The 44,983-nt window shown below is 44.8% G+C and carries 42 protein-coding genes and 2 pseudogenes; 41 read left to right on the top strand and 3 right to left on the bottom strand.

Features of this window, described 5'->3' with window-relative positions; all coding sequences use genetic code 11:
* Window positions 1-131 precede the first annotated feature (131 nt).
* The 20 genes and pseudogenes from NI21_RS16725 to NI21_RS0105725 form a co-directional block, all read left to right on the top strand.
* On the top strand, window positions 132-899 hold the full coding sequence (locus NI21_RS16725; protein WP_052083976.1) for a hypothetical protein: 768 nt from the start codon (window positions 132-134) through the stop codon (window positions 897-899).
* 135 nt (window positions 900-1,034) lie between these two features.
* Window positions 1,035-5,552 carry a SpaA isopeptide-forming pilin-related protein gene (locus tag NI21_RS16060; protein ID WP_052083975.1) on the top strand — a complete coding sequence of 1,506 codons (4,518 nt, stop codon included), beginning with the start codon at window positions 1,035-1,037 and terminating at the stop codon, window positions 5,550-5,552.
* Window positions 5,545-6,585: a hypothetical protein gene (locus NI21_RS0105820; protein ID WP_033125303.1), complete on the top strand. Its 1,041-nt coding sequence runs from the start codon at window positions 5,545-5,547 to the stop codon at window positions 6,583-6,585. Before NI21_RS16060 ends, NI21_RS0105820 begins: the two co-directional genes overlap by 8 nt.
* Before the next feature lie 2 nt (window positions 6,586-6,587).
* Window positions 6,588-6,815 carry a hypothetical protein gene (locus NI21_RS0105815; protein WP_033125302.1) on the top strand — a complete coding sequence of 76 codons (228 nt, stop codon included), beginning with the start codon at window positions 6,588-6,590 and terminating at the stop codon, window positions 6,813-6,815.
* Between the two features lie 63 nt (window positions 6,816-6,878).
* Window positions 6,879-9,233 (top strand): type IV secretory system conjugative DNA transfer family protein, encoded by a 2,355-nt coding sequence (locus NI21_RS0105810; protein ID WP_052083974.1) that lies wholly within the window; start codon window positions 6,879-6,881, stop codon window positions 9,231-9,233.
* 18 nt (window positions 9,234-9,251) lie between these two features.
* The gene (locus tag NI21_RS16055; protein WP_242842819.1) at window positions 9,252-10,004 is read left to right on the top strand and encodes a hypothetical protein; all 753 of its coding nucleotides are present in this window, start codon (window positions 9,252-9,254) and stop codon (window positions 10,002-10,004) included.
* Complete coding sequence (locus NI21_RS0105790; protein ID WP_033125301.1) at window positions 9,997-11,814, top strand: pLS20_p028 family conjugation system transmembrane protein; 1,818 nt, start codon at window positions 9,997-9,999, stop codon at window positions 11,812-11,814. The genes NI21_RS16055 and NI21_RS0105790 overlap by 8 nt, the downstream gene beginning before the upstream one ends.
* 3 nt (window positions 11,815-11,817) lie before the next feature.
* Window positions 11,818-12,117 carry a DUF5592 family protein gene (locus NI21_RS0105785; RefSeq protein ID WP_052083973.1) on the top strand — a complete coding sequence of 100 codons (300 nt, stop codon included), beginning with the start codon at window positions 11,818-11,820 and terminating at the stop codon, window positions 12,115-12,117.
* A gap of 35 nt (window positions 12,118-12,152) precedes the next feature.
* Window positions 12,153-12,788: a hypothetical protein gene (locus NI21_RS0105780; RefSeq protein ID WP_033125300.1), complete on the top strand. Its 636-nt coding sequence runs from the start codon at window positions 12,153-12,155 to the stop codon at window positions 12,786-12,788.
* 9 nt (window positions 12,789-12,797) lie between these two features.
* Window positions 12,798-14,702: a VirB4 family type IV secretion system protein gene (locus tag NI21_RS0105775; RefSeq protein WP_033125299.1), complete on the top strand. Its 1,905-nt coding sequence runs from the start codon at window positions 12,798-12,800 to the stop codon at window positions 14,700-14,702.
* Window positions 14,699-15,814, top strand: coding sequence for a peptidoglycan DD-metalloendopeptidase family protein (locus NI21_RS16050; RefSeq protein ID WP_081957992.1), 1,116 nt, complete (start codon window positions 14,699-14,701; stop codon window positions 15,812-15,814). The genes NI21_RS0105775 and NI21_RS16050 overlap by 4 nt, the downstream gene beginning before the upstream one ends.
* Window positions 15,815-15,827: 13 nt before the next feature.
* Complete coding sequence (locus NI21_RS0105765) at window positions 15,828-16,313, top strand: hypothetical protein (protein WP_033125298.1); 486 nt, start codon at window positions 15,828-15,830, stop codon at window positions 16,311-16,313.
* Between the two features lie 2 nt (window positions 16,314-16,315).
* Complete coding sequence (locus tag NI21_RS0105760; protein WP_033125297.1) at window positions 16,316-16,639, top strand: hypothetical protein; 324 nt, start codon at window positions 16,316-16,318, stop codon at window positions 16,637-16,639.
* 1 nt (window position 16,640) lies between these two features.
* Window positions 16,641-17,468 carry a hypothetical protein gene (locus NI21_RS0105755; RefSeq protein ID WP_033125296.1) on the top strand — a complete coding sequence of 276 codons (828 nt, stop codon included), beginning with the start codon at window positions 16,641-16,643 and terminating at the stop codon, window positions 17,466-17,468.
* 44 nt (window positions 17,469-17,512) lie between these two features.
* Entirely contained in the window at window positions 17,513-18,538 is a 1,026-nt protein-coding gene (locus NI21_RS0105750; protein WP_147581169.1) for a hypothetical protein, read from the top strand.
* The gene (locus tag NI21_RS0105745) at window positions 18,531-18,836 is read left to right on the top strand and encodes a hypothetical protein (RefSeq protein WP_052083970.1); all 306 of its coding nucleotides are present in this window, start codon (window positions 18,531-18,533) and stop codon (window positions 18,834-18,836) included. The genes NI21_RS0105750 and NI21_RS0105745 overlap by 8 nt, the downstream gene beginning before the upstream one ends.
* A gap of 31 nt (window positions 18,837-18,867) precedes the next feature.
* Window positions 18,868-19,098, top strand: coding sequence for a hypothetical protein (locus tag NI21_RS0105740; protein WP_033125295.1), 231 nt, complete (start codon window positions 18,868-18,870; stop codon window positions 19,096-19,098).
* Window positions 19,099-19,112: 14 nt separating this feature from the next.
* Window positions 19,113-20,171: an ImmA/IrrE family metallo-endopeptidase gene (locus NI21_RS0105735; protein ID WP_033125294.1), complete on the top strand. Its 1,059-nt coding sequence runs from the start codon at window positions 19,113-19,115 to the stop codon at window positions 20,169-20,171.
* Window positions 20,172-20,688: 517 nt separating this feature from the next.
* Window positions 20,689-21,420 (top strand): replication initiation protein, encoded by a 732-nt coding sequence (locus NI21_RS0105730; protein WP_242842818.1) that lies wholly within the window; start codon window positions 20,689-20,691, stop codon window positions 21,418-21,420.
* A gap of 652 nt (window positions 21,421-22,072) precedes the next feature.
* Window positions 22,073-22,402: pseudogene (locus tag NI21_RS0105725) on the top strand (single-stranded DNA-binding protein); the annotation flags it as partial.
* A 720-nt stretch (window positions 22,403-23,122) separates the two neighbouring features.
* On the opposite strand, the gene NI21_RS0105720 reads toward NI21_RS0105725, so the two are convergent.
* The gene (locus tag NI21_RS0105720; RefSeq protein ID WP_033125292.1) at window positions 23,123-23,881 is read right to left on the bottom strand and encodes a hypothetical protein; all 759 of its coding nucleotides are present in this window, start codon (window positions 23,879-23,881) and stop codon (window positions 23,123-23,125) included.
* Window positions 23,882-24,731: 850 nt separating this feature from the next.
* Between NI21_RS0105720 and NI21_RS0105710 the strand changes: the two genes are divergently transcribed.
* The 6 genes from NI21_RS0105710 to NI21_RS0105680 all read left to right on the top strand — a co-directional run bounded on the left by NI21_RS0105710 (window position 24,732) and on the right by NI21_RS0105680 (window position 28,488).
* The gene (locus NI21_RS0105710) at window positions 24,732-25,322 is read left to right on the top strand and encodes a hypothetical protein (protein WP_033125290.1); all 591 of its coding nucleotides are present in this window, start codon (window positions 24,732-24,734) and stop codon (window positions 25,320-25,322) included.
* 584 nt (window positions 25,323-25,906) lie between these two features.
* On the top strand, window positions 25,907-26,194 hold the full coding sequence (locus NI21_RS0105700) for a hypothetical protein (RefSeq protein WP_033125288.1): 288 nt from the start codon (window positions 25,907-25,909) through the stop codon (window positions 26,192-26,194).
* A 51-nt stretch (window positions 26,195-26,245) separates the two neighbouring features.
* Window positions 26,246-27,118 (top strand): DUF5688 family protein, encoded by an 873-nt coding sequence (locus NI21_RS0105695; RefSeq protein WP_033125287.1) that lies wholly within the window; start codon window positions 26,246-26,248, stop codon window positions 27,116-27,118.
* Window positions 27,119-27,162: 44 nt separating this feature from the next.
* On the top strand, window positions 27,163-27,636 hold the full coding sequence (locus NI21_RS0105690; protein WP_052083968.1) for a JAB domain-containing protein: 474 nt from the start codon (window positions 27,163-27,165) through the stop codon (window positions 27,634-27,636).
* A 154-nt stretch (window positions 27,637-27,790) separates the two neighbouring features.
* The gene (locus NI21_RS0105685) at window positions 27,791-28,135 is read left to right on the top strand and encodes a type II toxin-antitoxin system Phd/YefM family antitoxin (protein WP_052083967.1); all 345 of its coding nucleotides are present in this window, start codon (window positions 27,791-27,793) and stop codon (window positions 28,133-28,135) included.
* Window positions 28,132-28,488, top strand: a complete 357-nt coding sequence (locus NI21_RS0105680; RefSeq protein ID WP_033125286.1) for a type II toxin-antitoxin system RelE/ParE family toxin — start codon at window positions 28,132-28,134, stop codon at window positions 28,486-28,488. Before NI21_RS0105685 ends, NI21_RS0105680 begins: the two co-directional genes overlap by 4 nt.
* Before the next feature lie 115 nt (window positions 28,489-28,603).
* Here the strand turns inward: NI21_RS0105680 and NI21_RS0105675 are convergent, their stop codons facing one another.
* A complete protein-coding gene (locus tag NI21_RS0105675) occupies window positions 28,604-29,464 on the bottom strand; it encodes a serine protease (RefSeq protein ID WP_033125285.1) in 861 nt (286 codons plus the stop codon).
* Between the two features lie 566 nt (window positions 29,465-30,030).
* Window positions 30,031-30,261 carry a helix-turn-helix domain-containing protein gene (locus NI21_RS0105670; protein WP_033125284.1) on the bottom strand — a complete coding sequence of 77 codons (231 nt, stop codon included), beginning with the start codon at window positions 30,259-30,261 and terminating at the stop codon, window positions 30,031-30,033.
* 157 nt (window positions 30,262-30,418) lie between these two features.
* On the opposite strand from NI21_RS0105670, the gene NI21_RS0105665 reads away from it, so the two are divergent.
* The 15 genes and pseudogenes from NI21_RS0105665 (at window position 30,419) to NI21_RS0105595 (ending at window position 44,777) form a co-directional block, all read left to right on the top strand.
* Complete coding sequence (locus tag NI21_RS0105665) at window positions 30,419-30,730, top strand: hypothetical protein (protein ID WP_197052607.1); 312 nt, start codon at window positions 30,419-30,421, stop codon at window positions 30,728-30,730.
* A gap of 1,374 nt (window positions 30,731-32,104) precedes the next feature.
* Window positions 32,105-32,356 carry a hypothetical protein gene (locus NI21_RS0105660; RefSeq protein ID WP_033125283.1) on the top strand — a complete coding sequence of 84 codons (252 nt, stop codon included), beginning with the start codon at window positions 32,105-32,107 and terminating at the stop codon, window positions 32,354-32,356.
* Window positions 32,357-32,392: 36 nt separating this feature from the next.
* Window positions 32,393-32,788: a hypothetical protein gene (locus NI21_RS0105655; protein ID WP_033125282.1), complete on the top strand. Its 396-nt coding sequence runs from the start codon at window positions 32,393-32,395 to the stop codon at window positions 32,786-32,788.
* Window positions 32,789-32,794: 6 nt separating this feature from the next.
* Window positions 32,795-34,021, top strand: coding sequence for a MobP2 family relaxase (gene mobP2 / locus NI21_RS16045; protein WP_052083966.1), 1,227 nt, complete (start codon window positions 32,795-32,797; stop codon window positions 34,019-34,021).
* Window positions 34,022-34,126: 105 nt separating this feature from the next.
* Window positions 34,127-35,029, top strand: a complete 903-nt coding sequence (locus tag NI21_RS0105645; protein WP_052083965.1) for a ParA family protein — start codon at window positions 34,127-34,129, stop codon at window positions 35,027-35,029.
* A gap of 16 nt (window positions 35,030-35,045) precedes the next feature.
* Complete coding sequence (locus tag NI21_RS0105640) at window positions 35,046-36,038, top strand: ParB/RepB/Spo0J family partition protein (RefSeq protein WP_033125281.1); 993 nt, start codon at window positions 35,046-35,048, stop codon at window positions 36,036-36,038.
* Between the two features lie 226 nt (window positions 36,039-36,264).
* On the top strand, window positions 36,265-36,636 hold the full coding sequence (locus NI21_RS0105635; protein ID WP_033125280.1) for a hypothetical protein: 372 nt from the start codon (window positions 36,265-36,267) through the stop codon (window positions 36,634-36,636).
* A complete protein-coding gene (locus tag NI21_RS0105630) occupies window positions 36,623-37,213 on the top strand; it encodes a hypothetical protein (protein ID WP_081957991.1) in 591 nt (196 codons plus the stop codon). The genes NI21_RS0105635 and NI21_RS0105630 overlap by 14 nt, the downstream gene beginning before the upstream one ends.
* Window positions 37,214-37,218: 5 nt before the next feature.
* Window positions 37,219-37,844, top strand: a pseudogene (locus tag NI21_RS15850) (recombinase family protein).
* A gap of 243 nt (window positions 37,845-38,087) precedes the next feature.
* On the top strand, window positions 38,088-38,465 hold the full coding sequence (locus NI21_RS0105620) for a hypothetical protein (RefSeq protein ID WP_033125278.1): 378 nt from the start codon (window positions 38,088-38,090) through the stop codon (window positions 38,463-38,465).
* 457 nt (window positions 38,466-38,922) lie between these two features.
* Window positions 38,923-39,063, top strand: a complete 141-nt coding sequence (locus NI21_RS0105615; protein ID WP_156111850.1) for a hypothetical protein — start codon at window positions 38,923-38,925, stop codon at window positions 39,061-39,063.
* A 57-nt stretch (window positions 39,064-39,120) separates the two neighbouring features.
* The gene (locus NI21_RS0105610; protein ID WP_033125276.1) at window positions 39,121-41,697 is read left to right on the top strand and encodes an ABC transporter permease; all 2,577 of its coding nucleotides are present in this window, start codon (window positions 39,121-39,123) and stop codon (window positions 41,695-41,697) included.
* Window positions 41,698-41,710: 13 nt separating this feature from the next.
* Complete coding sequence (locus tag NI21_RS0105605) at window positions 41,711-42,388, top strand: ABC transporter ATP-binding protein (RefSeq protein ID WP_033125275.1); 678 nt, start codon at window positions 41,711-41,713, stop codon at window positions 42,386-42,388.
* Between the two features lie 4 nt (window positions 42,389-42,392).
* Window positions 42,393-44,531, top strand: coding sequence for a peptidase domain-containing ABC transporter (locus NI21_RS0105600; protein ID WP_081957988.1), 2,139 nt, complete (start codon window positions 42,393-42,395; stop codon window positions 44,529-44,531).
* Between the two features lie 54 nt (window positions 44,532-44,585).
* A complete protein-coding gene (locus NI21_RS0105595) occupies window positions 44,586-44,777 on the top strand; it encodes a hypothetical protein (RefSeq protein WP_033125273.1) in 192 nt (63 codons plus the stop codon).
* Window positions 44,778-44,983: the final 206 nt, after the last annotated feature.

Below are 44,983 nucleotides of genomic sequence, written 5' to 3'. Positions count from 1 at the left end.
GTATACTTTTTGTTTCGGACGTAATGCAAAAGGTGTACTTTGACAACTGAATAGTTACTGTGTAATGCCGCTCAGAAATACTTTGTAGGTTTATCTATTAATATGCTAAAATCATTAAAGGGGGAATTTGTATGTTAAATGAAAAGCTTAAAAAGAGACTTGGATCAGCATTTGTAACTGCCGTATGTACGTGCATGCTGATTTCCAGCGTGGTCATGGCTAACCCGGAAGGACAGCCGGATCCGGAAGATTATGTGGCGGTAGTAACCGAGGATGATAAACAGGACAGGGAAGATACTGATACGACCGAGGAAAAGGAAGACAGTTCAGATAAGACAGATAAGATAGAGGATATACAGGAATCTCAAGAGAATAAGACAGAGAAGAAAAGTGAAAATAAGGCAGAAAAGACAGAAAAAAACAGCAGCAAGAAGTCTGATACCACAGTAGCAAAAAACACGGATACGGGTAAGAAAACATCCGGGACCGGATCGGCAGGATCAGGCTCTTCGGGATCATCTTCTGGATCAACCGGCTCATCTGGATCTTCTGGTGGATCTTCCGGTGGGTCTTCCGGCGGCTCCCAGAATCAGCCCAGCAAACCGTCCCATACACATAGTTTTTCAATTCCGATCACGCAGACCATTAACCATCCGGCAGAATACACGCAGGTCTATCATCCAGAAGAGGGACACGAAGTACAACGCTGCAAGACATGTAACGCCATCAACCCGGACAGCGCACATGCAGAAGCGCATGCGCTTGCAGGAGAGGACAGCGGAACCTACAGCGATTGGGTCATTGACAAAGCTGCCTGGACAGAGGACGTGATGATTAAAGCTCCCTGGACAGAGGAAAGGGTAGTCGGGTATAAGTGCAGCTGCGGAGCTGTACAGTAGTATCAGATAATACAGTTTATTTAAAATAGAAAATGTTTGAGATAAAAAGGTCTAACACCTTTTTATAAATGAGCAGATTACGAAAGTGGTCTGCTTTTTTTATTTCCAAATTTCTAAAAGAGAGGAGAGGAAAAAATGAAAACAGGAAAAAGAAGAATCCTGTCCCTGGTGATGGCAGTAGCCTTACTGGTTTCCACGGCGGCCAACAGTGTTCTGGCTGCAGACGGACAGGAAAGTGTTCCGGCAGATACAAGCTGGAGCATCACAGTAAATCCGTCTGAAAACGGATCCGTTTCAGTCAAGGACAATCAGATGTCCTTCCTGGCGGGCGAGACAGTCACGATCATATCACAGCCGGCAGACGGCTATGAGACCGATACTGTGACAGTTACAGGAGAAGCTACGGGTTCTGACGTAGCGACCACCGAAGCAGAAGCAGATACATACACTTTCCAGATGCCGGATGAAAATGTACAGATCACTGCTTCATATGCTGTAGCACAACAAGATACTGCAGTCACACAAGAAGAGCAGACAGAGACTGAAACCACCACTACAGTATCTGAATCTGAGCCAGAGGAGACAGGAGAAGAAGCAGACTCTTCAGAAGAAAAGACAATAGGTGGTCTTTCAGAGGAAGAGATCGAAGCTCTCTGGAACCAGGCACAGCAGTATGCCGGAATGAGGGAGGCAAGCTCCAGCGAGTACAGCGGCGTCAGCACGTATAGCGTTTCTAATAATACGCCGGAGAAAACCGTCACGATCATCAAGGGAGATCCCATCAACTACGGCGGCTGGTTCACTCACCGATTTACGGCGAATGGAAGAACTGCTTATTGCGCCGAGCCTAATGTGACCAGTCCATCAGATGGGCAGTATGCGGCGTATAAGATTGATAATAATCCACTGTTGCGTACAGCTATACTCTTAGCTCCGGGAGGTCCGCTAGATGGTAAGATACCAGGTTATACAAACGGAAGTATATATTGGGATAACAATCCAAGCGTGGTGAATGGAAATCAATATCAAAATGCCCATGCAGTGATTGGATATATCTACACAGGCTCGTTGGCGGGTCTGAGCAGTTCCTACGCCCAGGGCATTCGCACTATGACTGGATTAGTAACTAATGTTATGAATGGAACAGGAGGCGGATACGGTCAAGGCTATGGCGTGGATCTCTCCAGGTATGAATGCTACATTGCTATTAATGGCCTGCAGGACATAGTGTGGTGCGAGGAAAACCCAGAGGGATACGTCAATCTTGTAAAAACTTCAGCCAATCCGTCCATCACCGAAGGAAATAGCTGCTACAGCTTGGCCGGAGCTGTGTACGGTGTATATACAGACAGTGCATGCACGAACAAAGTAGGAGAGCTGCGCACGGATGCAGCGGGCAACACCAATACACTGACCCTGGATGCAGGGCAATACTACGTGAAGGAAATCCAGGCACCACAAGGATTTGCCCTGGACAGAAATACGTACCCTGTCACCATACAACCAGGACAGACGGCCACCGTACGGGTAAGGGATATTCCGCAAAATGACCCTGTCAATATGCTGCTTGGAAAATATGACGGCGAAAAAACCTATAACGGTGAAGCCAACCTTCCGCAGGGATCCGCCACACTGGCCGGAGCTGAGTTTGAAGTGAAATTCTATGGCAGCATGTATGACACCGTGGAAGATCTGGCAGGGCAGACACCACTGCGTAGCTGGATCTTTAAAACAAATGTGAATGGTTTTGCCTATTTTGGCGAGGACTTTCTGGTGTCCGGAGATGAATTTTACCGGGACACAAGCGGCAATATTACCCTGCCTATCGGTACGGTGACCATCCAGGAGGTAAAGGCGCCGGAAGGATACAACATCAATGATGAGTTATTTATCCGCCAGATCACACCATCCGGAGACGCCGAGGATGTCCGGACGTACAATATGCCGGAAATCAAGGAGGATGTCATCCGTGGAGACCTGGAGATCATCAAGGTGTACCAGCCGGATGACCCGAAGGATGACACACTGCAGGGGATCGAAGGAGTGGAGTTCACGATTACTTCCAAGACCACTGGCGAAGAGGTCATGAAGATTGTCACGGATGAGGAAGGAAAGGCTACTACAAAAAGTGACGAGTACCCCAGAGGCAGCCTGGTGTTTGATACCTACGTGATAACCGAGACAAAGACACCCGAGGGATACAACCCGATCAAGCCCTTTGAGGTGACCATCAAAGATGAAGGAGTCGTTTTAACCGGCATCTATAAGCAGGACACACTGATCACCAGCCCGATCCAGGTCGTGAAAGTGGATGCATCCACAGGAAAAACCATTCCTGTGGCGGGAACCACCTTCCAGCTTCTGGATGAAAATAAGGAAGTCATTACATTTACAACACACTATCCGTCAGAGGAAACCCTAGACCGGTTTACGACTGATGAAAACGGACAGTTTGTGTTCCCGGAACTGCTGCGGTATGGCTCCTATTATCTCCGTGAGCTGGAGGCGCCGGAAGGGTATATTTTGAACGGAGAGGATCTGCAGTTCACAGTGACCGAGGAAGCCGGATGGGATAATCCAGTGGCAGTTAAATTTGCCGATGAAAATGCAATGGGTAAGATCGAACTCTCAAAATTTGAGGAAGGATATTCTCAGCACTTGAAAGGCGCTGTATTTGAGATCCGTGCTGCAGAGGATATTGTGACACCGGATGGAACCGTACGGCTTGAGAAAGGTGAGCTGGCCGACACGATTACTACGACCGGGGAAGGCCCGGTGATTTCCAAAGAACTGTTTCTTGGTAAGTACATCTTAAAGGAAATAAAGCAGCCGGATGGTTTTGTACTGTCAGACAAGGAGTATCCTGTCACGCTGCAGTATAAAGACCAGGTGACGCCGGTAGTGATAGAAAGCGAAACCGTGTACAACAAAGCAACTACCTTACGGATTGAGAAATACCGTAAAGGCGAGGCGGATATATCGCTGGCCGGGGTGAAATTCCAGGTATGGAACGAAAAAACACCGGATGACAAGCAGATCTACACTACAGATGATGAGGGAAGTATCACTATCAAATATCTGCTCCCGGACTCTGTTTACTGTATCCAGGAAATAGAGACACTTCCCGGATACGTACTGGATGATACCATCCACAAGGTAACTGTAGATAAGGATGGTTACGTTGAAGGCGAACAACTTTACACGATGAAGCTGGAGAATGATTACACCAAATATGATATTACAAAATCCGATTTGACTACCGGGCAGGAAGTTCCTGGCGCACAGATGGAAGTAAGAGAGAAGGATACCGGGAAGCTGATCGACTCCTGGACATCCACCAAGGAACCCCATCGGATCACAGATCTGGTGGTAGGCAGGACATATGTACTGATTGAAAAAATGGCGCCGGATGGTTACCTGGTAGCACAGGATATTGAGTTTGTTATTCCGAATACCGGAGAAGTCCAGAAAATTGACATGCAGGATGATGTGGTCATGGGTCAGATCCGGATCCACAAGACAGATGCCGATAACGGAACAGGCATCACAGGAGCTGTATTTGAGATCCGTGCTGCAGAAGATATTATGACAGCAGACGGAACCGTCCGCCTGGAGAAGGGCAAGCTGGCTGACACGGTAACCACAGACAAGGGTGAGGCCATTTCCAAGGAACTTTTCCTTGGTAAATACACAGTTAAAGAAGTCCGGCAGGCCCCCGGCTACGTCCTGGACACAACTCCCCGTGAGGTGGAGCTGAAGTATAAAGACCAGGTAACACCGCTTGTCTATGCGGATATGTCCAGAGTCAATGATGTAACCAAGCTGCTTGTCGTGAAATATGAAAAAGGGAACAAAGACCAGCCTCTGGCCGGGGTTGAATTTGATTTCTGGCTGGAGCAGGAAGAGGATCCGGTGGATCCCGGATTTACTCTGGATCCGGACATGGAAGGTCTGGAAGATCCGGTGGATCCTGGTTTTTCAGTAAGTCCCACCACACTGGTAACAGATGAAAACGGAGAGATCCTTCTGACTCACCTGCAGCCCAACACAACCTACTATTTCCAAGAGACCAAGACTCTTGATGGCTATGTGCTTGATCCGACCATTCATAAGATCTATGTGGCAATGGACGGCACCATCATGAACCAGAAAACTTTCACTTACGAAGTAGATAACGATTACACAAAACTGTATGTGTCCAAAACGGACATCACTACTGGAAAAGAGCTGCCGGGTGCAGGCATGAAACTGGAGAAAATCGAGGAAGACGGATCCGCTACACTGATCCGGGAATGGATCTCTTCCGATCAGCCGGAGTATTTTGAAAAGCTGATCCCAGGACAGTACCGTCTGACAGAAACATCCGCTCCTCAGGGCTATAAAGTTGCTGAATCCATCAGCTTCACCGTAGAGGAAACCGGGGAGATCCAGAAAGTTGTCATGCAGGATGAGCGCAAAGAGGGAACCATCCGCACCTCCACTCCGGATAATTTCCACGGAGGTGCAAGAACGGGAGATACTTCCGATCTGCTTCTTTACATGGTTCTTGTCTTATGTGCAGCCGGAGCTGTGGGCGTTACCCTTTTAGTACGCCTGGCACGTACAGAATCACGATTGAACACAGCGAAGAAAAAGGAGAATACAGATGAATAAATACAGAAAGTTATTTGCTCTCCTCCTCTTATGTGTGTTTGGTGTTGCCGGATGTTCCGGCAGCACCAGCACCAGTTCTGATCAGTCTGAAGAAGTGACCAGGGAAATCGTATTCACTGCAGATGACATGGATGAAAAACGGGATGATGATTTTTCAGCCACGATTGAAGAGGACGGCCAGACATACCAGCTTGACGAGATCACCTACGACATCATAGATAAGACCCCGAAAGAGACCAAGGTCACCAAAACCGTGGAGAGTGACATCCTCCCTACAGATCAGACGTACACACCACAGGATACCATCGAGGAAGACGGGGTAACATACACCCTTGAATCCACGGAAACACAGGAGGGTGTCCTGGAGGAAGCCTATTCCCAGCCAGTGACCGGCTATACAGACTATTCTTACCAGGTATCTTCCAGCTCTGTACCAGCCACTAAGGATGTGACTGTCACGAATGTCAAAACCGGGCAGGAGCAGACAGTCACCTGCAGCTTGACGGGTGTTTCAAGACTTCCGGCCGAATATGAAAATACTTACATAGACATTGTTTACGAATCCTATGACGCCAATCAGTTTATCTGGGGCGACACCGTTGTATCAAAAAATGAAATCACGCCGGAGATTGACGAGAACCAGCTTCTTGCATCTGTCGGAGCAGATCCGGAAAGCTGTGATGTGCAGCGGGTATACTGGACAGGCCAGCCCTACACTGATGCGGCTGGTGTCCTCTGCAGGAACGCCAGGGCGGACGTCCGCCGGCTGGTGAATTATTACCGGGCAGATTACAGCGGATCCTTAGAGCATGAGGCTGTCGTCGGCACAAAATACGTATCAACTTACACGGGATCTGTAGCGGACGAAAGCGCCGGGTTTGACTATAAGATCATGGCTACCGCTCATTACGTGGAACAGGCATCCTATTCTGCTCTGATCGTGGCCGGAGTCGGGTTCTTGATCCTGGCCGTGGTTGTTGTAGTGTTACTGTTCATGATTTCAAGAAAAAACAAGAAAAAAGGAGAGTCTTAACCATGCAGCAATTCATGCAATCGCTTTACAACCTCTGTAATACCTGGAGTCCTACCGTAGTGCTCCTTGCCGCTGTGTGTCTGATGTTCTGCGGAGTATGTCTAATTATTCCATCGCAGAAATTGAAGGAATTTGTCAAGCCAACTATCCCATTTATCATAGTCGGCGTTGGAATCGTCCTGGGAGCCATGACACTGGCAGAAGAAATCTCAAGTGCATTTGTTTTTTAAAATTCGAGGTGCCAGAATTGGCACCTCTTATCAGAATTTGAAAAAGAAGGAGATAGAACGGCCATGAAAAGGCTTAAAAGTGACATTAAAAATAACGTGATCCGGCCTGCCAGAGATAAAACACGGGCCATGCGGCTCAATTATTTTCTGGCCAACAAGTACATTGTTATCGTGCTGCTCATATTGGCAGATCTCTTTTTTTTCCTGCTCTTTAATTACATCGTAAACAGTTTTATTGCATTGTTCACAGGTCTCAGAACCGGAGTTCCGCTCCTTGACTGCCTGTCCATCAGAAATATCGGGTTCCAGGTCAGTGTGATCCATACCAGTACAGGGAAATTTTTATATACGGCCCTGGCCTGTTTACTGATTATTCTTGATCTCAGCCTGGTCTTTCAGATCCGGACATATCTGTCTGACGCCACTTTCAATGTGGGGCAGAAAGGTGATGAACGCTTTGCAACCGTGGAGGAAATCAAAGAACAATATAAGGAAATTGCAGAAAGCAAAACACCGTTTCCAGGACGAGGCGGCCTGCCGGTATTCCGGCAGGGAGACAGACTCTATATTGATGACAGCATAACAAATACGCTGATTATCGGCATGACCCGGTCCGGAAAAGGTGAAATGTTTGTATTTCCTATCATAGATATTCTTTCACGGGCTGCAGAAAAAGCCTCCATGGTTATTACAGATCCGAAGCTTGAGCTTTACAAGTCTTCTTTCCATACACTGACAGAAAGAGGCTATGACATTTACCTTTTAAATCTGATCGAACCGGATAAATCCATGGGCTTTAACCCTCTGGACATCATCACACAGGCATACAAGAACAAGGAGTACGATGATGCGGAAACACTGGCTCTTACCTTTGCCTACAGTATTTTCAACCCGGACAATGCTCCCGGGGAATCTGCCTTTTTTGCGCAGAACGCCGCAACACTTCTTACGGCCATGATCCTGGCACATACGGAGGACTGCATCCGGGAAGACCAGAAAGTCAATGAGCGCCGCTATGAACTGTATAAGATCAAGCGTAATAAATTTGATAGCCTGTCCGAAAAAGAGAAGGATTTGCAGAAATCCCTGTTCTATGAAAAGCTGCAGGAGGAAACAGATCCTCTAACCGATTTGAAAATACAGTACATACCAGATACTTATGCTTTTGAATATACGACTGAAAATGAGAAGAAAATCAACATGTTCAGTATCATCAATACCTTTACGGAACTTGGTATGACCAAACTTGGTCCTATGACCACCAAACTTGACATCTATTTTTCGGAACGTCCCCGGATGGACCGGGCAAAGCTGAAATATGCTTCTGTCGAAGTAACCGGTGACCGTACCAAGGGATCCATTTATTCTGAAATGCTCTCAAAGCTGACTCTTTTCACATATCAGAGTCTGGCAAGGATGACAGCCGAAAATACCATAGACCTGGAGAGCATCGGTTTTGGTGACCGTCCGAAAGCTGTCTTTATCGGCGTTCCGGATTATGACAGGTCGAAGAATTTCTTTGTGACCGCCTTTATCAGTCAGCTGTATTTTGTCCTGGCCAAAAAAGCCACCTTCTCGGGCGGGCGTTGCAGACGCCATGTAAAGTTCCTGTGCGAGGAGGCAGGCAACATGCCGCCCGTAAACGGTATGTCCAATATCGTAACTGTATGCAACGGCAGAAATATATCATTTGACATCATCATCCAGGCTTACAGCCAGCTTGAAAACCTGTACGGGGATAATGCGGAAACGATCATTTCAAACTGTGGCAACCAGGTTTATATCCTTTCCAACACAGCCAGGACTACAGAACCCTTTGCGAAGGACATAGGAAACAAGACCGATACAGACCTGCAGAGATCCGGGCAGAAACTTTCCCTGGAGAAAAACATCACAGAAACCCTGCAGGAAAAACCGCTTTTGAATCCTAACCAGCTCATGGAGCTGGAAGAAGGCTGCTGCGTCATTAAGCGAACTATGAAACGCCGGGATCTGAAGGGTAATTCCATCCGCCCCTGGCCAATTTACTGCAGTGACGAAACCAACTCCCGCTTCAAGTACCGCTATCAGTATTTAGCTGATGAGTTTCCGGATCCGGATACCGTTGATTTCTACAGTATATGTGATGAAGACCGCAGCCATATCAACATACGGGAACGGATCTGGGACCCGGATATCACGTTTGAATATCTGGCCGAAGTTACTGATAACCAGGGACATGACACACCCCCGTGCCGTGTTCTTGAAGATACCAACAAGATTATCCGTGACCAGATCAAACAGAAATACTTTGAATATACCGGAAAACATCTGCCGGATGATATACCGCTGTCAGAACTGGTAGCTGATATATCGCATAACCCGGCCATACATGACAGCCACAGAGCTTCTCTCATAGCTGTCATCAATTCAATCTGACAGAAAGGAGGATGATCCTTGAATATCCATATGGACGTAAACAGGGCCGAGAATCTTACAGGGAAAACATACGGAGCCCTCACTGTCCTGTATCGGACCGCCAACATGCACGGACGGACGTGCTGGATGTGCCGTTGCAGCTGCGGAAAGGAAAAACCTGTACTGGCCAGTTATCTGAAAAGCGGAAAAGTAAAGAGCTGCGGCTGCCGGGCACATATGCCCAGCCATAACCAGGCAGATCTTACAGGTATAAGGTTTGGGCGACTGACAGCGCTGAAAGCAACAGAAAAGAGAAAACCAAATGGATCTGTTGTCTGGCTGTGCCGCTGCAGCTGTGGCAGGACGGTGGAAGTGTCAGAGGATGCCCTGGTACAGGGAAACACGATCAGCTGTGGCTGTCGGCAGAAAGAAGTTCAGCAGAATATCGGAAATATGCTCCACCGGATAGACGGAACCTGTATTGAGATCCTGGAAAAACGGAAATACAGGAAAGACAATACCAGCGGTTTCCAGGGCGTCTGCAGACAAAAAACCGGACGTTATATCGCATATATCGGTTTTAAGGGCAAACGGTACTATCTTGGTTCCTATTCTGATCTTGATGCTGCCGTCACTGCCAGGATAAACGCCGAAAACCTCATTTACGGTGGTTTCCTGGATGCCTGGAGGAAGTGGAAGGACACAGATCCGACCGGGCAGACCCCGTTCGTCTTTGAAGTATATCGGAAAAATCACAAATTATACATCAGAAAAGAGCATAACCATGAATGATACTTTAGTAAGAGAATGGCTGTTAGAAAACAGCTCATACGTTGTCAACAGCGATATTATCACCGATGCACTGCACTCCATAGGCTGGATGCTTGTCAAACTTCTTCAGTCTCTGGCGGATGCCTGTGAATCCTTATATCGTGTGGTGTTTCAGCTTATTGATTTCACAACCTGGGACAGTCTGGAGAACTTCCTCAGCCAGTTCCGGTATGCATTTACCGCATTTCTGGCACTTGCCTTATTTGCGCTGGGAATCATGCTGATATTCAATCATGAAAAAAAGCCGAAAATCATCATCAACCTGTGTCTGGCTGCTTTCATTCTCTGCGGATCTACAGCCGTATTATCCGGAATCAATGATGCCTTAAAGGTCTGGAACAATGCGCTTCTTGACACGCAAACAACCTCTTCCTGTGAGCTGATCCGGGGCAGTATGCTTGACTGGCTGTACATAGATGACACAGCATCCATAGCCGGGATTAATTCAGACAACATTGAATCACATGTCTATCCATCCGTTACTGACAGGGATATTGAAATGATCGATATTAACGAAACCATAGACTACGATGAGGCGGATATAAGTGCTGATGCACAGTCCATTTTCAGCCAGAAACTTGTATATGCCTATGGAGCTGACGGAAAGCTTGCCGAAGTCAGTGACGGCGTGCTGGGAACAGGAATTTTCAGTGAGTTTTACTACCGTTACCATATAGACTTTTTCACACTTTACCTCAAGCTCCTGGCTCTGCTGATTGTCTACCTGTGCATGGCTTACAAGGTGGTGCGGCTGATTATTGAAATCGTACAGGCCCGGGTGGTTTCCGTGCTGTACGCTGCAGACATGACCTCACATCAGAAAACTGCAAGGATCCTGTGTGCGATCCGGGACAGCTATTTTGTTCTGCTGCTCATTACCGTGTTTGTGAAAATCTACATCCTGGCGCAGCTATATATTGACACACAAATAGATGCCGGGGCACTTGTCAAGGCTATTATGACCCTCTTCCTTGCCTTTGCCATCATAGACGGTCCGAATTTCATCCAGCAGCTTACTGGTGTCGATGCTGGTCTGCAGAGCGGTTTCGGGAAACTGTATGCTGCAGCCAAAGGCTCCGAAATGCTGGCTTCCGTGTTTAGTCACGGTGTACATACCGCGTCTAACGTGGCAAGGCATTCCATGGCTGCCGCCGGACATCATCACGTATCCTCTACAGAACGAGACAATACGATGCAGGACAGAGAGGGAACGGATACCGACCATGTTTCCTCTGCATACTCACGGGATGAAACCACTGATACAAATGATCCGAACATGGCAGCCAGTATGGACGCTACCACCATGTCCGCTTCTGCCGAGGGACCGGACAACTCTTCCGGTACAGACATTCCTGCCGGCACATCCCCGGACAGTACTTCTCCAGGCGATGGCGATACAGAAAGATCTGCAGACACGGACATTTCTGCCGGAGCATCTCCGGCCGGAACAGCCCCGGGCATGGACAGCAGGGATGAGGCTTACATCCAGGCATCCAGACATGTGGATCCGGATATAGACGGGCAGAATCCATCTGACGATCCGCTCCATACCTTTAATCCGGAAGGAGCCCCGTCCTCATCAGATCATACATTCGAGAAAATGGATGCAGACCTGCATTCCCCGAATACAGGCAGCACCTACGGATCTTCCGGCATGGAAAAGGAAAACATTGTACATTACAGACACACACAGGACTCTCCTTTATCCGGGGAAGGACATACACCGGGAACAGGAAACACACCATCCGACACACCGAAAGGAGCTAAATAAGCCATGGGAAAATATACAACCACCGAAGAGATCCGGTCCGAGACCAAGGTCACCAACCATATCTTTCTGACAGATTTCTTCTTTGTGATCGGCTACATAGGCGTGGCCTATCTGTTATCCGGGCTGGTACGGGATGATCTACACATGGCCTACTACATTTTTTCCGCAGTGGCCGCACTGCTGCTGTCCCTGCCATCCCCTTACAACAAGAACCGCCGCAACTGGCAGTCCATTTACTTTGTATTTAAAAAGGATCCTTACATCTATGAACCCGTATTCGACAAGGACCAGTACAAAAAATAAGGTGCCAGAAATGGCACCTGGAAAGGATTATAACCATGACACCTGTAATCATTATCTCCGGCGTATTCATCCTGGCGGTCCTCTTCCTGTACCTATTTTTTCTGATCCGTTTCATCATATCCAGGAAAAAGGGCAGCAAGGAACAGCCGGAAAAAATCAGCAGATCTGTTCTGGAAACCATTCCCATTGTCCGCTATATGCCAGACTGTCAGTGCTATCTTCTGAAGGACAATTCCTACATGGACATAGTACAGATACGTACAAAGGATCTCAACAGCATTGATGCTGACGAGCGTTCCTATGACATGGGGCGGATCATGAAAATGTTCCGCATGCTTGGAAGTGACTGTAAGATCGTGGCACTGAACTACCCCTGCAACACACAGGAACAGCAGAAATATCTGACACACAGGATACAGAACACACACAACAAGCAGTATCAGTACTGGCTGGAAAAAAGCCGTAAGGAACTGGAATGGCTGGAAAAAAACAAGACTTTCCGGGAATATTATCTGATGTATTTTTCCGGAACATTGGAGATGCAGCATAAAAATCTGAATGTCATTCTGGAAAGTCTCGGCACCGGTGTGGATGGCCTTGCCATCGTCATTGACGCCAAGAAAAAACACAACATCCTCTTTAAACTTTCCAACCAGACTAACGTGATATAAGGAGGAAGCATGCGAAAGAAGAAAAATACCATACAACAGGATCTTTCCCTCATGGCATACATACAGCCGCAGGGCGGCATCCATTTCCGGGATGAGACGTACATCAAAACCGGAAACGGCTATATCCAGTGCGTCCATGTCTATAAGCTTCCAAAAGCGGGTGTGGATGACCACTGGCTGACAAAGGTATGCAACATTGAGAATGTGATTACCACCGTTGATATCCATACGGAAGATCTTTTTACAACCAAACAGAACATTAACCGCTCCCTGCAGGAGCAGGAAATGCGCTACAACAGCGCCAATACCTTTGCGGAGCGTCATGATGCGGAATACCAGTACCGCCGCATGAAGAAGCTGTACGATGAGCTGGAGACCATGGATGAGGTCATGAAAACCATACATATACGGATCTATATATCTGCCAGGACCTTTTTTGACCTGGAGAACCGTACCAAGCACATCATGACCTACCTCGAGACCAGCGGATATAAAAATTCCGTGTTCCTCAATGAGGGCAAGGCGGAATGGGACAGCCGCCTTATCAGTATGACGGCACAGGCTGACACCTTCCAGATCCCGGGCATCCCCATTACAAGCGAGACCCTGGCTGCAGGCAATCCCTTCCATTTCTCCGCCCTGGAAGATCCCTACGGGGATTACCTTGGAGAGACACCGACCGGAGGCAACGTCATTTTCGATGAATTTCACAAAACAGAAAAACGCATGTACTATAACGGCGTTCTTTTCGGTCTCATGGGATCCGGCAAATCCACGCTCCTTAAAAAGCGGCTGAAAAGCCGGGCAATCCGGGGAGATTACCTGCGTACCTTTGATATCTCCGGCGAATTTACCCTGCTGACCAGGACACTTGGCGGAAAGGTGATAGACGCAGCCGGCACACTGCTGAATCCTCTTGAAATCCTGCAGAGTACAGACGAAAGTGAAGGGAAAAACTTCCAGAATCATATTTCTAAACTGACAACCTTCTACAGGCTTGTGTCCGGGAAACCGGATAACGAGGAAGTCAATTATTTTGTCCGGTCGCTCCATGAACTGTATGAATCCTGCGGGCTGTCCGTCAAGCTGACAGATGGCAAGGAAACAAAGGTAACCGGACTTCCTGCATCAAGCTATCCCACACTGGAGGATCTCCGGGATCTGATCGACCGCAAGATGCAGTCCTACATTGCGACTACAGGAAACGAGAATGAAATGTATCTTATCCAGCATGCGCTTCTGCAGTATCAAAGGGTGAAAAATACGCTGGATGTCCTTGTGAACATTTACGGCTCCCTGTTCAACGGGCATACGACCATGGACAACATCACGGATGAGCAGATCGTAACTTTCAACCTGTCGCAGCTCAAGTCCCTTCCTGCAGAGATCTTCGATGCCTACCTGTATACGATCCTTGCGCTCTGCTGGGACAACTGCGTCACGAACGGAAAAACCATGATGGATTTATACGATGCGAAAAAATTAGCTTTTTCTGATATCGTGCATACCATGATCCTTATTGATGAGGCCCACCGCTGGATCAACGCTAAAAAGCCGCTTATTCTGGATCAGATTACCGTATATGCCAGGGAAGCCCGGAAATACTTCGGAGGGATCCTGCTTGCGACACAGTCCATCCGGGATCTGATCCCGGAAGGCTCCACCAACGAAAACATAGATAAGCTCAAGACTATTTTTGAATTTTCGCAGTATAAATTTCTTTTCCGGCAAAACTCAAATGTACTGCCTCTGATTGACCGGGTATTTCAGAATGAACTGACCCCCTCCCTAAAAAACCGGATCCCACGCCTGGAGATGGGTCAATGCATCCTTGTCATAGACAGTGACCAGAACCTGGAGCTGAAGGTTCATCTCACGGAAGAGGAACAAGTTCTCTTCAAAGGCGGTGTATGATGAAACGCCTTTTGAAATGGTTGACTATACCAACAGTCCTGGGAGTCCTCATTTTGTTTATCACCATCACGGTCTTATACGAAACACTGGCTTCTGCCATGTCCGTCTTGGGAAGCCAGAGCCAGCCTGCAGGATACACACTGCCACCGTTCGTCACCACTGACATGATGCAGGCTTTTTTTAAGACACAGGAAACCTACGGAATCCCGGTCAGCACCGGAGTGGCCCAGCTTATAGCGGAATCCGGTTTCGGATCCTACGGTCCCGGCGGCGAATCCGGGCAGGGTCTGTCCGGTCTTGCCTACAACTACCGGAACCTTTTCGGGATCAAGTATTTTTCCGGGGATCAGTACGCAACCGGATCTGTCGATATGATCACCGGCGAGGAAACACCCGGAGGAGATCTGGAGGTCACTACTGCTGCTTTTTCCATCTATGCCACCTACGGGGACTGCATCCGCCAACGTGGCCGGATGCTCAGCCTGGAGCCATATTACAGCCGCACCATAGCCAGATACAAAAATCCCTGTGACGGATCCTATACCACCGCACAGGCCAATGGCTTCATGAACGGCATCAAAGAGGCCGGATGGGCCACCAGTTCTTCGTATGTAACCAATTGTATCAACCATATGGTCACATACAACCTGTACCAGTTTGACAACATGACCTGGGAAGACTACCAGGCCGGACAGATACCATCCGGAGGCGGCGGAACACCGGGAAGCGGCTACCTGGCAAACCCCTGTCCTGCAGCATCCATTTCCAGCGAGTTCGGCGGCCGCACGTCACCGGGCGGGATCGGCAGCACCAACCACAAGGGCAGGGACTACGCTGCCCCTGCAGGAACACCAATCTATGCCGCTGCAGACGGCACCGTCATCCAGTCCACTTATAACAGTGTACGTGGAAATTATCTGCAGATCGATCACGGGAACGGTCTTAAGACCCTGTATCAGCACTGCAGCCGCATCATCGTACAGAACGGCCAGCATGTCAATAAAGGACAGGTCATTGCCTACGTGGGAAACACGGGAGCATCCACCGGCCCGCATCTGCACTTTGAGGTATGGGAAAACGATACGCCCGTTGATCCGAGAAATTATCTGTAAGGGAGGGATATCCATGAAATTTAAAACCAGTGTTCTTCTTCTTGGAATTGTTTTCGTTCTCATTTTCATATTCTGCCAGTCCATAGATCCCGGATCCGGACATCCGGATCCACAGGCTGCAGACAGCTCCGTGGAAGCTGCAGCCGGGGAATCTTTCCAGGACGTTCCGACAAATTACAAGGAGGACTACGATCTGGAGAGCTTTGAGCTGACTGATGAATCCGGTTTTTTTACGGAGCAGAGATCGGACCGGTACGACTTTCTCAGAAACAGTCTTTACGAGTATCTGTATAACAATCATATAGACGTGGATGCCGCCACCGTCATGGAGGACGGATTTTCCTTTAATGATGCACGGGCCGATTTTATCATCCGGTACAGCCTGGATGGATCGGATCACTACATCAACTGTACCTACACTTCCGATACCGACTCTTTTGATTTCTACATGCCGGAAGGGACACCGGGAAGAACCAATGATCTGAAGGAGGCAAACTGATAATGCGTAATGAACATATAACCGATACCAGACTTTATGTGTGCTGTCCAAAATCAAAACGGCAGTATTACAAGGCCAGAATACGAAACTTTTATCTGGAGGGAATCCTGCTTTCCGATGATATCTATGAGGCGGATGCAGTCCTCCATATCCAGGACGGACGGTCTGATCCGGAAATATGCCAGGAACTTTCCATAGCCGGGCAGCGCAGGATCCCTGTCCATACAGTTGACAGGAACATGATGAACCGCCATCTTATGGCTCTTCTGCTTGATAACAGACTGTACGACCATCAGTATTCATTTGAAAATGACAGGGAGCGGTAACATGGACAACGAAACGAAAAGCAGGCTTTTCTTCCTGCAGAAAGAAAAAAAGCTACGGCATAAAAATCTTATAATCCGGACATTTCTTGTCATCCTCATAGCCGGGTATGGTTTCTTCTTCACTTCCACTCTCTGGGGTGAACAGGACGTGGTAAAGGCCACCCCCTACGCTACGACCATCACGGAGCATGAACGGGACATGACACTGGATACCTGGAAATACGACAAAGAGCAGAACCTCATGGAAGTGGCGCTTTCCATCCAGAATAATGCCATGGACGGACATGACCAGTACACATTCAAGGCCATTGACCGGGAACACGGCTTTCTGTCCGTTGATCCCGTAGTGGAGTCTGCAGACCTGGTAGTCCTGCAGTTCCACGTACCGGCTTCCTGGCAGTCCCTGTCCCTGCAGCTTTACTTCCCGGATGAAGTTGCCGAAGGAGATTTCCGATCTTTCTACATGAACCGTGACGCCGTCCAGACTGCCAGCATTAAGACGCTGACGGAAACAGGCTACCGGATTGAAAAATATGAACGGGACATCACCTATGCGGAAAGTGACATAGAAACTGCACAGAAAAAAATAGAGGACAACAACGAGCAGATCCGCACCTTTGAGCAGGAAATCAAGTCCATTGAGGATGACATGATCTATCAGACAGCCCGGGAACAGGAAAACAGCCGCCATCTGATCGAAACGGCCAATTCCAATATCCAGAAGCTCATCCAGGAAAACACGGACACAGGAGAAGATATCGAGGAAAGCCAGGAAAAAATTGAAATGCTAAAGAAACGACTAAAGGACTTGGAGGAAACAGAAAAATGATCATATTTGTCGGACAATCACAGCAAGGTTTTTTTATGGAGGATGTGGCAAGAAAACTGTCCCTCCCCTATTCATACATAGATCCCGCTCCCCGGATTGAAATGCAGCAACAGTCCATCCTTGACCTTATCAGCCAAGGCGCAACCCATATCATATATGACATCGATCAGTACGACATGTCTCCGTTTGAAATTGCGGACGCCATCCTGCAGATCGGGGAGGCCTCCCGTGTACAGACCATCATCTACGCTCCCGGCTACCTGCCGGATGCCAGAGCACTCCTGGCACTGGAACAGAAAGGCTTTTCCTGCTTCATCACACATACAGTCCTGTCTGATCAGAAAGACATGCTTGAGGCTTTCCTTTCCGGTACGTACACACCGCAGGAAGCTCCTGTATCCGGAAAGGCTGCAGCTCCGGCTCTTAAGACCAGCCATAAACTGATCGGCCTTACCGGGGCCATGCACCGGATCGGCACCACCACACATGCCATCCAGCTTGTGAAATATCTCCGCTTTAAGGGATACGATGCCTGTTACATCCAGATGAACGGCAGTGATTATCTGCAGAAACTTAAGGAATGGTTCGATGTGGAGGAAAGGGAGGAAATCGGGGAGATCACATATGAATCCGTCAAGATGTACTACAGGCCGGAAAGCCTTCCGGAAATCATGACCATGGGCTACGACTTCTATGTGTATGACTACGGGGCATACCATGATGCGGACTTTAACCGGACTTCCTACCTGGAAAAGGACTTCCGCCTCATGGTCTGCGGCAGTAACCCGGTGGAGCTGCCCGCCACCTATGACATTATCAAGAACAGTTTCTACTCCGATGTGTTCTACATTTTTAACATGATACCCGAGGCGGAACGCAGCGACATCTTAGAACTGATGGAGGACAAGGCAGACAGGACACTGATCTGCTCCTCCTTCATCCCGGATCCCTTTGTGCTGCATGATACATCCCTTTATGATGCGTTGCTGCAGATCCCGGACAAGCCGGGGGATCTGCCTGCCCGCCGCAGGACCTTATTTTCACGGCTGCGAGGAAAAAAACATGAGTAAATTCAAGAAAAAATTAGTAGGGGACATACGCCAGGAACAGGAAACAGCCATACAGCAGGAAAGCCTGCGGCAACAGCATGGTATCCAGGATAAAAATGTCATAGTGGTTGAAAAAAGCAACATGGTAAAATTCATGATCCGCCAGCTTAGTGCCATTATTAAATTTGTCACAACCACCATGATCCTTGTCCTGGCTGCCATCGGGCTTCTGTCCATCATTTATCCAAACATACGCAGTGAGCTTCTGACCGTGCTTCTGCAGTATTATGACTCTTTAAAACTCTATTTTAGCATGTAGGTGCCAGAAATGGCACGGAAAGGACATACCTATGATTTACCGCACCACACCCAAGAATTTTGAAACCAACGTGGATGACAACCTGGTCATCGGATACTACCACGGAAAAGCCATCATCCGCAATGCCTTTGGTGACCTGTGTTTCATGCAGTGCGAGGAAGCACATGCGCCGGAAGGAACTGTGATTGCAAGCAACGAACTCACTCCCCTCTCCGTCCTGCAGAAAGAGGAACAGGACGAGATCAAGAAAATATATCTTTGAAAGAGGTGAAAACCATGACCCGCAGAAATTCAAAAAAAGACCAAGGGAAGACATCCAGTAAAGAAAAGGATGATCTCCGGGAAGAGATCCGGGCCCTCTCTGAGGAATACAAGACCAACCCGGACCACATACTGGAACTTGTCCAGTTTTCGTCCAATTTCTACACATACAGCCTTAACAACACCATGCTGATCCATTCCCAGAATCCGGGAGCAACCTTTGTACAGTCCTATAAAGCCTGGAAAGATATGGGATATCCTGTCCGCAGACAGGGAAAAAGCATGACCATATCCGTCCCGGTCAAGACCACATATCTGAAGATAGATGATGAGTATGTCAAATTAAGCAAGGCGACAAAGGAACAGGTCGAGGACTACAAAGCCGGAAAACTGGAAGCCATCCAGAAGCTGCGCTTCTGCCGTGGTCTGACCTTTGACATCTCCCAGACCACGTTCCCGCCGGAAAAGTATCCGCAGCTCTATTCCATGGGCTACCCTTCCGAGACACATGAACAGGTCACAAAAGGACTGGCTGAATTTTCCGTAACGCACTTAAACGTGCCTGTTTATTTCCAGGATCTTAATTCCATTTCCCTGCGGGGCTTTTACCGCCCGCAGTACAGGGAAATCGTCATCAATGAAAAACTCAATTCCACCGGGAGGCTCTCCACCCTGTCCCATGAACTAGGACACGCCTTGATGGATCACCAGCCTGGAAAAAATAAATCCGCTTCCCAGATCGAATGGGAGGCAGATGCCATGTCCATTATGATCCAGTCCTCTCTTGGTCTTGAGATCTCTGACACCCGGAAGCAGCATCTGAAGGACCATTATACCTCCATGGTCACTTCCCTTGAGAACTTCAGCGAATCAACTCTGGACACGGTCTTTGGCAGCGTATATGGCACGTACAAAGAGTACAGACCGCTGATGGATGAGTGCATAGAAAAATATATCTCAAAGGAACATCTGCAGACGCTGGATCAGCAGAGGTCCCTAAAAACAGGAGCAGAAAAACTGTCCGGAAAGTACATGGAGAGAGCCTTTTTTCCGCTGGAGGAGCGTTCCATGTAAGGAATGACCGGACCGTCCGGTACTCTTCTCCCTTCCCTGGGTGCTGTTTTTTTCTGCCAGCGGTGCCGCAGGCATGTCCCGGGTGCCGGGAACCCATGGGGCGGCGGGGCGCCGGGGCAAGCGTCCACAGCCGGATCCATGACCGGAAAGAAAGCGTTTAAACGCCTTTACAGCCGTTTTTTTGCCGTTCCTGTGATTTTCCCCGCCTCTGCCCCAAAAAACGCCTCCACGGGCAGAATACAGGGTCTGTAAGCAGTCCTGGAAAACTATTCTCTCCTGCATCCATATCATCCTTGACAGTTCCTTTTAACTATTACGTTTTGATACTTTTGGAATAAGAAAACCTCCATTTTTGCACATGCGACATTCTTCGTCAAACTATTACATTTTGATAGTTTTACATTTTAACTATTACATGATTGACAACATGTAATAGATAATGTATTATCTAAATACCATTAAATATTACACATTTGAAAGGACGTAATTTTTTATGGCCAGAGGAAAAAAAAATAAAATGATTGAAGGACAGTTAAGTTTTGATTTCTGTCTGGACACAACAAAATACGTATGCCAGGCTAACACCCTGGTAGGTGGCAGGCAGGCCCTGTCACTTAATAGCGCAAAACTGATCCGGGCAGCGATCATGCAGATCCAGTACGATGACAAGGAGCTGCATCCCTACGTCATCAGTATTCCCGATCTTGCCAAGCTCTTAAACATATCCCGCAGCAATATTTACCGGGACATCGAAAAGATCACGGATGACATCCTCCGGAATCCTGTCTACATCCGGCAGGAATCATCCGGTAAGGTAAGGTGGATCAAAATTCCCTGGGTTAAACGATGTGAGTATCATTCTGACATAGGGGTGGCCTTGAAGCTGAATGACGAGCTGACACCTTTCCTCCTCAATCTGAAGGAAAGGTACACACAGTATGAGCTTGACAATGTACTCTCCATGAAGTCCGTATATGCGATCCGCATTTTTGAGCTGCTGCAGGAAAAGATCCTGTACAAGAAAATCCCTCTCGAGGGACTGGATGTGGAGCTGTCCGTAGACCAGATAAGGGAGTGCTGCGACTGCGTAGATAAATATAAAACCTTTGCGAATTTCAAGGCCCGGGTGATTGATATAGCGGTCAGCGAGATCCAGCGTGTCACCAGCTATACCATCTCCTTTTCCTATGTGAAAAAAAGCCGTGCCGTGGTGGGAATCATCTTCCACATCAATATGAGCTATCATTAAACTATTACGTTTTGATACTTTTGAGAGGCATATATATAAATATATAATATATATCCTAATTTATAATTTATAATTAGGGGGCAAAAAAAGGGCTCTGTAAAGTGACGGGAAAGCCAGTAAAATCAAGGCTTTCAGCCTTTCGACAAAAAAAACGAAAAATTACGTTTTGATAGCAATAATATTACAAATTGATACTGATACTGCTACGTTTTGATAGTTTTAAACGAACGGGAACGGAATTTTAACTATTACGTTCTGATACTTTTGAGCGCCGCTTTTCGGGAAAAAACAGGGTTTGCAGTGAGCCGGGAGCGGAATTTTAATTATTACGTTTTGATACTTTTGAAAGGCCGGGCAGGTCCCTGGAAGATGTGGCAGCAGAAAAAAGGGGACGGGAACAGAAATTAAACTATTACATTTTGATAGTTTTGAAAGACACTCTGCATACAAAAAAAGTCCGGGAGAAACTCCCAAGACTTTTTTTGCGTAATAAATAATACCTTTAAGGTAGCTTGATTGTAACACAGGGGGCAGGAAAAGACAAGACGGGATTGAAAAATAACTGCAATTACAGTATAATGAAGAAGGATGTTGAATGTCATTGGCCGTCCTGTCACGGCCGGAAAAAACAGCGAGCGAAAAGAGGTGGCGTATGAACAAGGTTATTCTGATAGGAAGACTTACCCGGGATCCGGAAGTGAGATACAGCCAGGGCGAAAAACCCCTTGCCATAGCCAGGTACACACTGGCAGTTGAAAGACGGATCAAAAGAGAGGGAGAGGCTTCTGCTGATTTCATTTCCTGTGTGGCTTTCGGAAAGCAGGCCGAGCATGCGGAGAGATACTACAGGCAGGGACTTAAGATAGCAGTATGCGGGCGTCTTCAGACAGGAAGCTACGTCAACAGTGAGGGAACCAAGGTCTATACGGTCGAGGTTGTCATTGAGGAACAGGAATTTGCCGAGGCTAAAAAGGACCAGCAGCAACAGAATGATGAACCTCCTTTCGCATAAGGGGAAGGCAGGAAAAAGAGGGTGCCATTTCTGGCACCTTTTTTCTGAAGTTAGGTAAATGTCAATCCAGATTGACATCCTTTTAGACTGTATCTGACAGAAGAAGGTTCTATTTTTAGAACCTTTTTCTTTATTTTTCAGCCGTAGCAAAAGAAAGAAGATACAGAAGGGAACAGATTAAAAAGCTAGTTATGATATGAGATAATTGTAATGTTTCATAAGGATATATGGGTGTGATAGAATATAAAAAGAAAAAAATACTACTAAATTTAAGTGCCGTTTTATTCTCTGATATAAAAAGAGTATCTTTTTCCGAAATATTTTTTAATAATTTTTTTGAATTTCTAGCAAATAATAATAACAATAGAAGTTTAATAAAACAAAGTACAAGAGAAAAAATAAATGATTGGTAACTAATATTTGGAGTTAGTGTATTTAATTTATCTATACCATCACTAAACTGTGATGTGGAAATAAAGGGCATCAGCAAAAACAGGATAATAACACATAAAATAAATGCACATAAAATGGTTATTATTATGAAAGTTATTTGAAATAATCTGTATAAAAAAAAAGAATATTTTTGTATTTTGTTTACCATCAAAAACCCCATTTGTTTGTATTATATCAATATTAATTAATGATTAAGTATTACCACTCTTTAAGAGTGGTAATACTTATCTGCATCTTTTAAGAAATAATAACTCCTCGTCCGTCAAATTCTTCGTAATAGCTGTCAACATAGTAATTGTGAGCGCTATCTAAGAAATACATTACAGATATGGCTTCTCTCACGATGACAAATTGGTTAGTATCACTTAACATGTAACTATATGTATCATGATAGTAAGCCATTTCGCAATTTTGAGAGAAGAAAAATTCAGCAATCGTATAAAGCTTTTGAGGAACTTTCTCTGCTAAATAGAGACCAAGGGCCATGAATAATACCTGGGCAATAGTTGCAATGGAAAAATTCCAGATATATACACTCCCATCATAGGACGATGTATTCCATTCTCCGGTTGTACCGTCAGAGTATGGCATTACTCTACCTTGCTGCGGAGAAATTGTCTGGCTTGTAGTTTGACCGTCTGGAGTAGTGGTTTCCACTATAACATCATTGCCATTAATAGTAGACTTTACGGTCTTTTCTAAAACATAGTTACCATTTTGATCCATAGCATATGTTTGGCTTGTTACAGTGTTTAAAGAATTTTGGGTCTCTTCTACAACTTTGTAATGTATGCCGTTCTCATCGTATGTATATACATAGTTGCCTTCTTCTATGGTTCCCGTCTGACTTTCCATAGTAAGATTTTCTCTAGGAGAGTCGGCATTACTTATTATTGGATTTTCTTCAGAAGCAAAAACAGTGGCAGGCCCTGCAAAGCTTATTACGCTGGCAGTACATAGTACAAAAGCAATTACCTTTTTGAAATTCTTTTTCATTTTATCCCTTCTTTCTCATTAAATTTTGTTTATAATCCGGATTTATAATTTGTTAGATAATAACATAATTGTGTGAAAAATATATTTGCAAAAGATAAAAAATAAGTAAAATTGGAATTTGTATAATAATATACAAAATATTTTCTGATAAATATAAACGAAAGAAATAAATCTTGTTCACCGGTTCCAGAAATGGGATCTTCTTTTGTCTCTGTATTATATAGTTATACTAAAAAACGCAGACGAGACAATAAAATACCGATAAATAATTGACAATGGATTAATTATCTGATATTTATAAAGAAAGATAGATAATTAACAGAAAGGAGTGCTGGTGAAATGTTTACGAACTTTAACAGGCTTTCCTTAATGATACAGGCGTACAAAATGCATACACCTCTTTTTACGAAAAAAATAATAGTAGAAAAAAAGAAGAATTTTGAAACAGACGAACAGATATTACAAGAAATGAAAAAACTGAATTTAGTAATGTCAGTTAAAATATATATCATTTATTTTATTATAGCCATGATCCGACTGATTTCAGTAGTGGGTTTTTTTGTTACAGCTTTTTTAGATATGATAAATAGGTTTAAGATTTTAGATTTTTATCGAAATAATACAGACGGGTATTCATCGCAATTTATTTCTTTCCCATCATCTTACTTTACTTTTAGTAGTTTACAATTACGGCTTCTCATTTTGATTATTGTTTCCCATATCCTAATGATCGTTATCGAAAAAAAACGGAGGTGATAGCAATGGGATATATAAAAGGGATGTAGTATGAGAAATGAAGCTGTAAATTGTCATCTGTGTCGTAAAGGGAAAGCGACAGAAAGGAAGAATTATGAAAAAGAAAGTATTATCTTTGTGTGCAGTATTCATGATATTATTTGCAACTGCGTTTCAGTCATATGCGGCTGATGACATCGCAGAGGGAGAGAAAAATGTAAATGATTACGAGACCCTGGGAGAAATGATACAGGATCTTGATCCGGCCGCATATTATTCTTTTAGTGATAATATACGGTTTCAGATGAATACGATAAAGCTTGAAGACATCGAAGAAGGAAATGAAAGTATACAGATGGCGCCTACTAATAGGCAGATTATATTACCCTATGCTGCCGCAATTAGCAGTGATGTTTCAAGCTCGGGAGTCGGTCATCTGGCATATTCCGGTACATTAGAGGCTAGTGAGGTCTCTAAATCCTTATATTTAGGTGCAACGGCTAGTGAAAGTATAACAGGTACGGTTGTATCTGCTATGGGTAATACCAGATATAATTCCACAAAAGTAACTGTGGCCAATGCAAGGACAGGTTTAATTTCTGGACGGAGATATCAAGTATATTTTTACGGCGTTGTGGAAGCCCCTGCAGGGTACTATCCGCCTTCGGGAGTTGTTACATCAACAAAATATATTAATATCTTATAAGTCTGTGTAGATGAGAGTGAGATTTTTAGGTGCCAGAAATGGCACCTTTTTTATTGTAGAAAAAAGATAAAAAGGAAGGAAGAGGGAAGCCCTTTTCCCCTGGTGCCATTTCTGGCACCTTTTTTTATTTCCAGAGGACATGCAGTCCCGGGAGGGCAAAAGGGCACTCCCTCTTCCGGAATACCGGAAAAGATCCGGTATCTTCATGCAAGAAACACCCCCAACCCCTCTTACATAAGAGGGGCTTTGGCTTGTTTGTGGCAGTCCGGCTTCACGGGCAGATGTACACATCCATCTCCATCCCTGCTTTTTTGTCCGGCCCCGCACCGTGCTGCAGGTCCCTGCAAAATCTGTTGCCTGTTTATTCCACCCGGGAAACGGTATCTGCGCATGTGCGTTGGACGGGTGCCACACCCCGGTCCGGAAGTCAAGGGACTTTCGCGGCATAAATGTCCTGCGGACACATATTCCACGTTCCCTTGACTTCCAGCCAGGAGTGCGGCTTATGAGGTGCCAGACAACAGAATGTTGCAGGAACCTTGACAACTTCATAAGCTGGACCGGCCAAAAAGGAGGATGGAAAGATGGATGTTGAAATCATTTCGTGTGAAGTGGATCACGGTATCGTAAAGATACTGGCCGTTGATGTCTCCGATCAGAACCTGCGGAGACTGGAACGGCTCCGGGATGATGCTTCAGAAACAATCGTTGAATTTGTGTTTGACACTGTCCGGAAAGGAGATTATCTCTATCTCCGGAGCTGGCTGAAAAGCCAGAAGGCAGCAAGACAGGCAAGGACCTGGGGCGAAGCCCTGGCGGCAGTCACAGGAAGCATCACAACAATCAGTACAAGATACAGGAACTGGCAGTAGCCGGTTCCTGTATTTATATACAATATTCATACAGAAAAGGAGAATGGAAAGATGAAAAGAATGAAAGAGGAAATGGTCAAGAGAGCAGACAGGCTGAACGCCCTGTTGCAGGGAAGCGGAGTCAGAGTTGAGTATGTGGAAAAAAACCATGGGAACCAGCTTATTGATGCCTATATGGTGAAATACAACGATAGCAAGGTGATACCAAGTGTATCCTATGCACCCAGGTGGTACGACCTGCCGGATGAGGAGGTGGCTGCTTATCTGGAAGAGCTGGGAAAAAAGGAGGTGAGTGTTGACCTGGATAAGTATATGGATCCGGAGTATGTCCGTTCTCATGTATATCCGCTCATGATTGGAGCCTCCTGCAGGGAACAGGTTGAAAGAGGAAATTTCCTCTACAGGCTGCGGGATGACTTTCTCATCATGTACTATGTGGAGGTGAAAATACAAAACGGGCCAGGCCCGGATAGCCTTGAGGATGGCACGTTAAAGCTCACTTATCCGGTGTTCAGAATGACGGGGCTGTCCGAAGAGGAACTGCATACCCTGGCTTTTGAAAACATGGCCAGGCAGACGGAGGTAATACTTCTGTCAGATGCGCTGAGAGGCATCTTTGAGCCGGACACGGATACACAGGTCCTTCCGGTGTACGTAGTGACAGGCAGAGACAGGGAATACGGCGCTGCGGGAATCCTGTGCAGCTCCGTTTACAGGCAGCTTTCCGCTGCGTTTGGAGAGAAATTTGTCGTTCTGCCGTCCTCCCTGCATGAATGTCTGGCTGTTTCCCTGGCGGATGTGGAGGACCCTCTTTTCTACACGATGATGGTACAGGAAGTGAATCATGAAGCTGTGAGAAAAGAGGAATGGCTGGCTGACCATGCCTACATATATGACGGCAGGAACATGACAAGGATAGAATAGACTGCAGGCCGGGGGATCCATTCCCCCGGCAGAAAGGAGAGAAGATGATCTTATATAATACAGTATTGAGAGAAAACAGGCCGGTACTCATAAAAGAGAAAAAAATAGACTTCATGGTGTCCTGTATTTCCAGTCCGGAAACCGTCCATCAGATCTGCCGGGACGTGCTGAGAATTACGGACTATACAGAAGAATACGCCTATGTATTCGGGCTGAATGGCAGGAGCAGGCTGCTCGGGATTTTTGAAGTATCACACGGGATCACGGATGCCGCCATGATCCGCCCGAAGGAAATCATGATGAAACTTCTTCTCATGGGTGCATGCCAGTTCCTCCTGGTACACAATCATCCGTCCCAGGAGCCGGATCCGTCCAGAGAGGACCTGCGGGTGACCCGGCGTCTCTGTGATGCGGGCAGGCTGCTTGGTCTGGATCTTCTGGATCATATCATTGTGACCCGGGAGGATTATTACTCCATGAGGGAACACAAAAGATATATGTTTGAGGAGGAAAAGTGATCCTAAAAGGAAGGTGCCATTTCTGGCACCTTTCCTTTTTTGAAAAAACTTGTATAAAAGCACAACTTATTGTACAATATAATATATAAAATAATATATAGAATTTAAGCAATATTTTAATCATTTGTAAAAGAAAGTAAGGAAAGGTGATTGTATGGTACTGACAGATTTTACTGACAAGCTGGTGTCCATTACCGATCTGAGTAATGGAAAGGCAGGGAAGATCTGCACGGACGTGACAGAAAACCACACGGAGTATGTGATACTTAGAAACAACAGGCCCACGGCTGTCATCATGTCCCTTGATGAGTACAGGGAAGTATCCGAAAAGGCACGGCGGCTGGAGAAGCTGTTGGATGAGATCGAGACAGCATCCCTGCTGAAGCTGGCCGAAAGCAGAAAAAATTCTGCAACCACATCCTTTGAAGCCCTGGTGGAGGAAGAAGGAATGACCATGGAGGACGTGGAAGCACTGGAAGCGGGTGTGGAAATCGAATGAAGTGGGATGTAAGGATTACGGAAGAGGCAAGGAAGGAATTTAAGAAGCTGGAAGGGAGTGTTCGAAAACAGGTACTGGCCGGAATATCCAAGGTGTCAAGAGCGCCGCTGCCGTCCCCGGACGGATATGGCAAGCCCCTGGGAAACAAAGGCGGTAACAATCTGACAGGCTTTTTTAAGATCAAGTACAGGGGAGTCGGGATACGGGTGGTCTACACCCTCAATCTTGAGGCCCATGTCATGAATATCGTGGTCATAGCCCAGCGTGATGACAATTACTGCTACGATCTTGCCTGGCAGATGTACGAGAAGTACGGTGCAGAGATCTTCCAGGACATTTTTGATAAATTATAGAAAATAAAAAGTAATTTATGAATTGGAAGAGCGTATATATAGCAAGAGAAGGAAGGTGCCATTTTTGGCACCTTCCTTCTCTTGCTATGTTTTTTTACGATATGTATGTGCTGCATTAAGGCGCAAGCCGTCTATTTTGCAGTAAATTGGCTACAGATCCGGAAATCCTGGTTGCAGTATTGAGGATACTGGTACTTCCAGAATGTATTCCTATGACGCTACTACCGAAAAGTACAGGTGCCCCGCTATCTCCTGCAAGAGTGTCAATACTGTGTGTAAAGTAATTACTGTAAACATTGTATACATCTCCAAAGCTGTGAACCATCTGAGTATGATAATCTTCAGGATACCCTATTGATGCTACTACTGAATTAGGAATAACATTGCTATTCCAGCCAAAATAGCCTGTTGAATTACCTACATTATTGTTTAAGTCGAAAACACCATAATCATATTGGCTGTCGTCTTGCGTAACAAAATCCTCACAAATGATGATATTTCTTGCGGTCAGAACACCATAGGGAATATGTCCTGGATTATAAGCGGGATAATACTGAATAGATTGTGCAGCCCCTCCCCTTTCTGCACTGTATAGATTGTGTGCAACGGTCGCCACATCATTAGGTCCGAACATCCAGCCAGTCCCGGTAGTAGTGACACCATTTCTCCAGGTGGTTCTTATAAGACCAACTTTTGGATAGGGATCATAAGAGGTATCAGATACTGGTATCCGGTCATCAATACCGATGATCAGTCTTGGCTGTTTTGCCCCGGCAGGTGTATACCCCGCTGCCTCCGTTTCTGTTGCAGTATTAGAAATAGGAATGATCTCTTCTTCTCCAGTAGAAAGATTTATTGACACATAATTTGTACAGTCATCCTCGTTCGCCTGTACAGGCATACTAGCAGAAAAAAGCCCGAGCAGCATAGCGAACACTATAGAACATGCAAAGATTTTTTTTGAAATATTTTTCATATCGTTACTCCTTTACTTCTACGCTGTAAACATGGCGAAGTGCAGGAGGATTTGAGTCAGTCATTTGTCCATCATATTTCACTATCACGGTCATTCCTATTTGAAAAGCAGTATCTGAATGTAGCTTACGGATGGACACTAGTATTGGAGGATAATCTATAGGATATTCGTCCCGATCGACCATCAAATAACTCGCATGAACTTCTTTTACAATCCCTGTCATTTCGTAGTATTCTGTTTTCGTAGTGTCAGTTGAACCATTTCTATTAATTTTATTAAAGAGAACGCAGAAGAAAACTACAACAAATAGAAGAAAAAAGCATGTCAGTATCTTTCATTTTTTCATACAATGCACCTTCTTTCATTTGGATTTTGGGAAAGAAAAGCTTGATATTAATTAAGAATATCATAGCATATATCCCTGCTATTACAATGTATTAAGGAAAAATATTTTAAGAGATAAAATGATAAAAGGCAGGAAATTTCCTGCCTTCTATTATCTTTGAGGTATTGAAATAGATGTAGTGTCTATGCTACCATTGTTACTAGATGGAAACAATGCTGGCTCAATCCCTAAAAAGTTCATCATAGCTGACGTTGAATACTTTCTGTAGTGCTTTTAAGTCACTTGCTTTTATATTTCGACGGCCAGCTTCTATATTGGCGTATGTACTGCGGGACATGGTACTACCGAGCAGCTGCATCTTTTCAACGACCTGCATCTGTGTCATATTTCTGGACATTCTGATCGTCTGCAGATTACGTCCGAGAGGTATATCCTGTAAAATCCATTGCATAGGTTTTCTATCTCCGTTTGCCACTATTTAGAAACTTTGATTTTAGTATATTTTCCGTTTGAGATATTCTTGCCACTGATTAGAAACAATATTCCAAAGGACATCTGTATTTTCAAGAGTATATAAGCGGGAGCTGTAGGAATGAGGAAGAGCATTTATGATGAATGATGAAGAATTTAAGGAATTGGTAATGATCTGTATAGATAAGATGAAGGATGAGACGATCTTTGAGCTGACCAAAAATGACGAGCAGTACCAGAGAACGACCGAGGAGGAAGGAAAAGCGGATAGAGCTTATCTTGATCTGTACTTGGAGCCCGAGCAGAGAGAAGTCTGCGATCATTTTATCGAGTGTCGGGATAAGCAGTGGGATGAATACAGCACGTTTGCGTATATTGCAGGACTGAGGGATGCCTACAGGGCCGAACGGCTTTTCTTCCCGAAAAAAAAGGAGGGTGACGAGGCATAGATCCTTCTCATAAAGGGGAGGATCTGATCCAGGGAGAAAGTAGTGATCTTTATGCTCTATCAGCTTCCCACCCAAACTCCCCCAACCCCTCTTTCTCCCCCAAAGAGGGGCTTTAGCTTGCTGGAAAAGGAAAACGCCCCGGAGCTTATCTCCGGGGCGTTTCGTCTGGAGAGCTGGCCTAGGAGGCCTTTGAGGCTTTCCTCTTACGTATTGTATCCAGCTGTGAATTTATTAAGTAGACGATTACATTCGCCAATACGTAGAGGAATACTTCCTGTAGCGTAAGCATATATATCACCTCCCGGTAAATTTGAAACAACATTAATAAGTTACAAAAAGAGCATAGCATAAACGAAAAACGGTCGATTTTCTGCCGTAAGTTTAAAAAGCCACCTGTAGAAATGCACGTCCAAAGCGGAAAAAGTGTCCAGAGGCAAATGATACAGTATAACACAAAAGTGAATAAGCCGTTTTTTCTCAGATAAAGAGAGGAGCGGCTGCGGGAGGTGTCACAGCCAGCCCGGGAGGTAAAGGGTAAAATGCACGTCCGCAGGGCGGCCGCCCTTGACCTGCCGGTCCGCCCGTGACGGATGGACAGACAAGAGCAGAACAGCAATCTGTGCTGTGCTGCTCTTTCTTAATAGTGCCTTTTCTATTTTTCATGGAATATGCCGTAGGACGAAAAAAGACATTCCGGGATTATCTTTTAGAGAATTTACGAGTATAAAAAACGAGTTGGGGACATATACTTGCATATGACAGGCGGATGTGCTATACTGCCTGTAGGCAAAGAAAAGATATTATGCTTTGTTCCACCAGGAGCAGCGAAAACCCCGGAGATGGCACTCTCCGGGGTTTTCTATTCCGTTAAGGGTGGCTTAGGCCCAGGCTAGTTACCGTCTACTGATCGCCATCTAACCATTTGATGATGTAGTGGCAGGCTACACCAGCCGTAACGGCGATAAGAAAAGATATTACATATTCCACCAGAAACACCCCCTTCCTGTACCAGTGTAGGGGCGGTAACATGAAGAAGTATAACACAGGGGGAGCCCGTATACAATGCCATCATGGAAAGATAAGCGCAGGACAGCACCTTACAGATGCTGTCCTTTTTCATACTGGAGCCCCGGAAGGGGCATTTCAGATAAAAGGTGCCAGAAATGGCACGTAAGGAGAAGAGCTGCACCCGGAGGCAAAAAAAGAGCATAAGGGAAAACTGACTGCACGCATGCGTGCAGCCCAGGCAAAGCCTGGGGTTTTCTTGGATGCAGTGGAGAAGTAATGTATATATAAATGACTGTAAATATATATAAATATTGTCCTTTTCCTTTAAATATGTTACTGTATTTATAGCTGATGGAGGTGCTAAATATGGTGATCACTTTACGGAACGTGCCAGAGGATGTGGCTTTTAAGCTGAGCAGCTTGGCAAAAAAGAAAAATCTGAGCAGAGAGCAATATATTAAAGATCTGCTTGAACAGGCGGCGCTGTCGGAGGATCTCATCCGGACGCAGGACCGCTATGAAAATCTGGTGCGTGATATGGCGGAGGTAGTCTCCTCCCTCCACGCCTGCATGGAAGAAAATAATCTGCTCCTGCAGAGGGTTGTAGAAAAATTGTAGGTGCCAGAAATGGCACCCTTAAAGAAGGAGAAGAGCATGCGGAAATTATTTGAGCTATCGGAGCAGGAAGTGGCCCTGCTGGACAGGGTGAAGAAGGAGCAGGAGCTGGGAAGCGAAGTGGCCGCATTACGGTATATCCTGTGCCGTTATCAGGAGCAGGAGGATCAGAAGGAACTGATCAAGGAAGCGATCCAAACCTATGAAGCAGAGGCCAAGGGTTTCCATGAGAGGCTCAAGTGGTCCTCTACCATGGCTGAGAGGAACACGACTATGCTTCTGGACGTGGCCAATACCTTTCTGTTCCAGCAGGGGATTGAGGATTGTATCCCTGTGGAGGATATTGAAAGCCCTGTGCTGGCACGGTCAAGGGATATTTTGAAAAGGAAGCTGGCTCACTTTAAGCAGCAGAAGGATAATCGCAGGAAAGGATAGAAGCGCATGGATACAAAACCAGGTGTTGTGGTGGTCACTAAATTTTGCCGGCCCGGATCAGATGCGTACCAGAGCTATGTGGATTATATAGACCGGAAAAATGCCAAAATTAAAAATGGCACAAAAAGCTGGAACTTATACCAGGATTATATGGGAAATCCCGAAAAGAGCACGGGACTTTTTACCAGGCATCAGGACGCCCTTACCAAGCAGGATAAAAGGGGGCTGAAAAAGCTCTTTGAAACAGCCCAGGAAAATGGCTCCCTTATGTGGCAGACCGTTATTTCCTTTGATAATAACTGGCTTGCTGAAAATGGCCTATACAGCCCGGAGGACCATAGCCTGGATGAAAAGCGGATCAAGGAGATCACGAGGAACGCCGTGGAAAAAATGCTGAAGAAGGAAGGCCTTGAAAATGCCATCTGGTCAGCTGCGATCCACTATAACACAGATAACATCCATATCCATGTCGCAACAGCGGAGCCGGTCCCACAGAGGCGAAAAAAGGAGTTTCCTGTGTACAAAAGCGGCAAGAGCCGGGAGCCTCTGCTGGATCAGGCCGGACGGCCCGTGACACACCTGGAATATGTGGGGCGGTTCCAGTACAAGAGTATAGCTGCTTGTAAGAGCACCGTAGTCAATGAGATCCTCCGGACAAGGGAAGTGAACTATCAGATCAATCATATGATACGGGAGAACATCGTGGCAGGAAAGAAAGACCTGCACCGGGACCCGCAGCTGCGGGATCTCTTCCTGGAGCTTTACAAGAACATGCCGGATTGTGACAGAAAGCTGTGGAACTATAACAACCCCATCATGGCGGACAAAAGAGAACTGATCGACAGGCTGAGCAGTCAATTCATGCGAAGGTACAGGGAAGATGAATTGAACAGTCTGAAGCAGGTCATCGCCAGACAGTCCGAGGCATATCAGAGAGCTTATGGCCGGACGGACAGAAAATACATGGATAATAAAATAAATGATTTGTATACACGCATGGGAAATGTTATCCTTAAAGAGGTAAGAGAATATGACAGGATGAACCGGAGCGCCCCTCCGGAGGAAAAAGGCTCTGGAAGAAGGACCGCATCACGGGGAAGCCTCCTTTTTGTGATGAGGCAAATGAATAATAGCATGAAAAATACCTATGAAGACTATTTGAATGAACGGATACATGAAGCCTTACTGCAGGGCAGGAGTATAGATGAAATAGATCTTCCCGGCAGAGAGTAAGGTGCCATTTTTGGCACCTTAAGTTTTACCGCTTTCTTGACAAATGACTGCAAATGCGGTATAATGTTAGTGTAATAAATAATACATCTTTAAGGAGGTTAAACAATGGGAAAAATGAAAGTCTGCGCCATGCTGAACAATAAGGGGGGTGTGGGGAAGACCGCATCTATCACTACATTGTCAGACATGCTTGCGCACAAGGGAAAAAGGGTCCTGGTTGTCGATTTGGATCCCCAGGGGAACACATCGGGCATGTTCAATCCGAACATGGATTTTTACAGCATGTTCCTCAATATCTGGAATGGGGAATGGAAAAACAAGGAGCTCTATTCTGTGGAGGACGCACTCATGGATCCGAAGCTGGATATCCATAAATGCATCATCCGGACCAACTATGATAATCTGGACATCGTGCCATCCTATCTGACGCTGGCGGAAGTGGAAAACAGGCTGCAGGCCGATATCACAACGCCACAGCAGTTCCGGCTCCGGATGCAGCTGGAGAAGGTAGAGGATGAATATGATTATTGCCTGATCGATTGCTCGCCATCCATCAATATTTTAAATATCAATGGTCTGGTGGCTGCGGATGAGGTCTACATACCTACCAGGACGGATGGAAACTCCTGCCTGGGTATTGCAATCTCCTACAATCTGATCAATACCGTACAGTCCTACAACCCGAGGCTGAAGGTGGCAGGGATCTTCTTTACACAGTTTAACAAAAATAAGAGGGTTTCCAGAGAAACATTCAAGTTCTTATATAACGTACTCCCGGACAAGGTGCTGCTCCCCATTTTCATAGGGACATCCAAGCTGCTGGAGCAGAACAGCTTCCAGGCGGAGCCGCTTTTGGAGCTGGACAGCAAGAAAAACCCCAGCAGTGTGACAGAGAGCTATTGGAAGCTGGCCGAGTATATCATGGCAGAGGACAGGGAGAGCTTTTTAAATTCTGATCGGCTCCAGGAAGAGAGAGCCTTTGTAAAGGAAGTTTTAGAAGAGGAATAGAAAGGATGACGGATATATGGGAAAGTTTAAGATCCCTATGGGTGGAGAAATAGAAAAAAAGATGGAAAAGCCGCAGGGCGGTATTGGAACAGGACTTTTAAATGGGGAGTCCACAAAAATGCAGACTGTCAAAATGGAGATTGAATATATCAAGATTTCGGATATTATCCCGAACAAGAAAAATCAGTTTTCCATGGACGGGATTGAGGAGCTGGCACAGCTTATTGACCAGAACGGACTGGAGCAGCCGCTTGTTGTACGAAAGGATGGAAAGGGCGGCTATGTCCTGCTGACCGGACATAGAAGACTGAAGGCGATACAGATGCTGCAGAAAGAAGGCAAGTGGGCTATTGACAGTGTACCCTGCGTGGTGAAAAATCTGGATGATATCAAGCTGCCGCTTTCCGAGGACCTGAAGGAAAATCTGGCGATCTTGTCCACGAACCAGACAAGGGAGAAGACGGAAGCTGATAAGCTGCTGGAGTACCGGATGTTTACCGAAATCTATAAGGAACTGAAGGCACAGGGAGTGACCTGTATCCCCGTTGGCGTGGATCAGGATGGCGAGGAGGTTACACAGGAGCTGAAGGGCGTGAAGAAGAGGGAATTTGTCGCCGGCGCCATGGGCGTATCTACTGGCCAGATCAGCAAGTACGAGACCGTAGAAAAAAAGGGTGTCGAGGAGCTGAAAAATGCTATGCTGGATAACAAGGTCAATATCCAGACTGCAGAAAAGATTGCCAAGATGGAGCCAGAAGAGCAGAAGGAGATCCTTGCCAAAAATGACGTAATTAATTCTGACACTCTGCTTGTTCATGAGAAGAAAAAGGAAGAGAAGCAGAGCGGGAAAGAGGAGAAGACAGAGGAGCACAAGATTGACGCAAGAACATGGGCGGAGGATATCAAAGAGCTCACTGCCGGGATCGAGAAAAAGGCGGTCTATCTGGACGAAAAGCAGTACATGAGCTATCTGAAGGCCTTAAGAAATCTTGAAAAATTATTAGCGTAAAGGAAGGGTGCCAGAAATGGCACCTCCTTCCATAACAGCAGGATAGTGGCGACATAACAAAAGTGTGTACACAATTCAAAAAAGGAGCGGAAAGCCGGGAAAATAAGTAGACATAAAAAACGCTGCTTTTTTGAGTATCCTTTATTGTCTTACAATACCGGTGCGTTTTGTACGTAAAATTCTTATTTTTCGTATAGATTGGAACGAAAGGAACGGAGGACGTTATATGGCGAAAAAAAAATCATCACAGTATACGGTCACAGCCGCCTTGAAATATCTGCAGAACGAAGTGCTGCAGATTACAGGCTATACAAAGACAATGTATCAATATAAAGCCCTGGATTATTTTCTGTCTGGAGACAGAAAAATTGATGACCGTTTAAAGATCACCGCCCGGACCAATCCCCTCTATGTCCATCGGGATGTGAGAGATCAGATCTATCTGGATCCTGTGCAGCATCAGGAGATTAAGAAGGTGGCAGAAGCAGAGGGAGTGAAAATTTCGGTGGTTCTATTCCAGGCTGTGCTGAACTACACGTGTATCCAGGCTAATCTTTTAGGAATAACAGGACGGATTATTAATAATGACAACAAATGACATTCAACATTTCTTTTTACGTACATATAGAGTTCTGAATAAGGAGCTATACCATGGCATGCTGCCGCTTCCGGATTTTCTGATTGTTCAATCGAAAATTGAACGGAAAAATGAGTGGGGGCTGATCTTTGGAGGAACGATCACGATACGGATCACTTATGACAGTCTGATGAAAAGCATCGAGCAGGGCACTATTCTGCAGGAGCTGCTTCATCAAATGGTCCATATCTATTGCTACATATATGAGATTAAGGATACTACTCGACAGGGACGCTATCATAATGAGAATTTTCGCAAGGTAGCTAAGGATTATGGTCTTATTGTTCAGCCAGACCTCAAATTTGGGGCGATCGTTACGGGATGTCAGGAGCAGGTGAGAGAGCTCCAGCAAAGTCAGCTTCCAGAGTTTGAAAGCGATGTACAAAAAGTGAAAAAGCTTATACAGGATAGTGATGGACAGGCACATGCCTATATATGTCCTGCCTGTAAGAGAAAAGTGACAGGAGACAAGGACACAAAAGTTATATGCGGGTATTGCTATATGGAAATGATAGCCTTTAGGGAAAGGGAGGCATAGGGGACATGAAAATATATGGATATCATAGAGTATCCGGTCAAGGCCAGCATCTTGACCGTGGTATTTTCCAGATCACACAATACTGTGATGAGCATGGCCTGCGATTAGAAAAAATTTATTGTGACAAGGCTACCGGAAAAAATTTTGATCGTGCAGAATATGTGAGGTTGAAGCGCCGTGTAAAAAAGGAGATATTATTATCTTTACTGAGGTGGATCGGATTGGACGGGACCGAGATGAAATCCTGCGGGAATTGAGATATTTCCAGGAGAAAAAGATAATAATATGGATCTTGGAGATCCCCACCACTCTAATCGATCCATCCAAATATGAAAGCTCTATGGTCTCTTTGATTATGGAGATGGTCAATCAGATCTTGATAGAGGTCTTTTCTGCCGTGGCACAATGGGAAACAGAAAAGCGGGCGAAGAGACAGAGAGAGGGCATCGAAGCCATGAAGAAGCGGGGAGAATGGGAACGGTATGGAAGGCCCCGCAAGCTGGATAAAGAGGCTTTTTTACAGCTTTACGAAGCATATAAGGATACTCCGGAATGGGAAACGGCTGTCTGTGAAGAGGCCCATATATCTCGTGCTACATTGAAAAGATATATGAAGGAATATATGCCATAATTAATACTGACACTGGAGAAGGAATTTTTTTCTCCTTTGATTGCTTTGCGCAACATACAGCGGTGCCAACGGCATGGCCCGGATGCCGGGAACCCATGGGGCGGCGGGGCACCGGGGCAAGTGTCAGCTTGGAGGATATTCCAGCAAATAAGATATTTAACTTTGTGCCACAATTAATATTGACACACCCCTGGTATTGGTGTACAATGGTGTCAGAATTAAAAAAGGCACGGAGGCGGAGTCATGGATGAAGTGATCTATTTTGTGTTACAAAAAGGTGTCGAAGACAACAAGGCAGCTGCGCAGAAATTATCAGAGCTATTATCTAATGTGGGTGTATCCTGTGAGATTAAGGATGATGTTGTTTTGCGTATAGCTTTGGATACAGAACAGTTTCAAAATGTAACAAAGAGAAAGGCAGGACAAAAGAAGAAAATTATGGGCTTTAAAAATGTTATGCCGGAAACGTTTTTAAAGGAGTACGAGGAGAAGGGGGTTGGCTTTCTGGAAGAAAAATATCATATATCAAGGAGAACGGCGTACCGCAGAGTTGCTCAAGCGAGGGCATATCCGGGGGAAGCGTATTGGTACAGGTATGACGAACATGGAAATTTGCGTTAAAAAAGGATTAGCATAAAGCTAATCCTTCCTCCAAACATTAAGCCGTCACAGCCGTCGTGAATGTGTAGCAGAATGATACAAATAGTACAAGGGGCTATGATTTACATTCTACTAACTGACTGTAATTATAGCAGACTTTACTCGTGTGTCAAGGTGCCATTTTTGGCACCTCAGAAAAACATTAGAAGTGAGAAAGAGTAGAAAAGAGTGGCAGGGCTATAATCATTATGTTTGTGATGATGATAACCACAGGAGAGTGGGAACTTTTTCTAGGGTTTGGAAGTGTGGTTACTGCCTTTTTTGTTTCGACAAATAAAAGTGTGAAAGAACTGTATGAATATAATTTTTGGAATTTTATTGAGTTGACTATAAAATTGTTGAAAAATATAATATGAAGATGTACAATTATATTAACAATAACCAGGATGGAAATATAGTATGGAAGGAGGTGCTGATTATGAAAAAACTGTCTAAAAAAGAAGCCAAAAAAGTAATGGGTGGAAAGAAGTATCACTGTGATTATTGCAGTTTTTCCACAGACAGTCATGATGTAATGGTTATGCATTATAAGGGACTGCATAATATTACATGGCAGTAACTGGAGAACTGAAGAACCATGGCTAAAGGCCATGGTTCTTTTACATAGGGGGAAAATATGAATATCATTTATAAACTGACATGGCAGTATATGAAAAAAAATAGGAAACGCACAAAGGCGACGATTTTGGGAATTGTCTGTACTCTGGCCGTCCTGAGCGCCATCTATTTTTTCTCCCAGACTCTGTTAGGCGCAATCAGAAGCAGTATTATAGACGAGCAGGGCGGCTATCATGCCGTTTTCCACGAACTGGATCAAGAGCAATATTTGAAGTTAAGCCAGGACAAAAAGATCAAGCATGTTCAATTGGAGAACTGCAGTAGCCATGATGGGAAAAGTGCTTTGTGCGCCAGAGTGGAACTGAAGAAGGTGAACTGGCTTATTTTTTCGACTACACAGAAGATAGCAGAACAGCTTGGAATGCGACAGCTTCCGGAAAATGAAAGGACAGAATTGCCATACCGGGTGTCCGGGAAATACGATGTTACATATCATATGGAGCTTTTGCAATATTATGGCATTAACCAGGTGGGGAAATTTGGCGTGGGGGTATTAATCAATTTAATTCTCTTTCTCGTAATGCTTATGGGAAGCGTTTTAATTTATAATGCCTATGCCATCTCGACATTTGAAAAACTAAAGTATTTGGGAACGCTTGGCAGTATTGGGGCCACCGACTTCCAAAAGGCAAGCGTGGTCTATTGTGAAGGCATCCTGGAGGGGATAGCAGGCATACCTGTAGGGATTAGTGCAGGGGTGCTGCTGGTAAAAGGCATCATCCTTGCTCTTCGGAAGCTTTTCTTTTATGAAGATACGCTCCTAGTGACCGTGACGGTAAAGGAGATACTCCTGCTTGTTCTTCTCGGATTTATCATGATCTTTTTCGCCTGTCTGTTTCCGGCGTGGAAAGCTGTCCAGGCGTCAGGATTAGACCTGGCTGTGCGCCCTTATACCATAGGGATAAAAATCCGCCAGAGGACGAATTTACTCGGAAAACACCGTATATTGGGGACGGTAGGGATGCTGGCGGCAAAAAACATCTGGATACGCCGGAAAAATTATATATCCAATGGAATACTGATTACCCTTAGCTTTTGTGTAATCCTGGATGGGGCGGCTGCCATGCGGGGGATCAACGGGGACTACTACCCAAGGGATGACCGGAGGCGTGAGAAATTACAGCTATGGGCAGAATTATATACAATGGATCAGGATAAAATCGAAAAATTCTATCAGGAAGTAAAAGATCTCCCGGAAGTCACTTCCGTTTCACTGGAACGAAATCTGGATTGGGGCGGGATATTATTACAGCCCGGACAGATCCAAAAGGACTTGCAGGAATTTGAGATATCGGGTGTAACTGGCTTTGGTGGGCTTTCACGGGAAGAAGAAATGTCACAGATTAAGGGTGTGAAGGATATGCACTCAGGAAAATGGATAGAGGGATATTATCTGCGTACGGTGATTGTTGGGTTAGATGACAATACGTTCCAGAATTATGTGGAAGCGGCGGGCTGTCAGATCCCGCGTCAGACGGGAGGGGCTTACTCCGTGCTGATAGAAGATTATGAAGAGGTCCTGACTCCCCAGGGCGTGGATCAGCGGAGCATCCTGGATTTGCGTCCGGGAGATAGCTTATCCTTTTATTACAGCAGATATGGGGATATGGAAGCCTATACGATAGGAAAATGGTATAGCGAACTTGATGAAATAAGACAGGGAAATTTTACGGTAATAGGGACCACGCAGGCCCCCCCGCCGTATCCTTATTTCTCTGGTATGCAAGATAATATAGATGGCTATCAGGAAAGAACGCTGGGTATTTGTCACATTTATATGTCTATGAGTGATTTTAAAAAGCTGCTGAAGGACCCTGCTTATCATGAGACTTATGGAGAACATCCAACGGATACGTATGCTTCTAATTATGAAAGCAAAAGCATTGCAACTTATGTAAAATTCGAAATAAAAGGGTCGAGAAAAAACGATGAGAGCGGCTTATTAAGCCAACTACTGTACGGAGCAGAGTCATCTTCTCAAATGGAAAAGGAGAAGCGGATAGGAGAAAAAATCAAAAAAATTGCCGAGGATGTAGGGCTTACGCAGGGAGAAGCGGCGGATTATAATTACATGCTTGCGGACGGAAGGGTATTGCCGGAAAATGACACCTTTGTTTTTAACAGCCGGCTGCTTTGGCAGAGGAACCAGTACTTCCATTCGGAAAAATTCTTCCAGCTGATCCTGGGATATGGGCTGGTATTGTTGATCACAATACTGTCTTTAACCAATATTTTCCAGAATATTTCTACATCTATGAGGATGCGAAGGAAGGAGTTTTCGGCTTATCAGTCCATAGGAATGTCTCCGGCTTCTTTAAGAAATATGCTGCTTTTCGAGGCCGCCATATATGGGGTGAGCGGTTGCCTAGCAGGCATACCACTAAGCTTTCTTCTCCTGTATCAGGTATACCTTAGTTTTAAAGTAAATTATGCGCTCCGCTGGGAAATGCCGTGGGATATGGTTCCTGTACAGATCGTGTTTGCAATCCTAATCATTGTCGTACCTGTTGTTTGTGCCATGTCCCAGCTGAAAAATTTAAATATTATAGACTCCATCCGGGATGAAAATATGTAAGGGGGCAGATAAGATGGAAGTGTTAAGGACAGAAGAGCTGACAAAAGAATATGGCTTTGGAGAAAATAAAGTCATCGCATTAGACCATGTATCCTTTTCCGTGGAAAAGGGAGAATTTGTTACGATCCTGGGCCCATCCGGATCCGGGAAGTCCACGCTGCTCCATCTGGTCGGCGGCGTGGACAGACCGACACACGGGCAGGTCTTTATAGGCGGGCAATCCATTTACAAAATGAAAAACCGGGATCTGACCGTATTCCGCAGACGGGAGATTGGACAGATTTATCAATTTTATAATCTCATTCCCGTGCTGGATGTAAAAGAAAACATCAGCCTTCCCGTGCTTTTGGATCATAAGAAGGTGGATCAGGAGGAGCTCCAGAAGCTGTTGGAGATACTTGGACTGGAAAAGAGGGCCGACCATCTGCCAAACGAACTGTCGGGAGGCCAGCAGCAGAGGGTGGCGATCGGGCGGGCGCTGATCAGCCAGCCCCAGTTGATTCTGGCTGACGAACCTACTGGAAATCTGGACCAGAAAAACAGTTTGGAAATTATCAATCTTTTTAAAGAATTAAACGAGGTCTACAAACAAACTATTTTGCTGATCACCCATGACGAGAAGATTGCCGGAAACAGCAGCCGGACTATTCGAATTGAAGACGGGAAGATCATAGAAGATATAAGGCGGTGAGAAAATGCGGTTTCGTGGAGTCTATCAACATGATACAAGGGATTGTGGAGTCGCATGCTTGGCTACAATCTGCAATTTTTATGGATTAAACGTTCCATTATCTTACATTCGAGAGTTAGAAAAGGTGAATATGAATGGATCTAGTATCTATGGAATTTGCAAAGCTGCCGAGGTACTTGGAATGACAGCGGACGCTTATCAAGGAGAAATCGAAGATTTACTTTCTAATGTAAACGAGACAAAGGAAATAGCAGTTCCATTTATAGTGCATACCATAAAAGATGATCTTTATCATTTTATGGTCGTAAAAAAGATAAGCACAAAATCAGTATGGCTTTTTGATCCAGATGAAGGAAACAGAAAAATAAAATTGGACGAATTTGCAAAGATCTGGACAGGCTATTTTATTGCTTTTCAATTGACGCCTCTTTTCAAAAAAGAAAATTTAAAAAAAGGAGCTTATCAAAATTATTCCTTATTATTTAAAAAATATAGAAAAGAATTTTTTACTATTCTGGGAACCTCTTTGTTAATTGCGGGAATTACAATAGTAAGTACCCTCATTTTCCAACACATTATTGATCATTTTATGATGCACCCGAATTATGAATTAATGAGGGAAGTGAATACGATTTTCGCTATCATAATAGGTCTTTATATCTTAAGGTTGGGGATTTACCTTTTCAGGAGTATTATCGTAGCCATGCTTTCTCGCAATATAGAAAAGGATTTTCTTGAAAATTTTCAGGAAAACCTACTCAAAGTACCGTTGTCCTATTTTGACAGCCGAACAAATGGTGAAGTGCTTGAGAGATTAAACGATATTGAACATATCAAAGAAACTCTATGTTCAACAATTATTAATATTATTTTGGATTTAGTTACTGCTATAACCTCTGGGATTATTATATTAACAAAAAGTCCTCCATTATTTATGATTACGTGCATTATTATTATCGTTTATATTATCGAGGTATTATGTTTTAATAAAATATTTTATGGTACTAATCGAGAAATTGCGCAAAATCATGGAAATATACTATCTGTCTTTAAGGAAACCATTGATGGATTTACTACTATAAAGTCATTTGTTGCAGAAAATTTCATTAAACAAGAGAATAATAAAAGAATTAAAAAATTGATAAATTCTAATTATAAGAATTCAAAAATTTCATTTTTTAATCAGGGACTCTCTTTATCGATAGAAGCTATCGGAATTATAGTTATATTTTGGTGTGGGTTTTCCTTTAATTTGAAAGGATTTATAACAATTGGAGAACTACTGGTGGTGTTAATATTAGCACAGAATATGTTAATTCCAGTCAGAAGTTTAATAGACACACAGGATAAAATCCAGAGATTTATTGTATCCATAGAAAGATTAAATGACGTTATTTATAAAACGAATACAGAAAATATTAAAAAGGCTAATGAAAATAAATGTAACAATATTGATGTAGAAGTCAAGAACTTATATTTTTCATATGGCTATTCTGATGAAACATTAAAAAATATTAATATTGACATTACGAAGGGGAGTAAAGTTGCTTTTATTGGGAAAAGTGGGAGTGGGAAAACAACGTTGATTAATTTACTATTGGGTTTGCGTAAATTAGAAACGGGAAGTATTTCCATTTGCGGTGAAAATATAAATAATATTGACCCTGATACTCTGCATAAAAAAATTGCATATGTGCCGCAAGATATCTTTTTGTTTTCTAAAACTATTTTAGACAATTTGCTTTTGGGAAGGAGCGGTATTTCTGAAGAGAAACTGGAAAAAATCATACATGGTTGCCAATTGGAAGAAATCATTAATAAGAAAGAAGATGGATTATTTACCGTTCTTTCTGAAAATGCTCATAACTTATCGGCTGGTGAGCGCCAACGGTTAGGAATAGCCAGAGCTTTACTTCAGGATCCCAATATTATAATATTTGATGAAGTAACAAGTAATTTAGATGTTATTACTGAAAAAGAAATTATTGATATGATATATAAAAATTGCCAAAACATTACTTGTATTTTTGTTGCACACAGATTACAGACTATCCAGAAATGTGATGAAGTATTTGTTTTTGATGCAGGAGAAATCACAAAAGTGGAAACGCCAAGATCTTTGATGAAAGAGATTGAACAATAAAATTAAGACTACGGAGAATGTCTATAAAGTCCATACTTATAACAGGAGGTTCTAATGAATAAAAAGTATATTGAAGATCAGTACCATCTGGCGTTGCTTGATTTTAAGACCGCCCAAAATGAGGGTGAACAGTGGGAAGCGAGAAAGACTATGGCAAGATTGGAACGGATTGCTATGCAGGAATATGGATTTGCCTATGCTGACCAATTACACGAAAGAGAACTAAGTCAATCCAAAGTAAATTAGTAGTAAAATATGGTTGTATGTCACGGTGCCAAAAGTGGCACCTCTGGAAAAGTATTTAGCTGTCTTTAAAGCTACACCTTATAAGTAATTAAAAAGCATTGCGTAAAACGCAGTGCTTTTTTAATAAATTCGTAGTTCACATTGACTTTCTTGAAAAAAGTCTTGTCAAAGACAAAATCAGAAATTATAATTATCAAAAAGTATAC

Source organism: Eubacterium sp. ER2, assembly GCF_000765215.1.
In the GTDB taxonomy this organism is placed as follows: Bacteria; Bacillota; Clostridia; order Lachnospirales; family Lachnospiraceae; genus Claveliimonas; species Claveliimonas intestinigallinarum.
Note: the sequence above shows the minus strand (reverse complement) of the source record. Positions and strands in the feature narration are given on the sequence as shown.

Coding starts and splice junctions, on each gene's coding strand:
- NI21_RS0105810 (WP_052083974.1), top strand. CDS start 6,879: ATGAAAAGGCTTAAAAGTGACATTAAAAATAACGTGATCCGGCCTGCC.
- NI21_RS0105820 (WP_033125303.1), top strand. CDS start 5,545: ATGAATAAATACAGAAAGTTATTTGCTCTCCTCCTCTTATGTGTGTTT.
- NI21_RS0105730 (WP_242842818.1), top strand. CDS start 20,689: ATGATTGAAGGACAGTTAAGTTTTGATTTCTGTCTGGACACAACAAAA.
- NI21_RS16050 (WP_081957992.1), top strand. CDS start 14,699: ATGATGAAACGCCTTTTGAAATGGTTGACTATACCAACAGTCCTGGGA.
- NI21_RS0105755 (WP_033125296.1), top strand. CDS start 16,641: ATGGACAACGAAACGAAAAGCAGGCTTTTCTTCCTGCAGAAAGAAAAA.
- NI21_RS16725 (WP_052083976.1), top strand. CDS start 132: ATGTTAAATGAAAAGCTTAAAAAGAGACTTGGATCAGCATTTGTAACT.
- NI21_RS0105785 (WP_052083973.1), top strand. CDS start 11,818: ATGGGAAAATATACAACCACCGAAGAGATCCGGTCCGAGACCAAGGTC.
- NI21_RS0105720 (WP_033125292.1), bottom strand. CDS start 23,881: ATGAAAAAGAATTTCAAAAAGGTAATTGCTTTTGTACTATGTACTGCC.
- NI21_RS0105660 (WP_033125283.1), top strand. CDS start 32,105: ATGGTGATCACTTTACGGAACGTGCCAGAGGATGTGGCTTTTAAGCTG.
- NI21_RS0105680 (WP_033125286.1), top strand. CDS start 28,132: ATGAAGTGGGATGTAAGGATTACGGAAGAGGCAAGGAAGGAATTTAAG.
- NI21_RS0105615 (WP_156111850.1), top strand. CDS start 38,923: ATGAAAAAACTGTCTAAAAAAGAAGCCAAAAAAGTAATGGGTGGAAAG.
- NI21_RS0105645 (WP_052083965.1), top strand. CDS start 34,127: ATGGGAAAAATGAAAGTCTGCGCCATGCTGAACAATAAGGGGGGTGTG.
- NI21_RS16060 (WP_052083975.1), top strand. CDS start 1,035: ATGAAAACAGGAAAAAGAAGAATCCTGTCCCTGGTGATGGCAGTAGCC.
- NI21_RS0105740 (WP_033125295.1), top strand. CDS start 18,868: ATGATTTACCGCACCACACCCAAGAATTTTGAAACCAACGTGGATGAC.
- NI21_RS0105745 (WP_052083970.1), top strand. CDS start 18,531: ATGAGTAAATTCAAGAAAAAATTAGTAGGGGACATACGCCAGGAACAG.
- NI21_RS0105600 (WP_081957988.1), top strand. CDS start 42,393: ATGCGGTTTCGTGGAGTCTATCAACATGATACAAGGGATTGTGGAGTC.
- NI21_RS0105605 (WP_033125275.1), top strand. CDS start 41,711: ATGGAAGTGTTAAGGACAGAAGAGCTGACAAAAGAATATGGCTTTGGA.
- NI21_RS0105635 (WP_033125280.1), top strand. CDS start 36,265: ATGGCGAAAAAAAAATCATCACAGTATACGGTCACAGCCGCCTTGAAA.
- NI21_RS0105670 (WP_033125284.1), bottom strand. CDS start 30,261: ATGCAATGGATTTTACAGGATATACCTCTCGGACGTAATCTGCAGACG.
- NI21_RS0105655 (WP_033125282.1), top strand. CDS start 32,393: ATGCGGAAATTATTTGAGCTATCGGAGCAGGAAGTGGCCCTGCTGGAC.
- NI21_RS0105695 (WP_033125287.1), top strand. CDS start 26,246: ATGAAAAGAATGAAAGAGGAAATGGTCAAGAGAGCAGACAGGCTGAAC.
- NI21_RS0105815 (WP_033125302.1), top strand. CDS start 6,588: ATGCAGCAATTCATGCAATCGCTTTACAACCTCTGTAATACCTGGAGT.
- NI21_RS0105620 (WP_033125278.1), top strand. CDS start 38,088: ATGGATGAAGTGATCTATTTTGTGTTACAAAAAGGTGTCGAAGACAAC.
- NI21_RS0105630 (WP_081957991.1), top strand. CDS start 36,623: ATGACAACAAATGACATTCAACATTTCTTTTTACGTACATATAGAGTT.
- NI21_RS0105765 (WP_033125298.1), top strand. CDS start 15,828: ATGAAATTTAAAACCAGTGTTCTTCTTCTTGGAATTGTTTTCGTTCTC.
- NI21_RS0105595 (WP_033125273.1), top strand. CDS start 44,586: ATGAATAAAAAGTATATTGAAGATCAGTACCATCTGGCGTTGCTTGAT.
- NI21_RS0105760 (WP_033125297.1), top strand. CDS start 16,316: ATGCGTAATGAACATATAACCGATACCAGACTTTATGTGTGCTGTCCA.
- NI21_RS0105710 (WP_033125290.1), top strand. CDS start 24,732: ATGAAAAAGAAAGTATTATCTTTGTGTGCAGTATTCATGATATTATTT.
- mobP2 (WP_052083966.1), top strand. CDS start 32,795: ATGGATACAAAACCAGGTGTTGTGGTGGTCACTAAATTTTGCCGGCCC.
- NI21_RS0105735 (WP_033125294.1), top strand. CDS start 19,113: ATGACCCGCAGAAATTCAAAAAAAGACCAAGGGAAGACATCCAGTAAA.
- NI21_RS0105775 (WP_033125299.1), top strand. CDS start 12,798: ATGCGAAAGAAGAAAAATACCATACAACAGGATCTTTCCCTCATGGCA.
- NI21_RS0105690 (WP_052083968.1), top strand. CDS start 27,163: ATGATCTTATATAATACAGTATTGAGAGAAAACAGGCCGGTACTCATA.
- NI21_RS0105610 (WP_033125276.1), top strand. CDS start 39,121: ATGAATATCATTTATAAACTGACATGGCAGTATATGAAAAAAAATAGG.
- NI21_RS0105790 (WP_033125301.1), top strand. CDS start 9,997: ATGAATGATACTTTAGTAAGAGAATGGCTGTTAGAAAACAGCTCATAC.
- NI21_RS0105665 (WP_197052607.1), top strand. CDS start 30,419: ATGATGAATGATGAAGAATTTAAGGAATTGGTAATGATCTGTATAGAT.
- NI21_RS0105780 (WP_033125300.1), top strand. CDS start 12,153: ATGACACCTGTAATCATTATCTCCGGCGTATTCATCCTGGCGGTCCTC.
- NI21_RS0105640 (WP_033125281.1), top strand. CDS start 35,046: ATGGGAAAGTTTAAGATCCCTATGGGTGGAGAAATAGAAAAAAAGATG.
- NI21_RS0105700 (WP_033125288.1), top strand. CDS start 25,907: ATGGATGTTGAAATCATTTCGTGTGAAGTGGATCACGGTATCGTAAAG.
- NI21_RS0105675 (WP_033125285.1), bottom strand. CDS start 29,464: ATGAAAAATATTTCAAAAAAAATCTTTGCATGTTCTATAGTGTTCGCT.
- NI21_RS0105685 (WP_052083967.1), top strand. CDS start 27,791: ATGGTACTGACAGATTTTACTGACAAGCTGGTGTCCATTACCGATCTG.